The sequence below is a fragment of the Arthrobacter sp. TMT4-20 genome, assembly GCF_054510775.1.
The window spans coordinates 1-53700 of record NZ_JBTNDW010000017.1; the positions used below are offsets into that span (position 1 = coordinate 1).

Below are 53700 nucleotides of genomic sequence, written 5' to 3' on the forward strand. Positions count from 1 at the left end.
GTGCCGGCATCCGTGTGCAACACGGCTGCCGGCGCGTTCGGGGGTGGGGCTAGGGTTTGAGCAGTACCTTGATCGCGCGGCGCTCATCCATGGCCTGGTAGGCTGCCGCTGCTTCTTCGAGGGGCATCTCGACGTCGAACACTTTGCCCGGGTTGATCTTCCCGGCGAGGACGTCGGCCAGAAGCTCGGGAATGTAGGTGTGGGCCGGGGCCATGCCACCGCCCACGGTGATGTTCTTCGAGAACAGCAGGCCGATGGGCAGTTCGGCGCCGCCGGCGGGAACACCAACAAACCCGAGGTTGCCGCCGGGCCGGGTGCTGGCGAGCGCCTGCTCCATCGACTCCTTGGTACCCACACACTCAAGCACCGAGTCGGCCAGCACTCCCCCCAGCAATTCCCGGACTTTCTCCACGCCGGCATCGCCACGTTCGGCGACGATGTCGGTGGCGCCGAACTCGCGGGCCAGCGCCTGCCGATCCTCGTGCCGGGACATCGCGATAATGCGTTCCGCGCCGAGTCGCTTTGCGGCGAGCACACCGCACAGCCCGACGGCGCCGTCGCCGACCACCACCACGGTGCGGCCTGGTCCGACCTGGGCGCTGACCGCGGCATGGTGGCCCGTGGACATCACGTCGGAAAGCGTCAGGAGGCTGGCGGTCAGCGCCCGGTCGGGGTCGGCCACGCCATCTACCCGGCGCAGGGTGCCGTCCGCCTGGGGGACGCGGACCGCCTCACCCTGGGCGCCCTCGACGTAGTGGCCGAACTCGTCGTCGCCGCCCCAGGAGGTGAGGTGGTCGCACGCCACCGTCACACCATTGAGGCACTGGGGACATTTGCCGCAACTGTCGACGAAGGGGGCAATCACGAAGTCGCCCACCGCCAGGTCTGTAACTTCGGTGCCGATCTCCTCGACGACTCCGACAAATTCGTGCCCGATCGCGCGGGTGCCGCGGTTCTTGCCGATGCCGCGGTAGGGCCAGAGATCCGAACCGCAGACACAGGAAGCGGTGACCTTCACGATGGCGTCGGTCGGACGCTTGATCGTGGGGTAGTCGCGGTCCTCAACCTTGATGTCGCCGGGACCGTGAATGATGGTGGCACGCATGCATACTCCTCAAACTGGGATGTAGGGGTGTTCAGTTAGCCTAACGCGGCCGTCACGCCCCGAATTCCAGCGCAACTGCTCACCAGCCCCGAGGACAGAAAAGGCCCCGGCGGCTGGACTAATCCAGCTGCCGGGGCCCTCCGCTGCAGGAATTACAGTCCCGCGTACACTTCGCGGAGCAGTTTGGCGGTCTCGGACGGCGTCTTGCCGACCTTCACGCCTGCAGCCTCAAGGGCTTCCTTCTTGGCCTGAGCCGTACCCGCTGAGCCGGACACAATGGCGCCGGCGTGGCCCATGGTCTTGCCCTCGGGTGCGGTGAAGCCTGCCACATAGCCGACAACCGGCTTGGTGACGTTGGCTTTGATGTATTCGGCGGCACGCTCTTCGGCGTCGCCACCGATTTCGCCGATCATGACGATGGCCTTGGTCTCGGGGTCCGCCTCGAACGCAGCAAGTGCGTCGATGTGGGTGGTTCCGACGATGGGGTCACCGCCGATGCCGATGGCGGTGGAGAAACCGAGGTCGCGCAGCTCGAACATCATCTGGTAGGTCAGGGTGCCTGACTTGGACACGAGGCCCACGCCACCCTTACCGGTGATGTTCGCCGGGGTGATGCCGACCAGGGACTCCCCGGGCGTGATGATGCCTGGGCAGTTGGGGCCGATGATCCGGGTGACCTGGTTGCCGTCGGCGTCGACCTTGGACTGGGCGAGGGCCCAGAACTCGGCCGAGTCCTGCACGGGGACGCCCTCGGTGATGATGACGACGAGTCCGATGCCGGCCTCGATGGCCTCGATCACCGCGTCCTTGGTGAAGGCCGGGGGGACGAAGACGATCGACACGTCGGCGCCGGTTTCGGTCATCGCTTCGCTGACCTTACCGAAGACCGGCAGGGTGACGTCACCGTGGGTGACGGTGGTGCCAGCCTTGCGGGCGTTGACCCCACCGACCACCTGGGTGCCGGCAGCGAGCATCAGCGCGGTGTGCTTGGTGCCTTCGCCGCCGGTGATGCCCTGCACAATGACCTTGGAGTCTTTGTTGAGAAAAATTGACATACGTTATTCCTTAATCCTTTGGACCCGGCAGAACACTAGCCGGGGAGTGCAGGCTCGATCAGCGGGCGGCGTAAGCCAATTCGGCGGCCTTGTCGGCGCCTTCATCCATGGTGTCGGCGAGGGTGACCATTGGGTGGTTCGCCTCGGCGAGAATGCGGCGGCCTTCCTCAACGTTGTTGCCGTCGAGGCGGACTACCAGTGGCTTGTTTTCCTTGTCGCCCAGGATCTGGAGCGCTTCGACAATGCCGTTGGCGACCGCGTCACACGCGGTGATGCCACCGAACACGTTGACGAACACGCTCTTGACCTGAGGGTCGTTCAGGATGACGTCGAGTCCGGCAGCCATCACAGCAGCCGATGCTCCACCGCCAATGTCCAGGAAGTTCGCTGGACGCACATTGCCGTGGGCTTCGCCGGCGTACGCGACGACGTCGAGCGTTGACATGACCAGACCGGCACCGTTGCCGATGATCCCCACTTCACCGTCGAGCTTGACGTAGTTGAGGTCGTTGGCCTTCGCCTTGGCCTCCAGCGGGTCAGCCGAGTCCTGGTCCTCAAGCTCGGCGTGGCCGGCCTGACGGAACGCAGCGTTCTCGTCGATGGTGACTTTGCCGTCGAGGGCAATGATCTCGCCGCTTCCGGTCTGCACCAGCGGGTTGACCTCCACCAGGGTGGCGTCTTCTGAGACGAAGACGTCCCACAGCTTGATGATCGCGTGGGCAACACCCTCGCGCAGCTCGGGAGCGAACCCTGCGGTCTCCACGATCTCGTTGGCCTTCGCCTGGTCGATGCCCACAGCGGGGTCGACGGCGATGCGGGCGAGCGCTTCGGGACGCTCAACCGCGAGCTGCTCAATTTCCACGCCGCCTTCCACCGAGCACATGGCCAGGTAGTTGCGGTTGGACCGGTCCAGCAGTACCGAGAAGTAGTACTCCTCGGCGATGTCAGCGCCCTGCGCGATCATCACCTTGTGAACGGTGTGGCCCTTGATGTCCATGCCAAGGATGTCCGAGGCGTACTTGAACGCCTCATCGGGGGTCTTTGCGACTTTGACGCCGCCCGCTTTACCGCGGCCTCCAACTTTGACTTGAGCCTTGACGACGACGACACCGCCAATTTTCTCGGCTGCCGCCTTTGCTTCCTCGGGGGTATGCGCCACGATGCCGGCGAGCACGGGTACTCCGTGTGCCTCAAAAAGATCGCGCGCCTGATATTCGAACAGATCCACAGGCCAGTGTCCTTCTACGTCGAAGTAGGTTTACACAGGGAACTTTAGTCCCTTGGCGTTCAGCGCCTTTCACAGACTACCCGTTTAGTGACCAAGGCCACAGTTCTATGGTTTGTAGAAATGTAACCTGATGAGCTAATGAACTACCCCGTCTTGGTCAGCGGCGCATACCTCAGCAGGAGGCGCTTCTCGCCACCGTCGAACGACACTTTCGCCACCGTCTTGTCGCCCGCTCCCTCGACGGCCAGAATGGTCCCGTTGCCGAAGCTGGTGTGGTTGACCTTGTCCCCCACCGCAACTGAGAGCACCTCTTTCTGTGGTTGCACACGCCCGACGACGGTTGCCGACCGGGTGGGCAGCCCGCGCCCGGTGTCGTCGCCGCCCGCGGCACCGGCCCCCCAGTAGGATCCGCTGAACCGGTTGTTGCCTCCGATTGCTGCGCCCCCGGACCAGACCGGCCCGGATGCGCCTTCCCGCTTCCACTTGATGAGTTCGCTGGGCACTTCGCCGACAAATTGCGAGGCAGGGTTGTACTGGCTCTGACCCCACATGCTGCGCACCTCGGACCGGGTGATGTAGAGCCGTTTCCGCGCGCGGGTCAGCCCCACGTAGGCGAGCCGGCGTTCCTCGGCCAGCTCCTTTGGGTCGGTAGCTGAGCGCTGATGCGGGAAGATGCCCTGCTCCATGCCGGTCAGGAACACCACTGGAAATTCGAGCCCCTTGGCCGTGTGCAGGGTCATCAGGGTGACCACACCCAGCCGTTTGGCTTCGGCGACCGCCTGTTCCACCTCGGCAGCCGACCCTTCGGGCGCCGAGGGGATCTGGTCGGCGTCAGCCACCAGCGAGACCTGCTCCAGGAAGTCGCCGAGTGTTCCGTCAGGGTTTTCCTGTTCGTACTCGCGGACCACCGCCACCAGTTCCGCAAGGTTTTCCACCCGCGACTCGTCCTGCGGATCGTTGCTCAGCCGTAACTGTGCCAGGTAGCCGGTCTGCTCCAGCACCGCTTCCAGTGCCGCGGAGGCACCCGACCCGTCGGCCACCTCAGCGAGATCATCGATGAGCTTCACGAAGCCGTTCACTGCATTCAGTGAGCGGGTCGCCAGGCCCGGCGCCTCGCCGGCCCGGCGGAGTCCTGCCATGAAGGACATCCGCTCCCGCTCGGCGAGCGCCGCGACGGCGTATTCGGCCCGGTCCCCGATCCCGCGCTTCGGTTCGTTGAGGATTCGGCGGAGGTTGACGACGTCGTCCTGGTTGACCAGGACCCGCAGGTAGGCGAGCGCGTCCTTGATCTCCTTGCGCTCGTAGAAGCGGGTGCCGCCCACCACCTTGTACGGCAGACCTACGCGCATCAGGATTTCCTCAATGGAGCGGGACTGCGCGTTGGTCCGGTAAAAGATCGCCACGTCGCCAGGACGAAGGTCATCCTCATCCTGGAGGCGGTCGATCTCCTCGGCGATAAACCGGGCTTCCTCGTGCTCGTTTTCGCCCACGTACCCGACGATCGGTTCGCCATCACCCTCGGCGGTCCACAGTTTTTTGTCGGGCCGGTCCGGGTTACGGGAAATCACCGCGTTGGCTGCGCTCAGGATGGTCTGGGTGGATCGGTAGTTCTGTTCCAGCAGGATGGTGCGCGCATTGGGATAGTCGTTCTCGAACTCGACGATATTCCGGACGTCGGCACCCCGAAACGCGTAGATCGACTGGTCCGAGTCGCCGACCACCGTCAGTTCGGCGAGCGGAATGGCTTCCCCGTTTTCGCTGGGGTCCTCCGTGATGCCAACAATTTCCCGCACCAGGGCGTACTGCGCGTGGTTGGTGTCCTGGTACTCGTCCACCAGGACGTGCCGGAACCGGCGGCGGTAGTAGTCGGCCACCCCGGGGAAGGCCCTGAACATGTAGACGGTCTGGGCGATCAGGTCATCGAAATCCATCGCGTTGGCCTGACGCATCCGCTGCGCGTAACCCTTGTAGACCTCGGCGACTGCCTGCTCGAACGGGTCCGAGTAGTTGGCTGAGCTGGCGTAGCTCTCCTCATCGATCAGTTCATTCTTCAGGGCCGAAATTTTGTGCTGGATGGATTTGGGCGTGAACCGCTTGGGATCCAGATCCAGCCCCTTGGCCACCAGGGTGACGAGCCGCAGCGTGTCGGCTGAATCGTAGATGGAGAAGTTGGAGTTCAGCCCCACGGAGGCTGCCTCCCGCCGCAGGATCCGCACACAGGAGGAGTGGAAGGTGGAGATCCACATGCGCTTGGCGACGTCGCCGACCAGGCCTTCGATGCGTTCGCGCATTTCGGCGGCGGCCTTGTTGGTGAAGGTGATTGCCAGGATCCCACCGTGGTGGGCCCTGCCCATGGCCAACAGGTAGGCAATGCGGTGACTGAGCACCCGGGTTTTGCCCGAGCCGGCGCCCGCAACGATCAGTAGCGGCGACCCGCTGTGGCGGACGGCTTCTTCCTGCTGCGGATTCAGGCCCACCAATAGTTCCCGTGCGCGTGCATCGTCCCGGCGCCCGCCGCTGGAGTGCGGCACGTCAGCGGAACCGTCCGCCGGGTCGGCGGCTGCAGGGCGCGCCGACGACGTCGCGCGCCGCCCTGAACTGGCGGGAGTGGAGCCGAGGTGTGGGTCGAAAAGCATATCCATGGTGCCACCAAGTCTAGTTGCTGGCACCGACGAAACCGGTTGGGCAACCCCACCTCACACCCAAACGCCCGCCGGTTCAACGGAACCGGCGGGCGTTTGAACGCTAGATCGTGATGGCGATTACGGCTTGGCTTCTTCGATATCGTCATGGTCGATACCGAGTTGCAGCAACGTGCCGCTCTTGCGGTCGGCCAGGTAGGCCTTCATCTCGCGCTTGATGACCGGCAGCAGCATGTACACACCGAGCAGGTTCACAAAAGCACAGACGAACAGCGCGGCGTCGGCGAAGTTCAGGACCTGGGCGAAGGTCAGGACGGTGCCGACGACGGTGAAGAAGAGGAACACGCACTTGTAGATGATTTCGGACACCTTGCTGCGTCCGAAGAGGTACTCCCAGGCCTTCAGCCCGTAGTACGACCAGGTAATCAGGGTGGAGAAGGCGAACAGGGCAACAGCGATGGCCAGCACAATCGGGAACCACGAAATGACCGATTCGAAGGCATCCGAGGTGAGGATCACGCCGTCGGGAGCGCCGTCGCCGGCCTGCACCTGGTCGATTCCGGCCTGCAGGCTTGGTGCACTGGCAATCACAATCGTGAGTGCGGTCATGGTGCAGATGACCACCGTGTCGATGAACGGTTCGAACATCGCGACGAAGCCTTCACTGACCGGACGGCGGGTCTTGACTGCCGAGTGGGCAATTGCTGCGGAGCCCAGGCCGGCCTCGTTGGAGAATGCAGCACGCTGGAAGCCGACGATCATGACACCAATGAAGCCGCCTGCCATACCGGCGGGGGCGAAAGCACCCTCGATGATGGAGCCGAAGGCCGCTGGGACGTTGCCGATGTTGACGACGATCACGAAGAGGCAGGCCGCGATGTAGACGGCTGCCATGGCGGGGACGAGCCGGCTGGTGGTGGCACCGATTGATTTGATGCCGCCGAGGATCACTGCGCCGACAAGTGCGGCGAGGACAATGCCGAAGATCAGGGCAGCGCCCGCGCTGCCGAGGAATCCGTCGTCGCCGCCGGTGACGTTCTGCACCTGGGCGAAGGTCTGGTTGGCCTGGAACATATTGCCACCAGCCACACCGAAGATGAGGATGGCGACGGCAAAGATACCCGTCAGGATCTTTGCGGGCAGTCGGCCAAACTTCTCGAAAGCGATGGGGAGGTATTTGAACGGCCCGCCGCTGACGGTGCCGTCAGGGTGGACCTCGCGGTACTTCACCCCGAGGGTACATTCAGCGAACTTAGTGGCCATACCAAGCAAACCGGCCAGGATCATCCAGAATGTTGCGCCAGGCCCGCCGAGGGCCATAGCCGCGCCGACACCGGCAATGTTGCCAAGTCCGACCGTGCCGGACAGCGCTGAGGTCAGGGCCTGGAAGTGAGGGACCTCTCCCGGGTCGTCCTTGGAGGAATACCTGCCGCGGACCACTTCGTAGGACACCTTGAGGTGCCGGAACTGGGCAAAGCCGAAGTAGATGGTGAAGATGATGCCCGCGGCGATCAGCCACGCGACAACTATAGGAAAGCTGACCTCCCCAATGGTGATGGGGAAGAACACGATGTTGGAGAACACCTCGGTTACGGGAGCGAAAACCGAATCAATCGCATCCTCGACCGCAGCGAGCCAGCCAATTTCATCCGCAACGCTGGTCATAGGTAGTGCCTGGTTAATTGCCATTCATCTAAACAACCGCAAACCGTGGTGTGTTTGCAATCACAGATGCTTCGAATGGCATATTTGTCACCAAAACGTGATGTAGTTCACAGTTTATCGTCAGTTCGACATGGTGGGATCTGATTTCATCCGGACAGCTGGGATAATCACTCCATGTCCAAGACCCGAGCGCAGATCGCCAAGAAGCACGGACCGGCCGCGGCTGGCATTCCCGATGCCGCTCCAACCGCAGTTCCGCCACGCAGCAACGGGAACATGCTCCTGATCGCCGCGGCTGCCACGGCAGTTCTCCTGTTCGGGTACTACCATCTCCTCGCGCTGGGCCAGCTGGGCCAGCTCGCCGAGGGGCTGACGATGCCCGACATGATGTTTGGTGGTTATGGCCCGGCCCACGTGGCCGATCTGCAGGCGGCCATGGACGACGACGCGCTCGGCCAGCTCAGCTACCTCCATAAGACTGCGGGAACACTGTTCCCGCTCATCTTCGGCATCGCGTGGCTTCTCCTGATCCAGTTGAATGTCGATCGCCGTTGGCTGCGTTGGCTGCTTTGGGCCCCGCCGCTGCTGTTCGCGGTGGTGGACCTGTGGGAGAACGTGGCAATAGATTCGATGCTGGCGGCCACAGCGCCCGACGACGGCCAGGTTGCCTTGGCCTCGGCGCTCACCATCGCGCGCTGGGTCCTGCTGGGGCTCTCAGCCATCGCAGGACTTCTGGCGGTCCTGCTTCCGGGCAGCGTGCGCGGCAAGCTCCCGGTACTGCTAACCGACCCGAATGGGCCAGCGCCCGAAAGCAGGTAAGCTGGTACCGCTGTACCCGCCTCTGTAGCTCAGTAGGATAGAGCGTCCCTCTCCTAAAGGGAAGGTCGTCGGTTCGATTCCGGCCAGGGGCACCACCGTGGATGGGTAGCCCGATGAATGAACCGTTTCGCCTCGGCGCCGCTGACACGCTCCTCAACTATCTGCACGGCTCCTGGACGGTCGAGCGTTCACTGACCGATCATGCCTCCGGTCTGACGGGCCGGTTCACCGGCGTCGCGACCTTCACGTTCGACGACGGCGCCCTCCGCCACGGCGAGCACGGCTCCCTCACCTGGGCAGGGTCCTCACCCACACCAGCGACCCGCGAACTGTTCTGGCGGCCGACAGTAGAACCCCAGTCAGCAGAGGTGTTCTTCCCGGACGGCCGCTTTTTCCACTGCCTCGACCTCTCCACCGGCCAGGATTCGCCCGCACATCCGTGCTCACCCGACGTCTACCGGGGAGAGTTCGTCCTGGTGGGTCGGGATCATTGGCAGTACCGGTGGCGGGTCAGCGGCCCTCAGAAGGATCTGACGTTGCTGACGCGCCTCACCCGGACCGCCGAAACGGAATCGTTGAGAAGCAGCCGCGGGGCGTAATGTCGGCCCCTATGAGCCACCTCTTCCTCCGACGCGTCCCCCAGCTACTGGTTGGCTTGTTCTGCTACGGCTTTGCCATTGCCATGATGATCCAGGCCGGGATCGGCGTGTCACCGTGGGACGTCCTCGGGCAGGGTGTCGCACTTCAGTCGGGGCTCCCCTTTGGCGTCGCCACCAACATCATTGGGCTGCTGGTGCTCCTGCTCTGGATTCCTATCCGGCAGAAGCCGGGCATCGGGACGGTACTCAACGTGGCGCTGGTGGGCCCCAGCGCAGAGGTTGGCCTGGCCATACTTCCGATGCCGACGGAACTCTGGGCGCAGATCCTGTTGTTCACCGGTGGGCTCACCCTCCTGGCGCTGGCAACCGGACTGTACATCGGTGCCCGGATGGGCCCCGGACCCCGGGACGGGTTAATGACCGGCATCAACCGGAAGTGGGGCTGGAAGATCTGGAAGGTTCGTACCCTGATCGAACTCACTGTGCTGGCCATCGGGTGGGTGCTCGGCGGCACCGTCGGCGTCGGCACCGTCGCCTTTGCCCTCTTAATAGGACCCATGGTCAACGCAGCGCTCCCGCTACTTCACATTCCGGACCCGCGCCCCCGTGGCGGCGCGGCCGGCACCGCCGCCCCTGCCACCTGACACGGTCTGCACGGTCTGCACGGTCTGCACGGAACTAGACTCCGGGCGCCACGTTCTTCCTGACCGCGAACTGGGTGCGGTGCAGTTCCGCGTACCTGCCGCCACGCTCCAGCAGTTCGTCGTGGGTTCCGCGTTCGGCAATCTGGCCGTCCTCGATCACGAGGATCTGGTCGGCGGTGCGGATGGTCGAGAGCCGGTGGGCGATGACGATGGCGGTCCGCCCCTCCAGTGCTTCACTGAGCGCTGCCTGGACTGCTGCTTCGGAGGTGGAGTCCAGCGCGGCGGTCGCCTCGTCCAGGATGACCACCCGGGGTTGGGCCAGCAGGAGCCGGGCGATCGTCATGCGCTGGCGTTCGCCGCCGGAAAGCCGGTAGCCGCGCTCCCCCACCATGGTGTCCAGCTGATCGGGCAGTGACCTCAGCAGCGGTTCGAGCCGGGCACGCCGGACGGCGTCCCAGATCTCCTCGTCGGTCGCCCCGGGCCGTGCCAGTAGCAGATTGGATTTGATGGTCTCGTGGAAGAGGTGGCCGTCCTGGGTGACCATGCCCATGGTGTGCCGGAGCGATTCGAAGGTCACGTCCCGCACGTCGGTGCCAGCGAGGCGGACCGCGCCGCTGTCGACGTCGTACAACCGGGACAGCAACTGCGCGATCGTGGATTTACCGGCACCCGATGTTCCCACCAGGGCGATCGTCTGGCCCGGTTCCACCCGGAAGGACACCCCGTGCAGCACCTCCTCGCCGCCCCGGGTATCCAGGGTGGAGACCTCCTCCAGTGAGGCGAGGGACACCTTGTCCGCCGAGGGGTAGGCGAACCGGACGTCGTCGAACTCCACTGAGACCGGACCGTCGGGGATACGTCCCGCGTCGGGCTTCTCCTTGATCAGCGGGTCCAGGTCGAGGACCTCGAAGACGCGCTCGAAGCTGACCAGCGCGCTCATGATTTCCACCCGGGCGTTGGCCAGGTTGGTCAGGGGTGCGTACAGGCGGGTGAGCAGCAGCGCGAGCGTGACCACCTCACCCGTGTTCAGCGCACCGTTCAGGGCCAGGGCACCGCCGAGGCCGTAGACCAGGGCGAGGGCGAGCGCGGAGACCAGCATCAGTGCGGTGACGAAGACCCACTGGAGCATGGCCATCCGGACGCCAATGTCGCGGACCCGTGCGGCGCGGACCGCGAATTCCTGCGACTCCTCGTCCGGGCGGCCGAACAGTTTGACCAGGGTGGCACCGGGGGCGGAAAAGCGCTCGGTCATCTGCGTGCTCATCGCCGAGTTGTGGTCGGCGGCCTCGCGACGCAGGGCGGCGAGGCGGTTGCCCATCCGGCGCGCGGGCAACAGGAAGATCGGCAGCATGATGACGGCCAGCACGGTGACCAGGACCGACGTCGTCAGCATGACCACCAGGGTGAGGGCGAGCGCCACAATGTTGCTGACCACCCCGGAGAGGGTGCCGCTGAAGGCCTGCTGCGCGCCGATCACGTCGTTGTTGAGCCGGCTCACCAGTGCGCCCGTCCGGGTGCGGGTGAAGAAGGCGATCGGCATTTTCTGTACGTGGTCGAAAACGGTGGTGCGCAGGTCCAGGATGACTCCCTCACCGATCTTCGAGGAGAACCAGCGGGTCGCCATGGACACCACGGCGTCGGCAACCGCTACTAGTGCGATGACGACGGCCAGCCAGATGACTGTCTCAAGCCCGGTGCCGGCAATGATTTCGTTGACCACCTGGCCAGCGAGGACCGGCGTCGCGACCGCGAGGAACGCGGACACCACCGACAGCGCGATGAAGAAGATCAGTTTGGTCCGGTACGGCACAGCAAATCTCAGGATGCGTTTCAGCGTTTCCTTCGAGAATTTGTTGTTGCTGTCCTTGGCGGTGGAAATCCGGTACAGGGAATTCCAGGCAGCGCCTTCCATGCTCATGTATAAGCCTCCGTTGCTCTGGTGTTCAGCTTATGCCCGCAGCCCCCGGGGACGAGTCCGGAGCGGCCCAAGGTCGCACGGATCACACCGGCGGCCGGAACTAATTCCGCTGAGGGCTTTGTTGCACTATGTGGCTCCGCACGTTGTGCCCGCACAACCATGCCCTGTACAACGGCAGGAGACCCCTGAACCATCCCCAGTTATTAAGGACCCGCAAAAATGTTGACCCGTCGTCTTTCAATCCTTGGCGCAGCCACCGCTCTCACCCTGGGCCTGGCGGCCTGCGGCGGCGGAGAAACCACCGGGGAGCCAGCTGACGGCAGCGCCTCTGCGGGACCCACCACGCTGCAGGAAATCCAGGATGCCGGCGTCATCACCGTCGGCACCGAGGGAACCTACCGTCCCTTCAGTTTCCATGAGGGCGGCGCGGGCGATCTGACCGGGTTCGACGTCGAGGTCATCACCGCCGTCGCCGAGGAACTCGGTGTTGAGGCGGAGTTCGAGGAAACCCAGTGGGACGCCATCTTCGCCGGGCTGGATGCCGGCCGGTTCGATGTCATCGCGAACCAGGTCTCGATCACCGACGAGCGCCTCGAAAACTACGATTTCTCCGATCCCTACACGGTCAGCACCGGTGTTATTGTGACCACCGCAGACAACACAGATATCACCTCCTTCGAGGACCTCGAGGGTAAGACCACCGCTCAGTCGCTGACCAGCAACTGGCACGCGCTGGCGCAGGAAAGCGGCGCCGAAATTGAGGCAGTCGAAGGGTGGGCGCAGTCAGTCGCACTCCTGGAACAGGGGCGGGTGGACGCCACGATCAACGACACGCTGACCTACCTGGACTACCAGCAGACCAACCCCACCGACGCGATCAAGATCGCCGCTGAAACCGATGAGGAATCCCTGAGTGCCTTCGCCTTCACCAAGGGCAGCGACGACCTGATTGCCGCAGTCGACGAGGCCCTCGCCAGTCTGCGTGCAGACGGTACGCTTGCGGAAATCTCGGAGAAGTACTTCGGCTCCGACGTCACCGAATAGCACCGGCTAGCCACACGGAGGAACACCATCGACTGGACACTGTTCTGGGATTCGCTCTGGCCTCTGGTCCTGGGCGGGCTGACGGGCACCATCCCGCTGTCTCTGTCGTCGTTTATCCTCGGCCTGCTCCTGGCGCTCGTGATCGCTTTGATGCGGTTGAGCAGCAACCGGTTCGCGTCAGGAGCGGCCCGGGTGTACGTCTCGATCATCAGGGGCACTCCCCTGCTGGTGCAGCTGTTCGTCATCTTCTATGGGCTGCCCTCGATCGGGCTGGTGATTGATCCCTGGCCCAGCGCCATCATCGCGTTCTCCCTGAACGTGGCCGGCTACGCGGCGGAGATCATCCGTGCGGCGATCCTGTCCGTCCCCAAGGGCCAATGGGAGGCCGGGCACACCATCGGCATGTCCCGCACCCGAACCCTGCGCCGGATTATCCTGCCGCAGGCCGCCCGTGTGTCGGTACCACCCCTGTCCAACACGTTCATCAGCCTGGTGAAGGACACTTCCCTGGCATCACTGATCCTGGTGACCGAACTGTTCCGCCAGGCGCAGGAGATCGCAGCGTTCAGCCAGCAATTCATGATGTTGTATCTGGAGGCCGCGCTGGTCTACTGGGTGTTCTGCCTCGTTCTCTCCAGCGGGCAGTCCTATCTGGAGAAGAGGTTGGATCGTTATGTCGCACACTGAGCCCGCTGCCGGCCGCTCCGGTGAACCGGGAAACCTGCTGACCGTGACCGGACTCAGTAAATCGTTCGGCGACAACGTGGTGCTGAAGTCGATCGACCTGGCGGTCCGGCCCGGTCAGGTCACTGCCCTGATCGGGCCGTCCGGCTCCGGTAAAACCACAGTGCTCCGCTGCCTCAACGGGCTCGAGACGCCCGACGGCGGAACAGTCTCGGTCGCGGGTGGACCGTCGGTGGATTTCGGCGGGCAGGTCAAAGCCAGGGACCTGTCGGCGTTGCGCGACCAGAGTGCCATGGTCTTCCAGCACTACAACCTGTTTCCCCACATGACCGTCCTTCAGAACGTCATCGAAGGACCCATGCAGGTCAAGAAAACCCGCAGGGCCGACGCCGTCCGGGACGCTGAGGCGCTGCTCGCCCGGGTGGGATTGGCCGACAAGAAGGACCAGTACCCGTTTGAACTGTCGGGCGGGCAGCAGCAGCGGGTCGGCATTGTGCGCGCGCTGGCCCTGAAACCGGCGCTGCTGCTCTTTGATGAACCCACCTCGGCGCTCGACCCGGAGCTCGTGGGTGAAGTCCTGGGTGTCATCAAGGAACTAGCCGACGAGCAATGGACCATGGTGATCGTTACCCATGAGCTGGCCTTCGCCCGCGAAGTTGCCGATGAAGTGGTCTTCATGGACGGCGGCGTGGTGATCGAACGCGGCCACCCCGACACCGTGCTGCGGGCGCCCAAAGCGGAGCGGACCAAACGGTTCGTCCAGCGCCTCCTCCACCCGTTCTGACCCGTTCTGCGACTTTTTGGAGATTTCCCATGACCCAGCACACCCCTGACCGGACTCACCTCCAGCAGTGGCGCAGCTTCCGTGAGCAGCGCGACGGCTCCCTCGCCGTCGGCCATGGCTGGCTGACCCTGACGTCCCTGCAGTGGCTACCAGCTGAGCCATCGGCACTGGAACTGGTGCCCGGCCTCTGGAGTGCGGGGCGGCCCGGTTCTGCCGAGGGCGCCACCCTGACCGCGCAGGTCGCTGACGGCCTGACCCTCGCAAGCACCGGGGCGCCAATCAGTGGAACGATCACCCAGCTCCTCGACGACGGCGATTCCCTTAACTGGGTGCGCTATCAGGACACAGTGGTGGAACTCGCGGTCCGCGGCAACCGCTACGTGGTGCGGACCCGCGACAACACGGCCCCCACATTCACCGGGTTCGACGGCGTGCCCGTCTTCGAGTACGACTCCTTCTCGGTGGCCGAGGGCCGCTACACTGCCTTTCCGGCGGCGCGTGAGATACCGATCCGGACCGCCCACCCAGAGGTCGACGACGTCGCCCAGGCGACCGGAACGGTTTCCTTTGTCATCGGTGGCGATGAACACACCCTGATGGCCGACCAGCAGCGGGACGGCTCCCTGAAAGTGGCGTTCCATGATGCGACGAACAAGGACACCACTGCCGGGTGGCGTTTCCTTGTCACCGACCGGGTGTCACCTGACGGTCGGGTCCAGCTCGACTTCAACCGTGCGTTGAACTACCCGAGCGCGTTCACCCCGTATGGCACCTGCCCGCGGCCGATCGACGGTAACCGCATCGGCGTCCCGGTGGAAGCCGGGGAACGCATTCCCGGCTAGCGTCGTCGTCGTGCCCGCTTGGCCCGTTTCGGTGAGGAACCTGGACATCCGTGGGCAACTGTATGTCAGCCTTGGGTGAGACACTTTGGTGCTCACCGCTACGGCGCCACCACACCGAGCTCGCGGCGCACCATGGGCAGCACCTCGGTGCCGAGCAGTTCAATCGACTCGAGTACCTGCGCCTGCGGCACGGAGGACCAGTCGAGCTGCAGAATGTGGCGGTCGTGCTGCATCTGTGAGTGGGCCAGCACAATCTTCACCGCCACTTCCTCGGGGTTCCCCACGAAGATCGCCCCGGTGCGTGCCGCCTGCATGTTGTATGTGACCTCGCTCGGCATCGGGAAGCCCCGCTCCGATGAAATCCGCTTCATCGTGTCCAGCCAGTACGGCTTGAAGACGGCTGGGGCGTCCTTCCTCAACACCAGCCCGACGCCGCTCAGGCCCACCTTCAGGGTCGAGGGGTCATGGCCCGCCCGGGCAGCTGTCTCGCGATAGAGCTGCGCGTGCTGGGCGAAGTTCCCCACGGCTCCGCCAAGCAAGGCAAAGATCACGGGCGCGCCCAGGCGTGCAGCCCGCACTGACGACGCCGGTGTGCCGCCGGTAGCGATCCAGATGTCGAGGTGCCCTGAGGTGGGCCGCGGCAGGATCAACGCATCATCCAAGGCGGCACGGAACTTGCCGGTCCAGGTAATGCGTTCAGCGGCGTCGAGCTGCAGCAGCAGCCGGATTTTCTCCTCGTAGAGCTCTTCGTAGTCCCCGAGTTCCGCCCCGAACAGCGGATAGGACTCGATGAAGGACCCCCGCCCGGCCGTGAGCTCAGCCCGGCCTCCGGAGAGGAGGTCGAGGGTCGCGAACTGCTGGTACACCCGCACCGGGTCCTCGGTGCTCAGGACTGTGACCGCCGAGCCGAGGTGGATCCTGGTGGTCTGCGCGGCGGCTGCGGCGAGCACGGGCACCACCGACGAGACGGCGTAGTCCGGGCGGTGGTGTTCACCGATGCCGAAGTAGTCCAGTCCCACCTGGTCGGCGAGCCGGGCCCGCTCCAGCAGGTCCGCCATCCGCTGCTGCGGCGAAACCCGCTCTCCCGTCACCGGGTTGGGGTGGATGTCCCCGAAACTGTAGATACCGAGTTCCATGCGCGAGGCCCCTGACGTCGGTGGTGGCTAGGCTGCGATCCGCTGCGGGTGCGTGTAGCAGTTCAGTGAGGTGCCGCGGCTGAAGCCCACCAGGGTGATGCCGGTTTCCTCGGCGAGGTCGGCAGCCAACGACGACGGCGCGCTGACGGCCGACAGCACGGGGATCCCCGCAAGCTGCGCCTTCTGCACCAGCTCGAAGGAGGCCCGCCCGGACACCTGGAGGATGGTTCCCTTCAGGGGGAGCATCCCCTCCCGCAGCGCCCAGCCCACCACCTTGTCGACCGCGTTGTGCCGGCCTACGTCCTCACGAAGGCATAACAATTCGCCGTCGCGGGTGAACAGCCCCGCAGCGTGCACGCCACCGGTCGAGTCGAACAGCTTTTGTGATTCACGCAGCCGGTCGGGCAGCCCGGCGAGCGCCGGGAGCGTGACCTGGGCGTCGTCGTCGTGCACGTCAAAACGGGACGACTTGCGCACCGCATCGATCGAGGCTGTACCGCAGATTCCACAGGAACTGGACGTGTACACGTGGCGTTCCATCGTGGTGTCCGGAAGTACCACATCGGGTCTGAGCTGGGATTCGACCACGTTGAAGGTCTGCTGACCGGCGTCGTCCACTCCTGCACAGTAGCGGAGACTGACCAGCTGCCCGGGCTCCCAGACGATGCCCTCAGAGACCAGGAATCCTGCCACCAGGTCAAAGTCGTCGCCGGGTGTGCGCATGGTCACCGAAAAAGACTTGGCTCCCAAGCGGATCTCCAGCGGTTCCTCGCCGGCGAGAATATCCTCGCGCCGGCTGATGCCATTTTCGGTTGCGCCGAGGCGGAACCGGGTGATTTGGCGGCGCTGACTGACGCGCTTCTTCAATTTGCACTCCTACCGTTGTCCTAGGATGAGACTAGTGGACTTCTGACCCTAGGATGTGATGGCTATGGCGACTCGTGCGCCCAAAGATGGAATCAACGAAGCCGAAATTGAGGTCGGTAAGCCCAAGAGAAAAGCGGTGGGACTTCCCGCCGTCCTGAACTCCCTGAAGATTTCCCTGGACCAGATGGGTCCGGTGCGCAGCGCGCAGACGCTGTTGGCAGTGAACCAGGTAGAGGGTTTCGACTGCATGGGCTGCGCCTGGCCCGAGGGTGACAAACGGCACACCGCCGAGTTCTGCGAAAACGGCGCCAAGGCTGTCGCCGAAGAAGCGACGCGCCGCATCGTGACGCCGTCGTTCTTCGAGAAGCACTCGGTTGCCGAGCTCAACGAGCGCGATGAGTACTGGCTGGGCCAGCAGGGCCGCATCACCCATCCCATGCTTCTGGAAGAGGGCGGCACCCATTACCGTCCGGTGAGCTGGGATCAGGCCTACGACATCATCGTCGAAGAGCTGGCGGCACTGGACAGTCCCGACGAAGCGGTCTTCTACACCTCCGGCCGTACCTCCAACGAGGCGGCATTCCTGTACCAGTTGATGGTGCGTGGTATCGGCACCAACAACCTGCCGGACTGCTCGAACATGTGCCACGAGTCCTCGGGCTCCGCGCTGACCCAGACCATCGGCATCGGTAAGGGGACGGTGTCCCTCGAAGACGTCGACAAGGCCCCGCTGATCCTGGTCGCGGGCCAGAACCCGGGAACCAACCACCCCCGCATGCTGACGTCGCTGGAAAAGGCGAAGAAGAACGGCGGGCAGATCGTCGCGATCAACCCGCTGCCCGAGGCTGGGCTGCTGCGCTTCGAAAATCCGCAGAAGATCTCCGGCATCCTCGGCACCAGGTTCGGTGGCGGCACCCAGCTCTCCGACGATTTCCTCCAGATCCGCCTCGGCGGCGACCAGGCCCTGTTCCAGGGTCTCGGCAAGTACCTGCTGGAGCAGGAGGAGAAGACCGGGACGGTTTTCGACCACGAGTTCATCAAGGAACACACCACCGGCCTGGAAGAGTACCTGCAGGAACTGCGTGACGTGTCCTGGGACGAGATCGTCGAGGCCAGCGGAATCGCCAAGTCTCAGATCACCTCGGTCGGCGATCGGATGATCGCGTCCCCCGGCACCGTGGTGTGCTGGGCGATGGGTCTGACCCAGCACAAGCACTCGGTGAAGACACTGCGCGACGTCGTCAACGTCCTCCTGTTGCAGGGCAATATCGGGAAGCCTGGAGCGGGCGTCTGCCCGGTCCGGGGACACTCAAACGTGCAGGGCGACCGCACCATGGGCATCTTCGAGCGCATGCCCGACGGTTTCCACGACAGCCTGGACTCGCACTTCAACTTCGCGTCGCCGCGTAAGCACGGCGTCGATGTTGTTGCGGCGATCCGTTCCATGCGCGACGGCGGCGCGAAGGTCTTCATGGCGATGGGTGGCAACTTTGTGCGCGCCACTCCGGACTCCGATGTGACCGACAAGGCGCTCCGCAACACGCGCCTGACCGTCCAGGTGTCGACGAAGATGAACCGTTCGCACCTGATCACCGGCCGTCGTGCCTTGATTCTGCCGGCCCTGGGCCGGACGGATCGGGACACCCAGGCCAGCGGCGACCAGCGGGTGACGGTCGAAGACTCGATGAGTGCGGTGCATGCCTCGCGTGGACGGCTTCGTCCCCCGGGACCGGATGTGCGCTCGGAGATCTCGATCGTGTGTGAGCTCGGTGACCGGTTGTTCGCTCGCCCGGAGAGCCCGTTCCGCGACAACGCCCCGCAGATCGACTGGGTTGCGGCGCAGGCCGACTATTCGGTCATCCGTAACCACATTGAGGCGGTCATCCCTGGCTTCGAGGATTACAACACCCGGATTGAAACGGGTGGGTTCGTCCTGCCGAATGGTCCCCGTGACGGCCGGAAGTTCACCACTCCGTCCGGCAAGGCGGTCTTCACCGGCAACGCCCTTGAGTACCCGAAGATCCCCGAGGGGCGGCTGCTGCTGCAGACCCTACGGTCGCACGATCAGTACAACACGACGATCTACGGCAAGGATGACCGGTACCGCGGCATCCACGGCGGACGACGTGTGGTGCTGGTGCATGCGGACGATCTGGCAGCTGCCGGGATCGCCGAAGGAGAAATGGTGAACCTGGTCTCACAGTTCTCCGATGGCGTTGAGCGCCGGGCCGAGAACTTCCGGGCGGTCACCTACGCCACCCCGCGGGGCTGCGCGGCCGCCTACTACCCCGAGACCAACGTGCTGGTGCCGTTGGATTCCACGGCTGACGTCAGTGGAACACCGACGTCCAAGTCGGTCATCATCCGGCTTGAGAAGATCGCCTGAGCTGAACCGCTCTGAGCCTAAAACACCGGCGCCCCCATTCAGCTGAATGGGGGCGCCGGTGTTTTATCAGGTGGAGTTTTAGCTGATCCACGGCAGGCGCAGCGCTGGCAACCTGTCCCCCGCAACGCAGCCGTCAGCCGGCACCACCATGACCCCGGCCGCGGAGGCGAGGCCTCTCAGCATGCCGGAGCGCTGGTGAGTGGCCGCGACGGCCCGGCCGGATTCCAGCCGGTAGGGCACCACCCGGCTCCGGCCGGGAAGCTCATCGAATGCCTCCCCAACGGTAACCTCGTCGGTTTCCGGGAACGGCGCCCCACGCAGGCCTGCCAGCAGCGGGCCCACCACGGTAAACATGGCCATCATCGCGGCCAGGGGATTGCCGGGGAGACCTACCAGGAACCGGCCGTCCTGCAGTCGGGCCAGCAGCGTGGGGTGGCCGGGCCGCATCGCGATGCCGTCAATGATGAACTCTGCCTCGAGCGTCTCCAACGCGCGCCTGATGTGGTCAGCCGAGGAACTGCCCGTCCCGCCGGTGGTGATGAGGACGTCACCGGAGGCGCGAGCGAGGGAGAGTTCATCGAGCGCTTCGGCGCTGATGGCGGCGACGACGTCGTCGAGGTCATCCTTGGCACGGCCCGAGGTGTCGACGTGCCCACCCATCATCTGGACCAGACCGGGAAGCTGGGGACCAAACGTGTCACGGACCTGCCCCGGCTCGGGGAGCCCGGCTTCGATGACCTCGTCGCCGGTCAGCAGCAAGGACACCCGCGGTGCCCTCAGCACTGGAAGGTTGTCGTAGCCACAGACCGCGGCCAGGGCAATCTGGGCCGGGTTCAGGGTGACGTTCGCGGGAATGGTCTCGCTGCCCTGAGGGGCCTCCTCGCCGGCCGGTCGGATGTGTTCCTGGGGCCTCGGCTCGTCCGGCCGGGCCCGCTCGTTGCGGTCCAGGGAATCACCGCGGACGGCACCGTGCTCCATCCGGAGGATCCCGGTGGTCCCCTCCGGTACCACGCCGCCGGTCAGGATGAATGTCGCCTCACCGGGAGCCAGCGGTCCCGCACCCGAATCCTGGTGCGGGGCAGGACGCGACCAGGGGTGCTCTTCCTTTGGTGCATGACTGACCAGTTGCCACGGTGGATTGCCGTTGACTGCCCATCCGTCCATGGCCGATGACGCGTAGTGCGGGATGGCCTGTAAAGCCGTGACCGGCTCGGCCAGTGTTTGTCCAAGCGCTTCGGAGAGCGGGACTGTCTGGTTGGCCATTGGCGTTCCGGCGTCGTAGGCGACGCGTCGCGCCTGCTCCCAGTCGAGGTTCCGGCCGGTGGAGTTGTCGGTGGCAGTTTCGCTCACTGGGGATTCACTCATGGGGGATTCGCTCACTGGGCCTCCGCCGTTGGTGGGGTGGCCGCGTCTTCGGTGGGACACTGGCGACGGGCAGCCTCAATCGCTGACTCCATGGCTACCGCCTCGGTAGCCTGCTGGCTGGCCACGGCAAGGCCAGCGGCATAGCCAGCGATGAAGGTGGTCAGCGGCGCTGCCGGGCGGACTATCGAGTGGGCTGCGTCCCCCGCGAGGGAAAGGATGGCATCGATATCGATGGTGGTGCCCTGAAGCTCGAAGGCCTCAATGAGTTGGGCACTCCATTCCTGAAGGATCTGATCCTGTTTTTTCATCGCTGCTCCTGAATCTAGGTCGGTGCTGTGCCTGAGACACCGAGGGATTGAGCGTCAGCCCAGGTGTCGACGTCGGCGGTACTGCCCGGCCGAACGTCAATTGCTCTCCATTGCACCCTAGCAAGGAGTGCCTTCATCGATAGATTCTGGGCCCCTCCGGAGGCGTGGATCTCCTGCACCGCTAACCGCAGGTCAGCAAAACGGTAGAGGGCGGCCAGCGGCTGGTCCCGGCCGCCGTCGTGCGCCATCGCCGAGGAATCCGGACGATCGACCGCCGCTTTCAGGAGCGAAGGAATCGCCTCCGCGATGCGCGGCATGTCGCACGCCAGCACCAGCAGCCACGGTGTCGAGTCGTCCTGTAAATGGTCGACGGCGGCAGCCAGCGCCGCGGCCGGCCCGCCGAACGGTGGCGACTCGCGGACAAACTCGCGCGACACCGGTTGAGCCCGGAAGGTTGCACCGTCGACGTCGTCTGGCCCGACGACGACGATCCGTCGTGCAGCTGCCGCGGCCTGACAGGTCAGGTCAAGCAGGCTTTGCCCGTTGTGCTCGAGATGGGCCTTGGGTGTACCTCCCAGGCGTGAGGATCTGCCACCCGAGAGCACTACGGCATTGAAGGCAACGGGTACCTGAGCGCTCAAGCGGCGCTCTCCGACCGGAGGAAGGCGCTCCACTGCGGGGCTGGCTTCTCGATCTCACGGAAGTGGTGGGATGGACCTCGGGGTGGTTGTGGGGTGACCCCCAGCTGCCACCCCAGAGAGGCGAGCGTCTTGTCACCTTTGTCGTTGTTGCACCTGAGGCAGCAGGCTACGAGGTTTTCCCAGCTGGAGTCCCCGCCGCGGGAGCGTGGATACACGTGATCGATGGTGGAGGCGCTTTTGCCGCAGTAGGCGCACAGATGGTTGTCGCGGCGCAGCACACCCCTGCGGGTGACCACGAGACTTTGCCGGTAGGGGATTTTCACGTACCGGTTCAGCAGGATGACCGAGGGGCGCCCGAGAATCTCATTGGGTCCGATGACCGGTTCCTCCCCTTCCGCGACGACGCTGGCTTTGCCGGCCAGCACAAGGACCAGCGCCCGGCGGAAGGTCACTACCGCCAGCGGCTCATATCCAGCATTCAGAACGAGAGTGCGCATGCACATTCCTCTTTGCCGATCAGGCCTCTACCCCTATCGCCGGGGTCGCAGGCCGAAATCCTGACTCCTTTTGAGTAAGGGTAGTTCGGCTGACGCTCGGTTAGCTAATTTTGATGGAGCTGGTCCACGCGTGTCGTCGCGGACCGATCGCCTTGACAGTCCGGGCGGCTGCCAGACGCACAAAAAGACCCGGAGGAAATTCCTCCGGGTCTTTTGTCGTAATGCGGGGTGTTCTTAGCCGCCGACGCGGATGAAGACTGGGCCCGAACCAAGATCGGCTGGAGCGACGACGGTCTGGTTGCCGTTGAACCCGCCGTGGACTGCCTGGCCGCCACCGATGTACACAGCGATGTGGGCCACTCCGGCTCCGCCATCTGTGTAGTAGATGAGGTCACCTGGGATGGCTTCGCCGGCGCTGACCGTGCGTCCGAGGGACAGGTACCCGGCTGGCCAGCCGTGGAAGTTGATCCCTGCTGCTGCCAGGGCGTTGCTCACCAGACGGGTGCAGTCCTGGGTGACTCCCAGCTGAGCCTGTGCTGCGGCCGCGATTGTTGCTGCCTTCCCTGAGGATGCGGCTGGGGCTTTCTGCGCGACGGGGGCCTCGGCTGCCGGAGCGGCCTGTGCTGGAGTGGTCCGGACGGGCGCTTCCGGCTCGACGTTCACTGCAGGTGTTACGGTAACCGGCTCTACGGTTTCGGGCTCAGCGGCCGGGGCCACGGCCGGAGCCTCTTCGATCTCCACAACGGTCTCAGCCTGAACAGTGACTGCTGGGGCTTCGACGACTGCTGGGGCTGCTACGGCTTTGACCGGGGTGCGGTTGAACGCAATGTCGGCGTCTGCGGGAGCTTCGACGGCGGCTGGAGCGGCCTGGATCTCCAGCGCGGAGGTCAGGGTGGTCCGTTCGGCTGATTCGAGGGAGAGCTCAGCAGCGTTGGCCGATACCCCACCGGTCAGGACAAGGCCTGATGCTGCGGCGATTACAGCTGCCTGACGGCCCATGCCGCCAGCGTTCTCGGTTACTGCTTTGGCCAGAGCCGAGAAGTTGGTGTTGTGGCGCTTATCGGCACGGTGACGTGCAATAGCTGTGCGAGTTGTCATTTTTGCGTTCTCCAGGGTTCGGTGTGGTCTTAGCTAACGCGGACGAAGCTAGCGCCGGGGAGGTCGGAAAGGGAATGGAGGTCGGTGTTCATGCCGTTCAGGCCACCGCTGATGACTTGGCCGTTTCCGACGTAGATGGCTACGTGGCCGGCGGTGATTACCAGGTCGCCCGCCGCTGGAGAGCCAACAACTGATCCGAAGGCGAAGAAATCGCCAGGCGCAATGTCGCCAACGGACTTGCCGACGGAGCGAAGTGCCTTCTCAACCATGGCGGTGCAGTCCTGCCCGACACCGATCTGGGAGTAGGCGGATCCGACCAGACCAGCGGCGATGTTACCGGAAGGGGCAGCCTTGGGGGCTGGCTTTTCGGCTGCGGGCGTCTGGGCTGGCGCAGCTGGTGCGACTACTGCTTCTGCTGCGGGCGCCTCAACTGGCGCTGCCTCGACTGGCGCTGCTTCCTGCACGGCGGGCTCTGCCACCATTTCGGCTACCGGCTCAGCGGCGGGTGTTATTGGCTCGATGACGTCGGCCTGCACCTCGACGACTGGAGCAGCTACGGCGGCGGGCGTCGCCGACACGGCTGCACGCTCGAAGGTGATCTCGGCGGTGGCGGGAGCGCTTACGGCGTCAGCCGTAGCAGCAATCGAGATCAGGGGGGTGGAGAGCTGAACGACACGCTCGGACTCACCGAACCCGTGGGCTGGCAGTCCGGCGGTCAGGACGAGCCCTGACGCTGCGACGATGACTGCTGCCTGGCGGCCGACGGAACCAGCGTTCGAGGAGACGGCGCTTGAGATGGCTGTCAGGGGGCTGGTGTGCGTACGGGCGGCCCTGTGGCGGCCCAGAGAAGAGCTAGTTGACACGTTCGATTGCCTCTCCCAATTGCCTGCGAGGTGAGCTGTCGGATTCGGATGGGAGTCACCCGGCCCTCTGATTCCCAGTGGAATCAGACGACTTAACCCCAAGGATTTCTTGCGAAATCCACTAATTGGTTCCCCCGCCTCTGCCATGCGAATTGTGCGAACGGAACCTCAGGCAGTGGCAGAGCTAGGCGATCTGCTCGAGGGTGCCAAACCTATTAGAATTTGGCACGAGATCGACGGTACATGAGATTGACCGCAATGTCACATTCCGGTCACGAAACGGTGTGTCCTTGGTTACAGCCAGCCCATGGGGTCCACGGCCTGACCGTCAACCATCACTTCAAAATGCAGGTGGCAGCCGGTGGATGCACCGGTACTACCGCTCTGGGCGACGACCTCACCGCGGTCCACTGACTGCCCCTCCTGGACATTGCTGGACGAGAGATGGTTGTACGTGGATTCGAGCCCGTTGCCGTGATCGATGACCACGCGGTTTCCACCGCCATAGGGGTGCCAGCTGGCAAAGGTGACAGTGCCGGACGCTGCCGCGAACACTTCAGTGCCGCACGAGCTGCTGAAGTCCTGACCTGAGTGGAGTTCCCCACCCAGGCCGGTAATCGGGCTGACCCGGTAACCGAACGGGGACGTGACAATCAGCTTGTCCATGGGAGCTGACAGGGAGCCGCGGGCCGCTGCAGGTACAGCCGCTGAGTCTGCAGCGGTCATGATCTCGCTGAGCTTGGCGTCTGCGTCGAAGGTGCTCTGCAATGCGGTGCGGCTGAAGTCGACCAGCGCCGCGTCGGGAACGCTGATTTCCCGGGGCGCAACAGTCGCCTGCACGGTGGGCGCAACGGTTACGGCGGCCGCATTGTCGTCCTGCGGGGCCGTCCCCGCGGTGGTGGGTAGCGTAACGGTCAGCACCAGCCCGGACGCGGCGGCGGCGATGGCGAATTTTTGGCTCATCCCGGTGAGCGAAAAGTCGCCCCTGACCCGGGTTGCTCGTCGTCGTCGTTCGAGTCGTTGCGCGTCCCGAGGACGCACGGCAGGTACTGGGGCGCCGGCACGGCGGCGTCCCGAAGCATGGTGCTTCGACAAAGGGTCCCTTTCGTATATGCCTGCGAAGTTAGCTGTCGGATTCGAGTTCGGGAAGAAACTCGGCCCTGACCGGTCCGCCGAAGCAGCACCGCGTCCGGACTTCACCCCAAGGCGGCTTATCAGCCGCCGTCTGATGGGTCCTCCGCCCCTGTCACGGGTCTCAGCATCCAAATCCGCTGACAGGGTTAGGCGTGCGGTTTAGATAACGCTGATGTATCAACGTCAGCTTTCCATCATCCACGACCATAAGCAAAAGAGATACGTTCGTTATCTTTTCCTGTGGATAATTTGCGGCAATATTGTGCCGTGGAGGTTTAGAGAGCCGGCCCGGCGACCGACACGAACACGTGTGCGGCGACCTCCGGCGGGAGCTCCAGCGCGCCCTCGATACCCTCGACCCTGACCGACACATAGTCGCCGGCCGCCTGCACGCCGATGACCGTTCCGGGCCGCAACCCACCCTCATCGAGTTGGGAGAGCAGTTCCGGGTCCACCTGAATGGGCTCGGCCAACCGGATAAGGGTAATCACTGACCCCTGAGGATTGGCGCCGATCACCGACAGGAGGCTGCGGACACCGTCGGTGAAGCCTTGGGTTGGCGGGCCGCCCAGGGCCTCAAGCCCCGGAATAGGGTTGCCGTATGGAGACTCGGTGGGCTTTCCCAGCAGCTCGTACAACCGCTGTTCAACCCGCTCGCTCATCACGTGCTCCCAGCGGCAGGCCTCTTCGTGGACATAAGCCCAATCCAGGCCAATCACGTCGGAGAGGAGACGTTCGGCGAGGCGGTGCTTGCGCATCACCCCGATGGCGCGACGGCGGCCAAGGTCAGTGAATTCGAGGTGGCGATCGCCCGAGACGATCACCAGCCCGTCGCGCTCCATCCGGCCGATGGTCTGGGAGACGGTGGGACCGGAATGACGGAGCCGTTCAGCGATCCGGGCGCGGAGGGCAACAATGTTTTCCTCCTCCAGTTCCAGGATGGTCCGCAGATACATCTCAGTGGTATCGATGAGGTCCGTCATGCGGTTCAGCTCCTAGGCACTGGTGCGGGATGGAACAGCGGGCAGCTTTCGCGGTGGGAGCGCGGCACATATCGCCAGCGCCGAACACAAGTTCTACGCTCACCAAGGTTAACCCATTTACCGGAGGCCGCGGCAATCAGCGGCAACCGGGTGCCCGGTCGGGGCATGTTCACAAATGCCGCCGGGGCCGGGTAGTGCGGCAGAATGTATCCCGTCTTGTGTCGCACGCTTACCCCCTTGGAGAGACCATGAGCATTTCCCCGGACCAATTGATCCCCGCTGGCCTCCTTCCCGCCGACGGGCGTTTCGGAGCAGGCCCGTCGAAGGTGCGCGACGAGCAGATGGAGGCCCTCGCGCAGGCCGGACGGACCCTGCTTGGCACGTCCCACCGTCAGGCGCCGGTGCGCAACCTTGTCGGTTCGGTCCGGGAAGGCCTGAGCCAGCTGTTCAACGCGCCGGCCGGCTACGAGGTGGTGCTGGGCGTTGGTGGGTCAACAGCGTTCTGGGATGTGGCATCCTTCGGGCTGGTGCAGGACAAGGCCCAGCACCTGTCGTTCGGGGAATTCGGGGCGAAGTTCGCTTCCGCCACCAACAAGGCGCCCTTCCTCCAGGCATCCTCGGTGATCACCTCGGCCCCGGGGACGCGCCCCACCCCTGAAGCGGAAACAGGCGTGGACGTCTACGCCTGGCCGCAGAACGAGACCTCCACCGGTGTGGCAGCACCGGTGCACCGGGTCGACGGCGCCGCACCGGATGCCTTGGTCCTCATCGACGCGACGTCGGCCGCCGGCGGTCTGGACGTGGATGTCAGTGGGTCCGATGTCTACTATTTCGCTCCCCAGAAAAACTTCGCGTCCGACGGCGGCCTGTGGCTTGGCCTGTTCTCGCCGGCCGCGCTGGAGCGCGCAGCCCGGATCGCGGCGACCGACCGCTGGATCCCTGATTTCCTGAACCTCCAGACGGCCATCGACAACTCTTTACTCAACCAGACCTACAACACCCCGTCCCTGGCCACCCTGGTGACTCTCAACGCCCAGGTCGAATGGTTGAACCAGAGCGGCGGTCTCGAGTTCGCTGCGGCCCGCACCGCGGAGTCCGCGGGGCGGGTCTACCAGTGGGCGGAAGCGTCCGACGTCGCCACCCCCTTCGTCACCCGCGCCGAGGACCGCTCCAATGTCATTACGACCATCGACTTCGACGACTCCGTTGACGCTGCGTCACTCGCGAAGGTGTTGCGCGCCAACGGCATTGTCGACGTCGAGCCGTACCGGAAGCTGGGCCGGAACCAGCTGCGCATCGCGACGTTCGTCTCGATTGAACCGGACGATATTTCAGCCCTGCTGGCCTGCATCGACTTCGTGATCGGCGGACGCTAGCCCTCCGCCGCCCCTAAGATCCCAAAAGCCTGTGGCTGGACCGGATCTTAGGGATCGGTGAGAGGTTTGCCGAAGTCAGTTTCAATCCGCAGCCGACGCCGCGGGGCCGGATCGTAGCGAAGCCGTAGATGGTGGGCCCGCCAGGCCCAGATCATTCCCGCCAGCGCCGCAATGATGCCGGCCGCTGCGGCGACGGCGAGGCTCCACCGTGGACCAAAAGTGTTGGAGACCAGGCCGACGATTGGTGCGCCGAGCGGTGTGCCGCCGAGGAAAATGGCGAAATACAGCGCCATGACCCTGCCGCGCATCACCTGCTCGGTGGTGGTCTGGACGTACGCATTGGCACTGGTCATGAGTGTCAGCGCGAACAGGCCCACCGGGATCAGGGTGAGACCGAACAGCCAGACCGTGGGCGCCAGCGCTGCTGCGGCACAGGCGACCCCGAAAGCTGCTGCCGCCCCGTAAATGAACCGTAGCCTCGGTTTGCTGCGGCGGGCCGAGAGCAGAGCGCCCGCTACCGAGCCGACGGCCATCACCGATGACAGCACGCCGAACACTCCGGCGCCACTGTTGAACTCGGTGCGTGCCATCGCCGCGATGTAGACGGCAAAGTTGAGTCCGAAGGTGCCGACGATGAAGATCGCGAGCATCACCATCATCAGGTCGGGCCGGTTACGCACATATCTGAAGCCCTCCCGAATCCGGCCCTTGCCCGGCGGAGACTTCTCCAGGACTCGCAACTCGGACCGTCTGATGGTCATCAGCACAAAGATCATGGCGCCGAACGTGAGCGCGTTGATCATGAATACCCAGCCGGGGCCCACCGCCACGGTGAGCAGACCCGCCACCGCTGGGCCAACCATCCGCGCACCGTTGAAAGAGGCGCTATTCAAAGCGACTGCGTTGGGGAGATAGTCGTCCCTGACCAATTCGGAGACGAAGGTCTGCCGTGCTGGCGCGTCGACCGCGGAGACGAATCCGAGGGCGAGGGCAAAGGCGTACACATGCCAGAGTTCGGCCACCCCGAGCACCACCATCAGCCCGAGTCCGACGCCGAGTGCCGCCATCGAGAGCTGGGTGATAATCAGTAGTTTCCGCCGGTCCACCGAGTCTGCGATCAGACCTGCCCAGGGGGCGACGAGCAGTTGGGGGCCGAGCTGGAGCGCCATGACAATGCCCATGGCTGCTGCATCCTGATCGGTGAGGATGTCATACACCAGCCAGTCCTGGGCGGTGCGTTGCATCCAGGTGCCGATGTTGGAGACCAGTGCTCCGAAAAACCAGACCCGGTAGTTATGGATATGCAGCGAGCGGAACATCCCCATCAGGTGAGTTCCGCTCGGCCTCGTCCGCAACTACCGTGAGTCAACTGGTTATTCTCCTCCAGCAGCGTCAGGGGAAACTGATTCGTCCTTGGCGGAGTCCTCGGGGCGTACCCGCTCGGCCCAGGGAATCCAGGGTGGGGACAGCAATGACGTCTCGGACGGCAGCAGGCCAACCTCGGAGATCGTCGGCTCCTTACCGCGGGGTACCCGGGCCAGGGTGGCAAACCAGTGCCAGCCGCCGTAGCCGGGCAGGTGGGCTTCGAACCGGTGGGTCACCACCCGTTCGGCGTCGGGATAGGCGCCAACATGGTTGCCGACCTGCCCCTGCTCGGCAATCTCGTTCACACCGTTTCGCGCGAATTCCACAGCATCCGCCAATAGAGCGTCGGGCTTGGACGGCTTCCGGGGTGCACGACGTTTCGGCGGAACCACTGCGTCGTCGGCCGCCTCCGCGATCGCTGGGTCAGCGACGTCCGCTGAATGAGCGACGATTTCCAGGTCTGAATCCACGATCTGGCCTACGCGTCCAGATCGTCCGCGACCGCGCGGAGGACCGCTGCGACCTTGCCGGCGTGCGACTTGTCGGGGTACCGGCCGCGGCGCAGCCCATTGGAGACGTCGTCGAGCAACTTGATGAGGTCCTCGGTGATCACGGCCATATCATCGGCGCTTTTACGTGTTGCCTTCGCAACCGAGGCCGGCGCCTCGAGGATGCGGGCGGAGAGCGCCTGAAGTCCCTTGCGGCCGTCGGCGACGCCGAACTCCAGTTTGGTGCCCACCTTCACCTCGGTCACTCCTGCGGGCAGCGCCGAGGCATGAAGGAAGACCTCCTGACCGTCGTCGGTAGCCAGGAAACCAAAACCCTTTTCAGCGTCAAACCACTTGACCTTGCCAATAGGCACGTCGTTACCTCGTTCTGTAGGTGCTGCGTCGGACACTGCTGTGACCGTGCCGATCCTTGGAAAAGGATCTGGCGCCCATGTCCTTGCGGCGGGGCCAGCGTCTCGTCGGGAAAGTCTCTGCCTTCCAGAATATCCTCTCTACCAGTGTGCTTCATGAAAGGGGCACACCTTGTACGCTGTTAGCGTTATGGCAAATACCTCACCCCGCCCCCTTCCAGACCACGGATCCAGCACTCCGGAGCGGAACCTGCCGCGCCTGATCCTGATGGTGACAGCAGTGGCCCTGGCGATCATCGGCTTGCTTTCGCTTACTGCCGTGCTGATCACTGCCTTTTTCCAGGGCACCGTGTGGCCAGGCTTTGTTGCCGCAGCCTACATCTGCCTTCCGGTGGCCTTTATCCTCATGATCCTCATGGTGATCTCGGGAATTCGGACCCGCAGGCGGGCCTGACTCCAGCTCCTGCCGCGGGCTCCCCACCGGGTGATCGGGCGGGGCGAGCACAGGCAAACGGGGTAACGTTGTCATAATGTCCGCTATCCGCGATCTGGCCACCGATTTGGCTGCACGCAGCGACGCACGGCTCCGTGACCTTCTCACAGCGCGCCCGGACCTCGTTCTCCCACCGGTCCCCGATTTCGCCGCCCTCGCCGCCCGCGCTTCCACCCGGGTCAGCGTCCAGCGGGCGCTGGAAAACCTGAGCGAACCCCAGCTGGACGTGCTCACTGCCGTGCAGCTTTCAACTCATGGTGACACCGGGCAAAGCACCACTGCGGCCTGGCTCCGGTCGGACATCAAGGGGTCGACCGTGAAGATCCTGGACGGATTCCTGGCCCATTTACATGCGCTCGCTCTGCTCCGCCGCGCCCCGGCTCCGCCGGAGGCTCCGGCCGCTGACCAGAACCGCCGGTTCTACCTTCCCGTTGCCTCCCTGACCGAGGCCCTGGGCCCCTACCCTGCCGGACTGGGCCGGGAGATCACCCAGCTGGTCCGGCTTCTCCCCGGGTACGCCAAACAGCTGCCCGTCGGCGTCGACCGGCTCCGCAAGCTCGGGCTGGAGATCGGCGAGGCCACCACAGCCGCCGCCGCAGCCGAGGTCCTCCACGACGTCGTTTCGACTCCCGCCGGCTGGGAGTCCCTGCTGTCCCTGGCACCCGAACGTACCAGGGACCTGCTCGGCAAATTCAGTGTCTCGGCGGTCGGTGCGTCCCCGGTGAGCGCTGAGGACCCGGGTTCACCGATTCAGTGGTTACTCACCCACGGGCTCCTCGCCCGCCTGGATGCGAGCCATGTTGAGCTCCCCCGCGCCGTCGGACGGGCCGCGCGTGGTCATTCCATCATTGAGCAGCTGCGCTGTGACCCCCCGGTTCCCGAGCTTCGAACCATCCGGAACAGTCTGCGGGATAACGCCGCGCACAGCGCGGTCGCCGAAACCCTCCGTCTGGTCACCGACCTCGTCGCAGCCGTCGAGGTTTCCCCGATCACCACGTTGCGGTCCGGCGGGGTGGGCGTCCGGGAAATCCGGCGGCTCGCCGATGCCCTGCGGGTCGACACCGAGCAGGCTGCCTGGCTGGTGGAGCTCGCGGCCCTCGCCGGCCTGCTGGTACTCGACGTCGACACCTCCCGTTGGCGCATTGAACCAGGCACTCTCTGGCTGGCGCAGGACCGGGTGGAGCAGTGGCACCGTCTGGCGACCACGTGGCTGGATGCGCAACGCGCGCCGTCGTTGGTAGGAACCCAGCTCACCGCCGGTGCCACGGTGAACGCTTTGGCGGCCGAGGCCGGCCGACCCGACGCCCCCCACATCCGGTCCCGGATGCTGGCGGCGCTGGCTGCCCTCAGCGACGACGCCAGCGGGCACCCAATTGACGGCGCCATGTCGGCCGTATTGCAGACCCGCGACGTCGTCGAGTGGCTTACGTGGAGCCAGCCGCGCCTGCAGCGGCGCTTTGCCCGGCTGGTTCCGGGCATGCTCACGGAGGCGTCCCGCCTTGGCCTGATGGGGTCCGGCGCATTGACTGAGCTAGGCTCCCTGACCGCAGCCGGCAGGCACGACGACGCCGCCGCCGTCCTGCGCGGCGCCCTGCCCGCCCCGCTGCGGCACTTCATGTTGCAGGCAGACCTGACCGCTGTTGCCCCCGGATATCTCGAGCCCGAGGTCGCCACCGAGCTGGCCCTCCTCTCCACCCCCGAGGGCCAGGGGCCGGCCAGCATCTACCGGTTCTCGGCGGAGTCGCTGCGCCGCGCGTTCGACGACGGCCAGGATGCCTCGACGATTCTGTCGTTCCTGGCACGCCATTCGGCCACCGACGTTCCACAGCCGTTGAAGTACCTGGTCGACGACACCGCATCGAGGTACGGCCGCCTCCGGGTGGGCAGGGCCAGCAGCTATGTTCGCAGCGACGATGATGCGGCGCTTTCAGCCCTCCTGACCGATCCCCGGGCCGCAGCACTTGGCCTGGTGCAGCTCGCGCCGACAGTCGTGATTTCCCAGGCGTCCGGGCCGGAGCTCGCGGCGGTCCTGCGTGACCTCGGGTACGCCCCCGCCCTCGAGGGCTTGGCTGTGCCATCCAGTCCCGGACGGTCCGGCCCCGCAGGCGGGCCGGGAAGCGTGACGGCGGCGTCGTCGCGGGTGACGCTGAACCCCTGGACCCTCTCATCGGAGGACATCGCCAACCAGGTGGCAGTGCTTCGCGGTGCCGGGGTGGCACCTGCGGACGGAATGTCGACCACTGAGAGTGACACCCTGCTGGGGCTCGAGACCCTCCGCAAGGCAATCCGGCTGCGACGCCCGGTCCGGCTCGGGTTCGCCGACAGCCAGGGGAATTCCACCCGGCAGGTCCTTGTTCCACTATCTGTATCCGGCGGCAGGGTCCGGGTCATTGACCCGGCCAACGAGGTCGAAAAAGTCGTCTCGATCCACCGGATCATGGACGTTGAACTACTTTCCATCGATGAAGGGGCAGTAACTGATGCCTGACGGCCCGCTGATCGTCCAAAGCGACAAAACCATCCTGCTTGAGGTGGACCACGAACAATCCACCGAAGCACGGCACGCGATCGCGGCGTTCGCTGAGCTGGAACGCGCCCCTGAACACGTCCACAGCTATCGACTGACTCCGCTCGGGCTGTGGAATGCCCGTGCGGCTGGGCTCGACGCCGAGCATGTCCTCGACACCCTGCTGAAATACTCACGGTTCCCGGTACCCCACGCGCTGCTGGTGGACATTGAAGAAACCATGTCACGGTACGGGCGGCTCCGCCTTGAGAAGGACGACCAGCATGGGCTGGTCCTGCGCACCAACGACTACCCGGTCCTTGAAGAGGTGCTGCACGCCAAGAAGATCCAGCCCCTGCTGGGCCCGCGTATCGACGGAGAAACGGTGGTGGTGCACTCCTCCCAGCGCGGTCAGCTCAAACAGTTGCTCCTGAAGCTGGGCTGGCCGGCGGAGGACTTTGCCGGCTATGTGGATGGCAAACCCCACCCCATCGCCCTGCTCGAGGACGGGTGGACGCTGCGCCCCTATCAGAAGCTGGCCATGGAAAACTTCTGGTCGGGCGGCTCGGGCGTCGTCGTACTCCCCTGCGGTGCGGGCAAAACCCTGGTGGGCGCTGCAGCGATGGCGACCTCCCAGACCACCACGTTGATCCTGGTCACCAACACCGTCTCCGCCCGCCAGTGGAAGGATGAGCTGCTGAAGCGCACATCCCTGACCGAGGACGAGATCGGTGAGTACTCGGGCGCGGTCAAGGAGATTCGGCCGGTCACCATAGCCACCTATCAGGTGCTGACGTTGCGGCGGGGTGGCCTCTACCCGCACCTCGAACTCCTCGACGCGAATGACTGGGGGCTGATCGTCTATGACGAGGTGCACCTGTTGCCTGCCCCAATCTTCCGCATGACAGCCGATCTGCAGGCACGACGCCGACTCGGCCTGACCGCGACCCTGGTCAGGGAGGATGGCCGGGAGGGCGAAGTGTTCTCCCTCATCGGCCCCAAACGCTATGACGCCCCCTGGAAGGACATCGAGGCGCAGGGCTACATCGCGCCGGCCGACTGTGTGGAGGTGCGAGTGGATCTGCCGCGCGACGAGCGGGTTGCCTACGCGATGGCCGAGGACGGCGACAAGTACCGCCTGTGCGCCACGTCGGAGACCAAGAGCGGCGTGGTCGAAAAGCTGGTCGCCTCGCACCAGGGCGAGCAGCTGCTGGTGATCGGCCAGTACATCGACCAGCTGGACGAGCTCGGCGAGCGCCTGAATGCCCCCGTGATCAAGGGGGACACTTCCGTGAAGGAACGGCAGCGGCTGTTTGGCGAGTTCCGCAACGGGGAAATCCACACTCTTGTGGTGTCGAAGGTAGCCAACTTTTCCATCGACCTCCCCGAGGCCTCGGTCGCCATCCAGGTGTCCGGGTCCTTTGGATCCCGGCAGGAGGAAGCTCAACGACTGGGTCGCCTGCTGCGCCCCAAGGCCGATGGTCGGGCCGCAAGGTTCTACACCGTGGTCGCGCGGGACACGATTGACCAGGACTTCGCCGCAAAACGGCAACGGTTCCTGGCCGAGCAGGGCTATGCCTACCGGATCATGGACGCCGCGGACATTCCTCAGGGCTGACATACGGGAAGCTTTCACGCACTATCCAGACAACTCCCAGTGTCTGGGAGGATACTGGGAACTGTGAAAAAGACTGGACCTGAAGCAAAACTCCTCGTAGTGGATGACGAGCCAAACATTCGTGAGCTCCTCTCCACCTCCCTGCGTTTCGCGGGTTTCGACGTCGTCGCTGCCGCCAACGGCCGCGAAGCGCTGGCCGCTGCCGAGACCCATAACCCCGACCTGGCAGTACTCGATGTCATGTTGCCGGACATGGATGGTTTCACAGTGACCCGCCGGCTTCGTGCCGCCGGACGGCACTTCCCCGTTGTGTTCCTCACCGCTCGAGACGACACCGACGATAAGGTCACCGGGCTGACCGTGGGCGGCGACGATTACGTCACCAAACCGTTCAGCCTCGATGAGGTGGTGGCCCGGATCCGTGCCGTCCTCCGCCGCACCCAGCCCATGGACGATGACGACGCCGTGATCCGCGTGGACGATCTGGAGCTCGACGACGACGCCCACGAGGTACGCCGGGCGGGTGAGGTCATCGATCTCTCCCCCACCGAGTTCAAGCTGCTGCGCTACCTGATGATGAACCCTAACCGGGTGCTCTCGAAGGCCCAGATCCTCGATCATGTGTGGGAGTACGACTTCAACGGGGATGCCTCGATTGTCGAGTCCTACATCTCCTATCTGCGGCGCAAGATCGACAAGAACCCTGACGCGGTGGCCCTGATCCAGACCAAGAGGGGCGTCGGCTATCTGCTGCGTACCTCTGACAAGCGGTAGGTACCGACCCACGTGATTGATCGGTGGAAAGCCGCATCGCTGCGCACCCAACTGGTGGCCACCATGACTCTGCTCATGGTGGTCACTGTTGCGATTACCGGCATTGTCACGGTCTCGATGCTGCGCGGCAGCCTGATTGAGCAGATGGACAAAGATATACGCGCCAACGCCTACGATGTAGCGCAAACCATTCTGCCGGACGGGCCCGCCAGCGGGAACCTGCTCAGGTTTTACGGAGAATTACGAGACGTGGACGGTCAGAAGCTCAGGGGGACCCTCTCCGAGGACTCTAGCGACGTTCCCGACATCCCAGAGATAGATTTCCAGGAGGTCCTCGATCGGGAGCAGACAGGTTTCACCGTGCCTGGCAGCACTCCCGACAGCGCCGGCTGGCGCGTCGTGCTCATCGAATTGAGCAACGGCCAGGGCAGCGTGGCCATTGCTTCGAGCCTGGCTACGGTCAACAAATCATTGGAGGAGGCCGGGCAGATCATCTTCTTCGTCGGCCTCGGGGCGACGATGGTGGCCAGCGGTATCGCCTTCGTTGCCGTGACCCGTCAGTTCAGGCCACTGGGTCGGGTGGAACGGACTGCTGCGGCGATCGCCGCCGGCGACCTTTCCCGACGCGTCGAGGTGGAACGGCCGGCCACTGAGGTGGGGAGGTTGTCGCGTTCACTCAACGCCATGCTCGCCCATATCGAGACAGCGTTCTCGGCCCGAACGGAATCCGAACGCAAGATGCGTCGTTTCGTCGCTGACGCGTCCCACGAACTGCGCACCCCGCTCGTAACTATCAGAGGGTTCTCGGAACTGTACCGGCACGGAGCGCTGCAGAACGACGACGACGTGCGGGCGGCGATGGGCCGGATCGAAAGTGAAGCCAAGCGGATGGGTGAGCTGGTTGAGGACCTGCTGACGCTCGCCAGGATCGACGAACAGCGCCCGCTGGAATCCGAACCACTGGACCTGGTCATTCTCGGCAACGATGCAGCGCTCGATGCCCGTGCGATTGCCCCTGATCGTGAAATCACCGTCATTGGTCTGGACGGCGGTCCTGCGCATTCGGCACCAACCGTTGGGGACGAGGCCAGGCTCCGTCAGGTCGTGGCCAACCTCATGACCAATGCTTTGCGGTACACCCCCGATGGCACCCCGATCGAAGTCGCGATTGGTGTGGCGCCGGTGATCCACGGTCGGATGGACTCGGTGATCGAGGTCAGGGACCACGGCCCGGGTATCTCCGAGGAAGACGCGGCTCGGGTTTTCGAGCGGTTCTACCGCGCCGACTCATCCCGCTACCGCGAGACCGGCGGCACCGGCCTGGGGCTGGCGATTGTTGCTGCCCTGGTGGCCCAGCATGACGGCTCTGTGCGGTTGGAGGAGACCTCCGGCGGCGGAGCTACCCTGTCCATCCGGCTGCCGTATAGCGCCCTCGAATCGGATGACTCCTCCTCCACAGCCTTTTAGGCATGGGCGCTGCCCACTTTTCCGGCTTTCCCTCCCCAAACCCCTGAGCGCTCGGCCTAGGGTCGAAGCTAACCAGCAATGGTCCGGGAGTGGCCGTCAATGAGGAGGAAGCACATGGCAAACTTTCAGGTCGACACAGATGCACTCGCCGCAAAGGGCAGCGAAGTGCAGGGAACCATCGGCCGGCTGCAGTCCGAGGTGAATACGATGCAGGCGGGCCTGCTGGAACTGGAGATGCTGTGGAAGGGGCAGGCCGCCGCGAATTTCCAGCAGGCTGTGGCTCAATGGCGTGCCACCCAGGCCCGGGTAGAGGAGTCGTTGGCGGAGATCAATCATGCCCTGACGGTGGCCACCCAGCAATACGCCGACGCCGAACTGAGCAATGCGCGGATGTTCCTGTACTGAGCCTGGACTACCCTCCTGCCCACGGTGACCGGCAGGCCGAGCTTCCCGGTTAACGCCGGAAGGACGGCACCCCGTGAGGGTACCGTCCTTCCAGATTCAGCAAGGCGAGGTGGTGACACCTCGCCAGTGGGGACTAGAAGCCGCCCATACCGCCCATGCCGCCCATTTCGTCGCCGCCGCCGCCGCCGGCTGGAGCCTTTTCAGGCTTGTCAGCTACTACGGCTTCGGTGGTGAGGAACAGACCAGCAATGGATGCCGCGTTCTGCAGTGCAGAGCGGGTGACCTTTACGGGGTCGTTGACTCCGGCTGCCAGCAGGTCTTCGTACACGCCGGTTGCTGCGTTCAGGCCGTGGCCTGCAGGCAGTCCGCGGACCTTGTCGACAACGACGCCTGGCTCAAGGCCGGCGTTGAAGGCGATCTGCTTCAGAGGAGCGTCGATGGCAACGCGAACAATGTTCGCGCCGGTTGCCTCGTCGCCTTCGAGCTGCAGTGATGCGAAAGCCTTGGCGCCGGCCTGGATGAGAGCAACGCCGCCACCGGCGACGATTCCCTCTTCGACTGCTGCCTTGGCGTTGCGGACTGCGTCCTCAATGCGGTGCTTGCGCTCCTTGAGCTCAACCTCGGTTGCAGCTCCGGCCTTGATGACTGCAACGCCGCCGGCCAGCTTGGCCAGACGTTCCTGCAGCTTCTCGCGGTCGTAGTCGGAGTCGGAGTTCTCGATCTCGGCGCGGATCTGGCTGACGCGTCCGGCGATCTCTTCGGCGTTGCCTGCACCTTCGACGATGGTGGTCTCGTCCTTGGTGACAACAACTTTGCGTGCGCTACCCAGGAGGTCGAGCGTGGCGTTCTCAAGCTTGAGGCCAACTTCTTCGGCGATAACCTGGCCACCGGTGAGGATAGCGATGTCAGCCAGCTGGGCCTTGCGGCGGTCACCGAAGCCTGGAGCCTTGACGGCTACCGACTTGAACGTGCCACGGATCTTGTTGACCACCAGGGTAGCCAGCGCTTCGCCTTCGATGTCTTCAGCGATGATCAGCAGGGGCTTGCCTGACTGCATGACCTTCTCAAGAACCGCTACGAGGTCCTTGACGTTGGAGATCTTGGAGTTGACGATCAGGATGTACGGATCTTCAAGTACCGTTTCCTGGCGCTCTGCGTCGGTAACGAAGTAGCCGGAGATGTAGCCCTTGTCGAACCGCATGCCCTCGGTGAGCTCGAGCTCAAGGCCGAAGGTGTTGGATTCTTCAACGGTGATAACGCCTTCTTTGCCGACCTTGTCCAGCGCTTCAGCGATCAGATCGCCGATCTGCTGGTCACCGGCAGAGATGGAAGCCGTTGCAGCGATCTCTTCCTTGGTTTCGATTTCCTTGGCGGAAGCCAGCAGCTCGCGAGTGACGGCTTCAACAGCCTTCTCGATGCCGCGCTTCAGGCTCAGTGGATCGGCGCCAGCAGCAACGTTCCGCAGGCCTTCCTTGACCAGTGCCTGTGCAAGGACGGTGGCGGTGGTGGTACCGTCGCCGGCGACGTCGTCAGTCTTTTTGGCGACTTCCTTAACCAGCTCTGCGCCGATCTTTTCGAACGGGTCGTCCAGTTCGATCTCCTTGGCGATGGATACACCATCGTTGGTGATCGTGGGGGCGCCCCACTTCTTTTCCAGGACGACGTTGCGGCCACGTGGGCCCAGCGTTACCTTGACGGCGTCGGCGAGGATGTTGAGTCCGCGCTCAAGGCCGCGGCGTGCCTCTTCATCAAAAGAAATGATCTTGGCCATAGTGGCTTAGGTCCTTTCGGGGACAGTACTGCTTATCAGCAAACTTATGCTCACCGGCTGCGGTGCCCGCGACGGACGGGTATCAGCAGGACGATCTCTTTACGTCCCGCCACGACCCTCACCACAGTGGTGTGCTTGTCACATCCAACCCCGCCAACAATTAGCAGTCAGCGGCTTAGAGTGCTAACTCAATAATTAGCACTCTGGCTGCCTGAGTGCAAGTGAAGACCCTCCCGCTGGGCACGGGTGACGCCGTACACCACCGAGTCATTCCCAGTGCCAGGACACCGTCCCGAGCAGTTGGTTGGTTGGCCCATCGGCGATCACCAGCCGCCGACGCACCTCGGGCCACTCGCTGGAGTCCAGTTGCTCCTTGATGCGCTCGACGGCGGCGTCTGCCTCCTGCAATGTGTGCGGCGGGAAGTAGGGCCCGTCCCACAGATTCCACTCGTGGTGAGGTTTCAGCCATTCGCGATAAGCGGAAAGATCTTCGGGCCGCCAGTCACGGAGCCGGATCTGCCGGCCCTCGATCAGCACCCTCGACATCTGCTCAATGCCTATTGGAATCCGGGGCCGACAACCACTGTGATGCTCGAAGACACTTCGGTGGTTTCGACCAGGGTTGGGATGCCGAGGATGCCAGCTACTTCCTGTGCCGCCGCAAGCTGGGAGGCGTTGTTGTAGAAGATCACTGAGGTCTGGGGCGGCGCTCCGCCCCAGTCTGCGATCTGGCCCACAGTCCAGCCACCAGCCGTGACCCGGCCGGCTGCCGAACTGGCCAATCCGCCGATGCCCGTTGAGTTGTAGACGTTTACTGCCTGGGCCCGGTCGATCGCTGCCGGTTCCTTGCTGGGAGTGGGTTCATCCTCGGTGGGCTCAGCGGTGGGAGCCCCTGTTGGGGCTTGGATCGCCGGATTGGACGGGGTCGGCTCGGGCTCGGAAGCGTCGTCGTCGGCCGGGGCAGGCGACGCGTTCGAGGTGGTCTCGGAGACCGGCGCGGTGGTGGTCTGGCTGGCGGATGACTCCGTCTGGCCAATGCCAAGACGGGGAAGAATAAAGTAGGCGGCCAGCCCGACGGCGAGCGCGAGTACCCCAACCAGGATTTTCAACGCCAGCCCACTGGACCGCGGAGGAACCAGTCTTTCCCGGTGAACGCCCTGCCGCGATGCGGATTCAGGGATCTTGTCGAACTCGTCCCGGGGGTACTGGCTCATAGTTATGCGTCATCCTTGGGTTTTGGCGCTGTAAAGGGTTCGCCGGGAGCGTTCAGATGTCAGCGCCGAGGCGGCGGGCTGAGCGCGCGCGCTGACGCGATGTACGTAGTCTACGCAGTCGCTTCACCAGCATCGGATCGTGAGCCAATGCTGCCTCGGTGTCGATCATGGCGTTGAGGATTTGGTAGTAGTGGGTAGCCGACAGGTCGAACAGTTCGCGGATGGCTTGTTCCTTGGCCCCTGAGTACTTCCACCACTGGCGTTCAAGGGCAAGCATTTGCTGCTCGCGGTCTCCCAGCACAGACGCCTGACGGTGACCCTCCGGATCAGGGTGTACCGCACTGTCAGCGCGCACCGCATCAGTCACTGCCTATCGCCCCTTAGTTGAAGGCAGCTTAGTGGAACGCTGCCGTTGACCTTCATGGTAATTGGGAATAACACGGTTGTCATTTGGCGGGCTCGGGCACAAGGATGGGAGGGTGTCCGAATACCAGAGCGCCCTCTTCCCCGAGCCAGCCCCCTCCCCCACGGCGTCCCCGATCCGGGACGGCTCGAAATTCCCGTTCGCCGCCCCCGTTCCGGTGGCCGACGTCGTTCATCCGTCCTGGGCTGCCGCGCTGGCGCCGATCGAGCCGCAACTGCACCTGCTCGCCGATCGGCTCCGCACGGAGGTCGACGGCGGACACGAGATCCTGCCGCCAGCCGAGCACATCCTCCGGGCGTTCAGTTACCCGATGGATCAGGTCAAGGTGCTGATCCTGGGTCAGGACCCGTACCCGACGCCGGGGCACGCCGTCGGGCTGTCCTTCTCGGTAGCGGGAAGCACCCGACCCCTTCCACGGAGCCTCGCCAATATCTATCGGGAACTCGCTACCGACACCGGCACGTCGGTTCCTGCGCACGGCGACCTGTCGGGGTGGGCCGAGCAGGGAGTGCTGCTGCTGAACCGGGTCCTGACGGTGCGGGCCGGCGGCGCGGCGTCACACCGCAGACTGGGCTGGGACGTAGTGACCGATGCAGCGGTGGAAGCCCTGGTGGCCAGAAACCTACCTCTGGTTGCGGTGCTGTGGGGCAGGGACGCCCAGCAGATCAAGCCCCTGCTCGGCAGCACTCCGGTGATCGAGTCAGTGCACCCAAGCCCGCTGTCGGCGTCGCGAGGGTTCTTCGGCAGCCAGCCCTTCACCCGGGTCAACACGTTCCTGGCGGAGCAGGGCGCCGAACCGGTGGACTGGCAGTTGCGCTGACTTACCGGCGCCGGTTCCGGCGTTCGTTACTGCTGACTCCCTTGGTCAGCGGACGGGCCAGGTTGTCACCCAGCACCACGCCGCCGGCAATGGCAAGAATGATCGTCAACGCATTGAACAGGCTGTTGGTGCCAGCCCCAATCAGCTCGGTTTCGATCGTCAAGCCGTACATCGACCTGAACACCATCAGGCCCGGGTAGAGGAACATGACGGCCGGAACTGCCACGACCAGCTGGGGTGCGCCCATCCGCAACGCCACCATTCTCGCGAGCATCCCGATCAGCACTGCGGCGATTGCCGGGGCTAGGCGGTAGCCCACGCCCAGGCTGACCACCAGCGAGTACAGCAGGAAACCGGTGACACCGATCAGGGCCGTGGGGAGCAGGAGTTTCATGTCGGTCTGTTCTGCGACTCCGATCATGGCGACGGCGATCAGCACCAGCGCTGCCGCCACCGGCAGCGGATACATTGACCCTTCGGTCGTCAGCGCCAGCTCTGGCACCCCCACCAGTGCGCCAACGACCAACGCGACGGCGATCCCGGAGATGATCGCGGCAAACACGAGGAACGCTGATAGATACCTGCCCGCCGCGGTGACCGGGAATCCGTTGATCGCGTCCTGGGTTGCGGAGACGAGTCGGCCAGTCGGCAGCAGTAGCAGGATTCCGCCCACCACGACGAACGACGGCGCAATGCCGATATCAAGCCACCAGAAAAACATCGCGATGATCGTGACCATACCCGAGGCGGTAGCTACCGCGAAGAACTCAGGAACCCGCCACTTCCCCAACTGACGCAAGAGGAGGTCGACGCCGATGCAGCTGGCAAAGCTGATCAGCGACTCCAACGGTCCGCCACCAATGAAACTCACGATGGCAGCCCCGAACACACCGAAGGCAGCCGTCACCATCCACCGGGGAAAGGGTTTCGGCTTGTGGGTGATCTCGTCGAGCCGAGCCGCAGCTTCGATCCGCGAGGTTCCGCCGTTGACGACGTCGGTCACCAACTGATGCACCTTCAGCAGTCCGGCGTAGTTATTGGTCCAGGAACGAACCACCCGCAGCACGGTGACTGGGGTCTGGTCCTTGGCCGAATAGTTCAGGATGACCGACTGGTTGGTGATGTCCACTTCGATGTTGTCCAGCCCAAAGGCTGCGGTGACCGCGATGATGCTGGTTTCGACCTCAAGGGCGCCGGCGCCGTACCGGAACATCGTTTCGGCCAGGCTCAGCGCGAAATCGAGGGTTCTTCGCGCGTTGATGTCCGGCCCGGAAACCTGGATGGTGGGATTCGCATAGGGGCTGCCAGCCAGCCGTTCAACGATGCTCATCGCCTGGGTGGGCGGAGTCTCCCCCTGCACCAGTCGGCGGAGTACCTTCCTGGCTGCGGCATTCGAGCGGTCGGGGCGCACTGAACGGGGCGTGGTCGGCAGCGCATCGGTGGGCGTCGAGTAGGTCCTGCGATCCGGCTTGTTATTTGCCGGACGTGGGCGGGACTTGGGCTTGGCTCCGGAAGACCTGCCAGGCTTGCCGGCCGATCCGGAGCGGCCTGCGTATCCCGGGCCCCCAGGGGTGCCGGGCAGCGAATGAACGGGACGTGCTGCGGGCTGGGCAACGCTGGCCGGGGTCCCCGCGGTGGGAACGATCGGCAGCTGTTCGGCTACCGGCGCAGGGTTGGTGTTGGGGTTGCGGCCGTCGTCGGCCTCGGTCTTCTCTCCCATGGAATTCACCCCTTCATCCGGTGCGCCCGCAGGGAGCGGGAGTGTTTGTTTAGTAGAACGGTTGCTGGTGTCGGCGCCAGTAGATTTGTCGAGCGACCTTCTCGCCGATCACGTTCCAGAGTCGATACTTCCACGCGCTGAGCGGTAGGTCATAACAGCCGACGAAGTCCGTCACAGTCTTGGTGAAGCTGGTCTTGAACAGACCCAACCCATGGTGCTGATGGGTGGGGTCCTTGAGCCGGTCGCTGGGGGGAGTGCCGCAGAAATCGTATTCAACTATCCCGAACTCTTCCTTGAGGTCAGTGATCGCCTGCCACTGCACCAAGTGGGAGTCACCATACTGGGATCGTTTGGGCTTGGATCCGCCGTCCTTGTAAGTACCTTTGAGCCCGTAGTTGATGACGAACGCGCCAACGGCGGGTTCGTCATCTTCGTAGACGAAGTACAGGCGACCCTGGCCGGCGTCGGCGAAGTTCCGCCAAAACCGGCTGTAGTACTCATACGAGCGGAGCTTGGCGGCCGATCGATCCTCGATGTGGGCCATCAGCTGGTACATCTGGCGAAAGTTTTCGTCAGTGGGTTCCATCCGGCGCACTTCGACGCCTTCACGGCTGGCACGACGTACAGCGTTGCGGCCGCGCGAATGCAGGTTGCGCAGCAGTTGGTTCGGTTCTGGGGTGGTGTCCAGGATCGCAGTGTGGTCGTTGGGCTGCAGATCGAAGGTTTTGATCAGGCCCGCGTTGAGAAACAGCCGGACGACGTCGTCGTCGGCAGGGATGTCGGGCTCCACCTTCACTGCGAACACGTTGTGACGCCCGGTACGGACCAGGTCCCGGCAAGCGTCAAGCACCGCCGGCACATGGGCAGGATCGGCAACGTCAGGGCCCTTGATGAGATACCAGAGGGCGCCCAGCAGAGGCAGCCGCTTTTCGATCACCAGGTTGTAGGTGGTGTACTCGGCGCTTTCAAAGACCAGGAACCGGGGAGTCCAGCCGTGCTGAGACTTCACATCGGCGAAGGATGCCGACTGGAGCATGTTTCCCCCGTTAGGGTTCGACGTCACCAACGCGTCCCAGTTGTCCCGCTCCTCGGCCGTGGCTAGACGCGCGGTGAACTTAACCAAAATCCCTCAATCAGTGGTGGTGAAACAAAGACAATTCAGTGTACCGGTTGGCCCTGTTTGCCTCGGTCAGCTTCGCTACTGTCTGGCCACCGCGCCGCAAATCGTCACCTTAGGCAACGACACTGCAGTGTGATCCACCTCATTCCTCGAGTGGTGCCCTAGCATCGAATGTATGGACTATCGATACCTCGGAAACAGTGGATTCAAGATCTCGGAAATCACCTACGGCAACTGGTTGACCCACGGATCGCAGGTGGAGAACGACGTCGCCACCCAGTGTGTGTGCGCGGCCCTGGATGTGGGCATCACCAGTTTCGACACGGCAGATGTATACGCCAACACCGCCGCCGAAACGGTGCTCGGCGAAGCCCTGAAGGGCGAGCGGCGCCAGTCCCTGGAGATCTTCACCAAGGTGTGGGGGCCCACCGGGCCGAAGGGGCCAAACGACGTCGGGCTCTCCCGTAAGCACATTATGGAGTCAATCAACGGTTCGCTGGAGCGCCTGCAGACCGACTATGTGGACTTGTACCAGGCGCACCGTTACGACTACCAGACGCCGCTGGAAGAGACGATGCAGGCGTTCGCGGACATCGTTCGCCAGGGCAAGGCCCTGTACATCGGTGTCAGCGAATGGGATGCACGCCAGATCCGCGCCGGGCATGCGCTGGCCAAGGAACTCGGCTTCCAGCTGATCTCCAACCAGCCTCAGTATTCGATGCTGTGGCGGGTCATTGAGGAGGAAGTGGTTCCCGTGTCCGAGGAGCTGGGGTTGTCCCAGATTGTCTGGTCACCGGTGGCGCAGGGCGTGTTGACCGGCAAGTACCAGCCAGGTGGCACCCCCGAGGAAGGATCGCGGGCCGCCGATGACAAGGGCGGCTCAAACATGATCAAGCGGTGGATGTCCGACGAGACACTCACCAGAGTGCAGAAGCTCCAGCCGATCGCCGATGAGGTTGGGCTCACCATGGCACAACTGGCTATCGCCTGGGTGCTGCAAAACAAGAACGTTGCTGCAGCGATCATCGGCGCGTCGAAGCCTGAGCAGGTCAAGTCAAATGCTGTGGCATCGGGAGTGACCCTCGACGCTGCTGTCATGGCCAAGATTGACGATGCGGTTGGTTCGATGGCGGAGACCGATCCGGCGAAAACTGTTTCACCTGAGCAGCGGCCCGTATGAGGCTCGCGGTAACCGGTGCCACCGGCAAATTGGGCCGCACAGTCACCTCGGTTCTGAGAGCCGCGGGGCATGAGGTTATTGGTATGGACGTGCAGGGGGAACGTGGTCCTGGCTTCGTGAAGATCGACCTGACCAACTACGGACACGTCATTGATGCCTTCATGGGTGTCGACGATCAACATACCGGCTTCGACGCCGTCGTTCATCTGGCGGCCATTCCCGCTCCCGGCATCTACGCAGATGCTGCGACCTTCCACAACAACATGCCGGCCACCTACAACGTGTTCCAGGCCTGCCGCCGGGCTGGAATCAAGAAGGTTGTGTACGCGTCCAGCGAGACCGTACTGGGGCTACCCTTCGACGAGGACCCGCCCTACATCCCCGTCGACGAGAAGTACACCGCACGGCCGGAAAGCACCTACTCGCTGGTCAAACACCTAGAAGAGCAGATGGCGATCCAGCTGACGCGGTGGGATCCCGAGTTGAGCATTACCGCGCTGCGGTTCTCGAACGTCATGGACCCCGAGGATTATGCGAAGTTCCCTTCTTTCGATGCCGACGCTATGGCTCGGAAGTGGAATCTCTGGGGGTACATTGACGGTCGCGACGGCGCGCAGGCCGTGCAACGGGCGTTGGAAAACGCAGGGCCGGGCTTCGACACGTTCATCATCGCCGCAGCTGACACGGTGATGAGCCGCTCCAGCGCATCACTCGCTGCCGAGGTGTTCCCGGACGTCGAGGTGGTCAAGGACGTGGGCGAGCACGAGACGTTGCTGTCCATTGATCATGCCCGCAGCGTGCTCGGCTTCGATCCTCAGCACAGTTGGCGGGATCACGTCGGCTAGCTGAACCCGTGAAAAGCCGCCCAGCGACGCCGGGCGGCTTTTTCATGAGTTCAGGGTTTCGGAACCTACGAGGGGCCCGCCTCACCTGCATAGCCTTGGCCCCTATGACCTCGACACATCACGCTGGCCGCGAAGAATCAGCCTGCAAAAAAACTTCGAAAAAGTTTTTTCCGGGACCCCTATTTTCCCCTCATACTGTCGGTGCTCGATGATGGAATTGGGGTATGAAAAGCAGTGCAGCTTCTGCTGCCGGATCGGAAATCCCTGCCGAATCCGGCGCGGATTCCGCCTCGACCAGCGGGCCCGCGAACACGGCCACGGGTACTCCCGCCAGCGCTTCTGCCGGGTCTTCTGCTGGGTCTTCCGCTGGAACTCACGCCGGGGCTTCTGCTGGGTATGGTCCGGAGGGACCGCTGGGCGTGGACGCGGTGTGGACAGCACCCACTGTTGAACCGCCGGAGTCGGAGGCTGCGGGTTCGACCGATTCGGATGATGAGGCATCGGATTTTTGGGGATTGGCCTTCGTGCCCGGCGAACGGGTGCGCTCCAGTGACGAACCTCCCGCCCTGACCGGCCAACTCGGGCTCGCCGCCCCGGCCGGCCTTGACTCTGCCCAGGTCTTGGATGCGTTGAACGACATCGCCGAGGCGCGGTCATGGCTCGATGCCCAGGAAGCGAAACTGGTCACCCGAATCCTGGACCTGCAAACCGAGCAAACCCGTTGCGGCCGCGGGGCGTTCGGGTTCGAGAAAACCCTGACCGCAGCCGAGATCGGCGCCACGTTGCACCTGCCGGAGCGGACCGCCGGGTTCCTGGTCGAACACAGCACCCTGCTGACCCGCCACTACCCGGCCACGTTGAACGCGTTAGAGGACGGCAGACTCTCACGCCGCCATGCCTGGGCCGTTGTCGAAGAAGCCACAGACATGCCCGACACCGACCCTGCCCTGGCGGCCGCCTATGAAACCAGGCTGATCGCGTTGGCCGGTCAGACCACCGTGACGAAGTTCTGCCGCCAGGCCCACCGGTTACGCGAAAAACTTCACCCCGAACCCATCAGTAGCCGGCACCGGAAAGCTCTCCGGGAACGCGAGGTGGTCCTGAACCCCGCCCACGACGGGATGGCCTGGCTCGCCGCGTACCTGCCGACCGATCACGCGGCCGGGATCTTCCACCGGGTCGACACCGCAGCCCGGGCCCTGCAGGGCCCCGACGAGGCCAGGACTCTCACCCAGCTCAGGGCCGACGTTCTGGTGGACGTCCTCACCAGCGCCGGACCCACCGGATACCTGAGTGGCCCGGCCAGAGGGACCAGCGGGACCGAATCCTCTGGGCCCGAAGATTCCGTGCCCAGGAGCGATTATGACAGCGGCGACGGGTCCAACGCGTCGACCGGGTCCAGCGCATCCAGTCGGCCGTGGGAGGCCGGCACGTATTGGGGTGTGCAGGCGAAGGTGTTCGTCACCGTCCCGGTGATGACTCTCCTCGGCGGGGACACACCGGGTGAGTTGGAAGGCTACGGTCCGATTGATCCCGAAACAGCACGTCAGCTCGCCGGGCACGCACCATCGTTCACCAGGATCCTCACCCACCCCTTCACCGGAGCCAGGCTTGGCGCTGATGCGACCACGTACCGGGTCCCGCAGGACCTGAAGGATGCGGTCCGGGTTAGGGATGGGACGTGTCGGCATCCGGGGTGTAACCGGTTGGCGGTGTTCTGCGAACTCGACCACACCACCCCCTGGTCCCAAGGCGGCAAAACGTCCTACGGAAACTTGGCGGCCCTGTGTAAACGCCACCACATGTTCAAAACCGAAGGCTACTGGCACTACCAACAACCAGACCCCGGGACCATCATCGCGATCTCACCTGCCGGTGAAACCTACCTCACCCGACCAGACCCACCACCAGCACCACCACCCGACATACCCCCGCCCTTCTAGAAGCACCCATTGAGTCAGCACCGCCTCCTAGGCAGCCCCAGCGTGCCTAGCAGCTCCGCCCCAGACGTGAGATTTGGTGATTCAAAAAACCGTCGGCCCACCACATGTCACCTCTGGCGGGCGGATGCGGCCAGAGGGTACGGGGCTGGGCTGGACGGGTGCGGCCAGAGGATGCGGGGCAGCCAGAGGCGGGGCGCGAAGCTCTACCGCAGCGCGGAAGTGGACGCTCCTGCATGGCTGCGGGAGCGCACCCTGATGATGACTGTTGCAAGCAGGACGATTGCCGCCACGACCGCGGCAGCGATCGACGTCGTCGCCGATTCCATGTCGCCACTGGTGCGCCCAACCGCGATCCAGGTGAGTCCCCAACCAATAGCCGCCGCGACGGCGAGACGACCCTTGCCTTTGAGCGCCAGCCCTAGGCCAACCAATGCAACGACGGCAAGGACAGCGACAGCCCAAACTTCTTCGTTCAGGCCAAACCCATCGAAGCCTGCAGCGGTCAGCGCAGCAGCGATGTTCGCGCACACCGCCACGCAGACCCAGCCAAGATAGAGGCCCAGCGTGCCATCGACAATCACTGCCTCAGGCCACGATGATGCTGGCCGGCCGCTGTAGCGCAGAAATACGACGGTCAGGACTGCAAGCAGCACCAGAATCACCGGCACACTCGCATTGAGCCACCCGGCCTGGATGCTCAGAATCCAGACCGCGTTCAACACCATTGACACTGCGACCATCCAGCCGAGCGATCGTTGCCGCTGCGCGGATCGCTGTGACGGCAACCATTGCCAGACGGTGTAAGCCACCAAGCCCGCGTACACCACTGACCAAATGGAGAACGCAGCACTCGCCGGGGCCAGAAGGGTGGCGTCCGTGCCCAATGCCCCGCCAGCCGCCTCTGCGATGGGCGTCCCGCCGAAGACTCCGACACCGATCATCGATCCCACCAGGCAGAAGATCATGCTGGCAGTGACAGCTATCTGGCGATACAGGTCAGCGCTGGTCTTTTCCTTGCTTGATGTGTGGGTTCTCATACCTCTATTGAACCGGTCAGACCGCGATAAAACTATCTCCTCCGCCAAGAGGTCAGTAGGCTGGGTAGTTCACGTGTTGACTCGAAAGGTGCATGTCATGACTGAATCAAACCTCCCCGAAGAGGAACTGAGTATCACCGACGCAATCGATACAGCGGAAGCCGAGGAGCTGGATCCGGTGGCTGCGGGACAGCCCGACAGCTACCCGGGCGCTGCGGAAGACAACCCTGACCAGTGGCGAAACGACCCGCTACTTCAGGACGAGCCGGCTGCGACGGTGACCGCGGAAGGCACCGTTGCAGAGCAGGTACTGCGCGATGGATCTGAGGGCGACGACGCCGCACCGACGCTGGGCGAAGCCGCCGCGGACGTCGATTTCGGCGATCCCGCTGACGAATCAGAGATCGATGGCAGCGACGACAGCGCCAACCTTGGCGGTTCGCCCCTCAGCCATGCCGATGAGGATCTGCTGGGTCACTAGCCGTCACACCCGATCCTCAGGCTGCGTCGTCGACAGACCGAGGGGTGGTCCGTCGACGGCGCAGTGGAGAAGTCTTCTGGTGGTTAGCCTTCGCATTCCCGGCAGAACAGGAGGTCGCCCTTCTGGCGGGCAACCTGGCTGCGGTGGCGGACCAGGAAACAGGAGGAGCAGGTGAACTCATCATCCTGCGGCGGAATTACCTGGATCAGGAGCTCCTCACCCGAGAGATCCGCGCCGGGAAGGTCAATCCCTTCGGCAGTGTCGGCATCCTCGACGTCAACTGAAGCCGACTGGGATTTGCTGCCACGGTTAGCCTGAAGGGCTTCGAGGGACTCGGCTTCCTTGTCCTCATCGTTGTTGCGTGGTGCGTCGTAATCCGTTGCCATTCCGGTGCCGTTCTCTTGAAAATCGCTGAAGCTGTGTGGTTGATGCAGCCACCGAGTATAACCATGAAATTCCTGACCAATGTGCAGGAGATATTGTTGCACGATTACGCATAATTGGGCCCCCTCTGAGCATCACGAAAGGGCCTACGGGGTGACAGCTAGGTAAGCGATATCCGTGGCTAGCTATTCCCGCCTACACCGGCCCTGGAATAGGTCGGACCTGGACGGGGTTGCCCCTTGCAGAACCTATTTTCAACGGAAAGTGCTGCTTGTGACTCTCTTCACCCCGCTCACCATTGGTGCCATGGAACTGCCCAACCGTCTCGTCATGGCCCCCCTCACCCGGGTCCGTTCGAGCAGGGAGGGCGTTCCTGGCCCTCTCGTGGTTGAGCACTACCGGCAGCGCGCATCATTGGGGCTGATCGTCACCGAGGGTACCTACCCGAGTGACGCCGGCCGAGGCTTCCCCGGCCAGCCAGGCCTAGTGACAGCGGAACAGTTGGCCGGCTGGCGCAATGTCACTACTGCTGTGCACGACGCCGGTGGGCGGGTCTTTGCCCAGGTCATGCATGCCGGACGGGTCACCCACGAGGCAACCACTGGCGGGCACACGGTCGTTGCTCCGACCGCTGTGGCGATCAATGGCGAAACCCGAACCTATGATGGCAAGTTGCCGTACCCGGTTCCCCACGCCCTGACCACTGACGAACTTCCCGGCGTCATCGATGAGTTTGTCCAGGCATCACGGAACGCGATCGACGCTGGTATGGATGGTGTTGAGCTTCATGGGGCCAACGGCTACCTCCTCCACCAGTTCATGTTCCCGGAAACCAACCAGCGCGACGACGGTTACGGCGGCTCCCCCGCCAACCGCGCCCGTTTCATGGCCGAGGTAGTCCAGGCCGTAGTTGCAGCGGTCGGCGCCGAGCGGGTGGGACTCCGGATTTCCCCGGGCACCAGCGGCAGGGACGTGCTACCCGCAGATCCCGACGACATCCTCGCTACCTATGGCGCAATGGTCGACGCTATCGCACCCCTCAACCTCGCTTATCTGAGCGTCCTACACGAAGACCCAGCCGGTTCACTGATCCAGGGACTCCGTTCGCGCTTCGGCGGACCCTTCCTGGTGAACAGCGGCTTCGGCGTGATTACCGACCGTGACGAAGCCGAGAGCATCCTCGCATCCCGGCTCGGAGACGCCGTCGTCGTCGGCCGTCAGGCGATCGCGAACCCGGATCTGGCCCGCCGGTGGCAGGAAGGCCTACCGCTGAACGAGCCCGACCCTGCGACCTACTATTCACACGGCGCCGAGGGATACATCGATTACCCGTTCTACGAGGATGTGCTGGCCGAAGCTACAGCCTAGGAGTCCCGGCCGCCCAGGATATGCACACCCACTCAAGAGAGCTAGCTTGGTAAAACCCTAGGAAGTCACACGATTCCTCGAATGTACGTCCTCAAGCCGTTGCGCATCCTGGTGCGGTAAGCCAATCTGAGGGGGTACTTAAGAAACTTTCCTCGCAGGGGTGAGTGGGTTAGGGTCGATTCGTATTCGCCGCAATGGGAATTCACCTCGCTGGCCAGCTCGCGCAGCAGGGATAGCTCTGGAGCTAATCGTGAAAACTGTCCAACCAATCTTCGCCCCGAAGACCCCGGGTTTGCGCAAGTCTGCCACGCGGACAACCCTTGCGGTTTGCGTAGCTATGGCGGCAATCTGCAGCTCCGGATATCAAAGCACCATCCAAGGAACGACCGGCCAACTGGCGGCGGCGGCAACTCGAAGTGCCGTGTCGACTGCCGTACCCACTGGTTGGGTTGGGCGTGAGCTACTGGCCATACCAGCTCCTGAAACCCCAGACTTCCTCTTTCCTGGTTCACCCGTCGACGAGACTGAGCCCAATATCCCCAAGCCCTCCGACGACGGTCGTCCTCTGACTAGCGGTCCCATGGACGACGGTCCAGCCCGGCCTGGTCTCGGCACACTCATGTCACCGCTGGGGACGCTCAGCCCCAGCTCGCCGTTCGGCGAGCGCATCAATCCACTTACTGGCGAGGCGGGCGAATTCCACTATGGGCTGGATTTCGCCGCACCCTGCGGTACGTCAGTTCATGCGGCGGATGCCGGAACGGTACGGGCCGTCGGGTGGCACCCCTGGGGTGGCGGGAATCGAGTGGAGATCGATCACGGCAACGGGCTGATCACCACCTACAACCACCTTGAGGGGATTTCGGTTGAAGCCGGAGCTACCGTTGAAGTCAGCGAGATTCTGGCGACCGTCGGGTCAACCGGGTCCTCAACGGGTTGTCATCTGCATTTTGAAACCATTCGCGATGGGTCCCACGTTGATCCTCGAGGATGGACGCTCACACCGCTGAATCCCGCATCCCAGGTGGGAACACCGGACATGACCTCCTACGCACCGGGTGGGGGCGCATCAAGCAATGCAGTGCCATGGGTAATTGCTATGCCTCACGAGGTGTCACACGGTACGGGTGACAGTCGCATCGAAGGGGTGCATGGACCGGCGATTGTTGCCGCGCCAGCAGTTCCGAAGCCTGCCGGTTCGACCCCGCCACGGCACTCTTACCCGGTTGCTCATGATTCCAAGCCGACTCCCCGACCCGCTGCCAGACCATCCGAACCCAAGTTGTCAGAACAGGATAAGCCTCAGCCGGGGCCGTCAAGCCAGAGTCCTTCGAGCCCGAACTCTTCGAGCCCAAGTCCGTCAACGGTCCCAACGAAACAGGATGAACCTGCACCGTCGCCCAGCTCCCCGGGGCCTGAGCCAGAAAATGAAACTACTTCCCCGCCCGCTCCCGGCCCCGAGCCCACACCCCAACCTGAGCCTTCACCCGCTCCTGAACCGGACCCTGACCCAGCTCTGGTCTGCACCGAACCTGAGACAGTCCAGGCTATTGGAAGTGGATCCGGTGAGGACTCGACGCCGGGACACGGCCCCCGACAGGATGCGTCGCCGTTCCCGGTACCGATTCCCGTACCAGTGACCGACGACGAACAGGTTGCCTCCGATGCCCCGGCCCCTCCTGCGGATGGCACTACTGAGGCGGATGGCACTACTGAGGAAGAGGCCGGGGACGGCGATCCGGCCGTTCCAGCTCCCCCCTGCGATGGTCAAGAGGAGTCAGACGCTGATTCAGATGGCGAGATGGACAACCACCAGGACCCCGTCGTCGCACCGGCAGACGAGGCGACCGCGGCAAAACCCTAGCCCGTCTGCAAGGTTGGTGATGCCTCATTTGTGGATTTGGCACTCTCTACCTGCATCACGGATGGGGAAAACGAGTATTCCCTACTCGTGACCCGGCGGGTGGCGTTTCGTAATGTCTATCCATGACAAACATTAATCACAGGTGTCAGTGTTGCGGCGAACTAGTTGACGAAGTCTTCTGCGAGGACTGCACCGAGGAATTTAGTCAAAACGCTGCCTGAGCGCTGAGCCGCCCGATCGCCGGGCTGTGAGCGGCCTAGGGATTTCGGACAGTGGGACCTCTTAAACTGAGGTTTCTACTGAAAGTGAGATCTGCAGTATGTCTGCATCGCGTCGCCGGTTTAGCCAGGAGTTCAAGG

General features: G+C 63.9%; 49 protein-coding genes, 1 tRNA gene, 1 pseudogene and 2 riboswitches. Of the genes and pseudogenes, 24 read left to right on the forward strand and 27 right to left on the reverse strand.

Annotated features, from left to right (window positions below; all coding sequences use genetic code 11):
• Positions 1 to 49 precede the first annotated feature (49 nt).
• The 5 genes from ACX80Z_RS14075 to ACX80Z_RS14095 form a co-directional block, all read right to left on the reverse strand.
• Positions 50 to 1105, reverse strand: a complete 1056-nt coding sequence (locus ACX80Z_RS14075) for a zinc-dependent alcohol dehydrogenase family protein (RefSeq protein ID WP_024475443.1) — start codon at positions 1103 to 1105, stop codon at positions 50 to 52.
• A gap of 152 nt (positions 1106 to 1257) precedes the next feature.
• Positions 1258 to 2160, reverse strand: a complete 903-nt coding sequence (sucD, locus tag ACX80Z_RS14080) for a succinate--CoA ligase subunit alpha (RefSeq protein WP_019483852.1) — start codon at positions 2158 to 2160, stop codon at positions 1258 to 1260.
• Between the two features lie 58 nt (positions 2161 to 2218).
• On the reverse strand, positions 2219 to 3388 hold the full coding sequence (sucC, locus tag ACX80Z_RS14085; RefSeq protein ID WP_019483851.1) for an ADP-forming succinate--CoA ligase subunit beta: 1170 nt from the start codon (positions 3386 to 3388) through the stop codon (positions 2219 to 2221).
• 143 nt (positions 3389 to 3531) lie between these two features.
• Complete coding sequence (gene pcrA / locus ACX80Z_RS14090) at positions 3532 to 6024, reverse strand: DNA helicase PcrA (RefSeq protein WP_459316318.1); 2493 nt, start codon at positions 6022 to 6024, stop codon at positions 3532 to 3534.
• Between the two features lie 126 nt (positions 6025 to 6150).
• A complete protein-coding gene (locus tag ACX80Z_RS14095; RefSeq protein WP_459316292.1) occupies positions 6151 to 7695 on the reverse strand; it encodes an alanine/glycine:cation symporter family protein in 1545 nt (514 codons plus the stop codon).
• Positions 7696 to 7869: 174 nt separating this feature from the next.
• Between ACX80Z_RS14095 and ACX80Z_RS14100 the strand changes: the two genes are divergently transcribed.
• The 4 genes from ACX80Z_RS14100 (at position 7870) to yczE (ending at position 9757) form a co-directional block, all read left to right on the forward strand.
• Positions 7870 to 8514 carry a hypothetical protein gene (locus ACX80Z_RS14100; RefSeq protein WP_459316293.1) on the forward strand — a complete coding sequence of 215 codons (645 nt, stop codon included), beginning with the start codon at positions 7870 to 7872 and terminating at the stop codon, positions 8512 to 8514.
• Positions 8515 to 8532: 18 nt separating this feature from the next.
• Positions 8533 to 8609: transfer RNA gene (locus tag ACX80Z_RS14105), tRNA-Arg, on the forward strand.
• 18 nt (positions 8610 to 8627) lie between these two features.
• Entirely contained in the window at positions 8628 to 9113 is a 486-nt protein-coding gene (locus ACX80Z_RS14110) for a DUF6314 family protein (RefSeq protein WP_459316294.1), read from the forward strand.
• An 11-nt stretch (positions 9114 to 9124) separates the two neighbouring features.
• Positions 9125 to 9757 (forward strand): membrane protein YczE, encoded by a 633-nt coding sequence (gene yczE / locus ACX80Z_RS14115; RefSeq protein ID WP_459316295.1) that lies wholly within the window; start codon positions 9125 to 9127, stop codon positions 9755 to 9757.
• Between the two features lie 34 nt (positions 9758 to 9791).
• On the opposite strand, the gene ACX80Z_RS14120 is transcribed toward yczE, so the two are convergent.
• On the reverse strand, positions 9792 to 11675 hold the full coding sequence (locus ACX80Z_RS14120) for an ABC transporter ATP-binding protein (RefSeq protein WP_459316296.1): 1884 nt from the start codon (positions 11673 to 11675) through the stop codon (positions 9792 to 9794).
• A gap of 219 nt (positions 11676 to 11894) precedes the next feature.
• On the opposite strand from ACX80Z_RS14120, the gene ACX80Z_RS14125 reads away from it, so the two are divergent.
• Genes ACX80Z_RS14125 through ACX80Z_RS14140 form a run of 4 tightly spaced genes read left to right on the forward strand, consistent with a single transcriptional unit; the run spans position 11895 to position 15029 of the window.
• Entirely contained in the window at positions 11895 to 12719 is an 825-nt protein-coding gene (locus tag ACX80Z_RS14125; protein ID WP_459316297.1) for an amino acid ABC transporter substrate-binding protein, read from the forward strand.
• A 27-nt stretch (positions 12720 to 12746) separates the two neighbouring features.
• Complete coding sequence (locus ACX80Z_RS14130) at positions 12747 to 13406, forward strand: amino acid ABC transporter permease (protein WP_459316319.1); 660 nt, start codon at positions 12747 to 12749, stop codon at positions 13404 to 13406.
• Entirely contained in the window at positions 13393 to 14187 is a 795-nt protein-coding gene (locus tag ACX80Z_RS14135; protein ID WP_019483843.1) for an amino acid ABC transporter ATP-binding protein, read from the forward strand. Before ACX80Z_RS14130 ends, ACX80Z_RS14135 begins: the two co-directional genes overlap by 14 nt.
• 29 nt (positions 14188 to 14216) lie before the next feature.
• Positions 14217 to 15029 (forward strand): DUF1684 domain-containing protein, encoded by an 813-nt coding sequence (locus ACX80Z_RS14140; protein WP_459316298.1) that lies wholly within the window; start codon positions 14217 to 14219, stop codon positions 15027 to 15029.
• A 98-nt stretch (positions 15030 to 15127) separates the two neighbouring features.
• Here the strand turns inward: ACX80Z_RS14140 and ACX80Z_RS14145 are convergent, their stop codons facing one another.
• Together ACX80Z_RS14145 and fdhD are read right to left on the reverse strand one after the other, a co-directional pair.
• Entirely contained in the window at positions 15128 to 16165 is a 1038-nt protein-coding gene (locus tag ACX80Z_RS14145; protein WP_459316299.1) for an LLM class flavin-dependent oxidoreductase, read from the reverse strand.
• Between the two features lie 27 nt (positions 16166 to 16192).
• Positions 16193 to 17032, reverse strand: coding sequence for a formate dehydrogenase accessory sulfurtransferase FdhD (gene fdhD, locus ACX80Z_RS14150; protein WP_019483840.1), 840 nt, complete (start codon positions 17030 to 17032; stop codon positions 16193 to 16195).
• 64 nt (positions 17033 to 17096) lie between these two features.
• On the opposite strand from fdhD, the gene ACX80Z_RS14155 reads away from it, so the two are divergent.
• Positions 17097 to 19418 (forward strand): FdhF/YdeP family oxidoreductase, encoded by a 2322-nt coding sequence (locus ACX80Z_RS14155; protein ID WP_459316320.1) that lies wholly within the window; start codon positions 17097 to 17099, stop codon positions 19416 to 19418.
• A 78-nt stretch (positions 19419 to 19496) separates the two neighbouring features.
• On the opposite strand, the gene ACX80Z_RS14160 is transcribed toward ACX80Z_RS14155, so the two are convergent.
• From ACX80Z_RS14160 to ACX80Z_RS14195, 8 genes are all read right to left on the reverse strand, one after another.
• Positions 19497 to 20783 (reverse strand): molybdopterin molybdotransferase MoeA, encoded by a 1287-nt coding sequence (locus tag ACX80Z_RS14160; protein ID WP_459316300.1) that lies wholly within the window; start codon positions 20781 to 20783, stop codon positions 19497 to 19499.
• Between the two features lie 11 nt (positions 20784 to 20794).
• The gene (locus ACX80Z_RS14165) at positions 20795 to 21091 is read right to left on the reverse strand and encodes a DUF6457 domain-containing protein (protein WP_019483837.1); all 297 of its coding nucleotides are present in this window, start codon (positions 21089 to 21091) and stop codon (positions 20795 to 20797) included.
• Positions 21092 to 21105: 14 nt separating this feature from the next.
• The gene (mobA, locus tag ACX80Z_RS14170; protein WP_459316301.1) at positions 21106 to 21732 is read right to left on the reverse strand and encodes a molybdenum cofactor guanylyltransferase; all 627 of its coding nucleotides are present in this window, start codon (positions 21730 to 21732) and stop codon (positions 21106 to 21108) included.
• Positions 21729 to 22229 (reverse strand): HNH endonuclease, encoded by a 501-nt coding sequence (locus ACX80Z_RS14175; RefSeq protein ID WP_019483835.1) that lies wholly within the window; start codon positions 22227 to 22229, stop codon positions 21729 to 21731. Before ACX80Z_RS14175 ends, mobA begins: the two co-directional genes overlap by 4 nt.
• Before the next feature lie 234 nt (positions 22230 to 22463).
• Positions 22464 to 23327 carry an NlpC/P60 family protein gene (locus ACX80Z_RS14180; RefSeq protein WP_019483834.1) on the reverse strand — a complete coding sequence of 288 codons (864 nt, stop codon included), beginning with the start codon at positions 23325 to 23327 and terminating at the stop codon, positions 22464 to 22466.
• A 29-nt stretch (positions 23328 to 23356) separates the two neighbouring features.
• Positions 23357 to 24190, reverse strand: coding sequence for an NlpC/P60 family protein (locus tag ACX80Z_RS14185; protein WP_459316302.1), 834 nt, complete (start codon positions 24188 to 24190; stop codon positions 23357 to 23359).
• 5 nt (positions 24191 to 24195) lie between these two features.
• A riboswitch (cyclic di-AMP (ydaO/yuaA leader) is annotated at positions 24196 to 24359 on the reverse strand.
• A gap of 125 nt (positions 24360 to 24484) precedes the next feature.
• A complete protein-coding gene (locus ACX80Z_RS14190; RefSeq protein WP_459316303.1) occupies positions 24485 to 25285 on the reverse strand; it encodes a M23 family metallopeptidase in 801 nt (266 codons plus the stop codon).
• 2 nt (positions 25286 to 25287) lie between these two features.
• Positions 25288 to 25461, reverse strand: a riboswitch (cyclic di-AMP (ydaO/yuaA leader).
• A gap of 138 nt (positions 25462 to 25599) precedes the next feature.
• On the reverse strand, positions 25600 to 26307 hold the full coding sequence (locus tag ACX80Z_RS14195; RefSeq protein ID WP_459304671.1) for a metal-dependent transcriptional regulator: 708 nt from the start codon (positions 26305 to 26307) through the stop codon (positions 25600 to 25602).
• A 248-nt stretch (positions 26308 to 26555) separates the two neighbouring features.
• Between ACX80Z_RS14195 and serC the strand changes: the two genes are divergently transcribed.
• Positions 26556 to 27683 carry a phosphoserine transaminase gene (gene serC / locus ACX80Z_RS14200; RefSeq protein WP_459304672.1) on the forward strand — a complete coding sequence of 376 codons (1128 nt, stop codon included), beginning with the start codon at positions 26556 to 26558 and terminating at the stop codon, positions 27681 to 27683.
• Between the two features lie 47 nt (positions 27684 to 27730).
• Here the strand turns inward: serC and ACX80Z_RS14205 are convergent, their stop codons facing one another.
• Genes ACX80Z_RS14205 through ACX80Z_RS14215 form a run of 3 tightly spaced genes read right to left on the reverse strand, consistent with a single transcriptional unit; the run spans position 27731 to position 29910 of the window.
• On the reverse strand, positions 27731 to 29008 hold the full coding sequence (locus tag ACX80Z_RS14205) for an MFS transporter (RefSeq protein ID WP_116778151.1): 1278 nt from the start codon (positions 29006 to 29008) through the stop codon (positions 27731 to 27733).
• A gap of 48 nt (positions 29009 to 29056) precedes the next feature.
• Positions 29057 to 29518: a DUF3027 domain-containing protein gene (locus tag ACX80Z_RS14210; protein WP_459316304.1), complete on the reverse strand. Its 462-nt coding sequence runs from the start codon at positions 29516 to 29518 to the stop codon at positions 29057 to 29059.
• An 8-nt stretch (positions 29519 to 29526) separates the two neighbouring features.
• Positions 29527 to 29910 carry a cold-shock protein gene (locus ACX80Z_RS14215; RefSeq protein ID WP_019483828.1) on the reverse strand — a complete coding sequence of 128 codons (384 nt, stop codon included), beginning with the start codon at positions 29908 to 29910 and terminating at the stop codon, positions 29527 to 29529.
• A gap of 187 nt (positions 29911 to 30097) precedes the next feature.
• On the opposite strand from ACX80Z_RS14215, the gene ACX80Z_RS14220 reads away from it, so the two are divergent.
• From ACX80Z_RS14220 to ACX80Z_RS14245, 6 genes are all read left to right on the forward strand, one after another.
• Complete coding sequence (locus ACX80Z_RS14220) at positions 30098 to 30361, forward strand: hypothetical protein (RefSeq protein ID WP_459316305.1); 264 nt, start codon at positions 30098 to 30100, stop codon at positions 30359 to 30361.
• A gap of 76 nt (positions 30362 to 30437) precedes the next feature.
• Positions 30438 to 32888: a helicase-associated domain-containing protein gene (locus ACX80Z_RS14225; protein WP_459316306.1), complete on the forward strand. Its 2451-nt coding sequence runs from the start codon at positions 30438 to 30440 to the stop codon at positions 32886 to 32888.
• Complete coding sequence (locus ACX80Z_RS14230; RefSeq protein WP_024477369.1) at positions 32881 to 34524, forward strand: DNA repair helicase XPB; 1644 nt, start codon at positions 32881 to 32883, stop codon at positions 34522 to 34524. The genes ACX80Z_RS14225 and ACX80Z_RS14230 overlap by 8 nt, the downstream gene beginning before the upstream one ends.
• 63 nt (positions 34525 to 34587) lie before the next feature.
• Entirely contained in the window at positions 34588 to 35298 is a 711-nt protein-coding gene (locus ACX80Z_RS14235; protein WP_019483824.1) for a response regulator transcription factor, read from the forward strand.
• A 12-nt stretch (positions 35299 to 35310) separates the two neighbouring features.
• Complete coding sequence (locus ACX80Z_RS14240; protein ID WP_459316307.1) at positions 35311 to 36765, forward strand: sensor histidine kinase; 1455 nt, start codon at positions 35311 to 35313, stop codon at positions 36763 to 36765.
• 114 nt (positions 36766 to 36879) lie between these two features.
• Positions 36880 to 37170, forward strand: coding sequence for a WXG100 family type VII secretion target (locus ACX80Z_RS14245; protein ID WP_019483822.1), 291 nt, complete (start codon positions 36880 to 36882; stop codon positions 37168 to 37170).
• 133 nt (positions 37171 to 37303) lie between these two features.
• Here ACX80Z_RS14245 and groL read toward each other — a convergent pair whose 3' ends face one another.
• The 4 genes from groL to ACX80Z_RS14265 all read right to left on the reverse strand — a co-directional run bounded on the left by groL (position 37304) and on the right by ACX80Z_RS14265 (position 40510).
• On the reverse strand, positions 37304 to 38941 hold the full coding sequence (gene groL, locus ACX80Z_RS14250; protein ID WP_019483821.1) for a chaperonin GroEL: 1638 nt from the start codon (positions 38939 to 38941) through the stop codon (positions 37304 to 37306).
• A 267-nt stretch (positions 38942 to 39208) separates the two neighbouring features.
• Positions 39209 to 39487, reverse strand: coding sequence for a GNAT family N-acetyltransferase (locus tag ACX80Z_RS14255; RefSeq protein WP_459316308.1), 279 nt, complete (start codon positions 39485 to 39487; stop codon positions 39209 to 39211).
• An 11-nt stretch (positions 39488 to 39498) separates the two neighbouring features.
• Positions 39499 to 40155 (reverse strand): LytR C-terminal domain-containing protein, encoded by a 657-nt coding sequence (locus ACX80Z_RS14260; RefSeq protein ID WP_459316309.1) that lies wholly within the window; start codon positions 40153 to 40155, stop codon positions 39499 to 39501.
• A gap of 52 nt (positions 40156 to 40207) precedes the next feature.
• Entirely contained in the window at positions 40208 to 40510 is a 303-nt protein-coding gene (locus ACX80Z_RS14265; protein ID WP_050995015.1) for a DUF3263 domain-containing protein, read from the reverse strand.
• 124 nt (positions 40511 to 40634) lie between these two features.
• Between ACX80Z_RS14265 and ACX80Z_RS14270 the strand changes: the two genes are divergently transcribed.
• A complete protein-coding gene (locus ACX80Z_RS14270) occupies positions 40635 to 41399 on the forward strand; it encodes a uracil-DNA glycosylase (protein WP_459316310.1) in 765 nt (254 codons plus the stop codon).
• Position 41400: 1 nt separating this feature from the next.
• Here the strand turns inward: ACX80Z_RS14270 and ACX80Z_RS14275 are convergent, their stop codons facing one another.
• Together ACX80Z_RS14275 and ACX80Z_RS14280 are read right to left on the reverse strand one after the other, a co-directional pair.
• Positions 41401 to 43119 carry a threonine/serine exporter family protein gene (locus ACX80Z_RS14275; protein WP_459316311.1) on the reverse strand — a complete coding sequence of 573 codons (1719 nt, stop codon included), beginning with the start codon at positions 43117 to 43119 and terminating at the stop codon, positions 41401 to 41403.
• 49 nt (positions 43120 to 43168) lie between these two features.
• The gene (locus ACX80Z_RS14280) at positions 43169 to 44242 is read right to left on the reverse strand and encodes a lipid II:glycine glycyltransferase FemX (protein WP_459316312.1); all 1074 of its coding nucleotides are present in this window, start codon (positions 44240 to 44242) and stop codon (positions 43169 to 43171) included.
• A 172-nt stretch (positions 44243 to 44414) separates the two neighbouring features.
• On the opposite strand from ACX80Z_RS14280, the gene ACX80Z_RS14285 reads away from it, so the two are divergent.
• The 3 genes from ACX80Z_RS14285 (at position 44415) to ACX80Z_RS14295 (ending at position 48207) form a co-directional block, all read left to right on the forward strand.
• Positions 44415 to 45419 (forward strand): aldo/keto reductase family protein, encoded by a 1005-nt coding sequence (locus tag ACX80Z_RS14285; protein WP_459316313.1) that lies wholly within the window; start codon positions 44415 to 44417, stop codon positions 45417 to 45419.
• Positions 45416 to 46264 carry an NAD-dependent epimerase/dehydratase family protein gene (locus ACX80Z_RS14290; protein ID WP_019483814.1) on the forward strand — a complete coding sequence of 283 codons (849 nt, stop codon included), beginning with the start codon at positions 45416 to 45418 and terminating at the stop codon, positions 46262 to 46264. Before ACX80Z_RS14285 ends, ACX80Z_RS14290 begins: the two co-directional genes overlap by 4 nt.
• Positions 46265 to 46488: 224 nt before the next feature.
• Positions 46489 to 48207, forward strand: coding sequence for an HNH endonuclease signature motif containing protein (locus ACX80Z_RS14295; RefSeq protein WP_459316314.1), 1719 nt, complete (start codon positions 46489 to 46491; stop codon positions 48205 to 48207).
• A 203-nt stretch (positions 48208 to 48410) separates the two neighbouring features.
• Here ACX80Z_RS14295 and ACX80Z_RS14300 read toward each other — a convergent pair whose 3' ends face one another.
• Positions 48411 to 49244 (reverse strand): tryptophan-rich sensory protein, encoded by an 834-nt coding sequence (locus ACX80Z_RS14300; RefSeq protein WP_459316315.1) that lies wholly within the window; start codon positions 49242 to 49244, stop codon positions 48411 to 48413.
• A 97-nt stretch (positions 49245 to 49341) separates the two neighbouring features.
• Here ACX80Z_RS14300 and ACX80Z_RS14305 point away from each other — a divergent pair, with 97 nt between their 5' ends.
• Positions 49342 to 49725 (forward strand): hypothetical protein, encoded by a 384-nt coding sequence (locus ACX80Z_RS14305; protein WP_459316316.1) that lies wholly within the window; start codon positions 49342 to 49344, stop codon positions 49723 to 49725.
• Positions 49726 to 49808: 83 nt separating this feature from the next.
• Here ACX80Z_RS14305 and ACX80Z_RS14310 read toward each other — a convergent pair whose 3' ends face one another.
• Positions 49809 to 50111 carry a DUF4193 domain-containing protein gene (locus ACX80Z_RS14310; protein WP_019483350.1) on the reverse strand — a complete coding sequence of 101 codons (303 nt, stop codon included), beginning with the start codon at positions 50109 to 50111 and terminating at the stop codon, positions 49809 to 49811.
• Between the two features lie 271 nt (positions 50112 to 50382).
• Between ACX80Z_RS14310 and ACX80Z_RS14315 the strand changes: the two genes are divergently transcribed.
• The 3 genes and pseudogenes from ACX80Z_RS14315 to ACX80Z_RS14325 all read left to right on the forward strand — a co-directional run bounded on the left by ACX80Z_RS14315 (position 50383) and on the right by ACX80Z_RS14325 (position 53341).
• On the forward strand, positions 50383 to 51477 hold the full coding sequence (locus tag ACX80Z_RS14315; protein ID WP_459316317.1) for an alkene reductase: 1095 nt from the start codon (positions 50383 to 50385) through the stop codon (positions 51475 to 51477).
• Positions 51478 to 52096: 619 nt separating this feature from the next.
• Positions 52097 to 52450 (forward strand): annotated as a pseudogene (locus ACX80Z_RS14320) (M23 family metallopeptidase); the annotation flags it as partial.
• 663 nt (positions 52451 to 53113) lie between these two features.
• Entirely contained in the window at positions 53114 to 53341 is a 228-nt protein-coding gene (locus ACX80Z_RS14325; RefSeq protein ID WP_459316321.1) for a hypothetical protein, read from the forward strand.
• The last annotated feature ends 359 nt before the right edge of the window (positions 53342 to 53700 follow it).

Excerpts from the sequence above, each read along its gene's own strand:
- ACX80Z_RS14145 (WP_459316299.1), bottom strand. The coding sequence starts at position 16,165 with ATGGAACTCGGTATCTACAGTTTCGGGGACATCCACCCCAACCCGGTG.
- ACX80Z_RS14245 (WP_019483822.1), top strand. The coding sequence starts at position 36,880 with ATGGCAAACTTTCAGGTCGACACAGATGCACTCGCCGCAAAGGGCAGC.
- ACX80Z_RS14260 (WP_459316309.1), bottom strand. The coding sequence starts at position 40,155 with ATGAGCCAGTACCCCCGGGACGAGTTCGACAAGATCCCTGAATCCGCA.
- ACX80Z_RS14310 (WP_019483350.1), bottom strand. The coding sequence starts at position 50,111 with ATGGCAACGGATTACGACGCACCACGCAACAACGATGAGGACAAGGAA.
- pcrA (WP_459316318.1), bottom strand. The coding sequence starts at position 6,024 with ATGCTTTTCGACCCACACCTCGGCTCCACTCCCGCCAGTTCAGGGCGG.
- ACX80Z_RS14155 (WP_459316320.1), top strand. The coding sequence starts at position 17,097 with ATGGCGACTCGTGCGCCCAAAGATGGAATCAACGAAGCCGAAATTGAG.
- ACX80Z_RS14125 (WP_459316297.1), top strand. The coding sequence starts at position 11,895 with ATGTTGACCCGTCGTCTTTCAATCCTTGGCGCAGCCACCGCTCTCACC.
- ACX80Z_RS14305 (WP_459316316.1), top strand. The coding sequence starts at position 49,342 with ATGACTGAATCAAACCTCCCCGAAGAGGAACTGAGTATCACCGACGCA.
- ACX80Z_RS14165 (WP_019483837.1), bottom strand. The coding sequence starts at position 21,091 with ATGAAAAAACAGGATCAGATCCTTCAGGAATGGAGTGCCCAACTCATT.
- ACX80Z_RS14075 (WP_024475443.1), bottom strand. The coding sequence starts at position 1,105 with ATGCGTGCCACCATCATTCACGGTCCCGGCGACATCAAGGTTGAGGAC.
- ACX80Z_RS14285 (WP_459316313.1), top strand. The coding sequence starts at position 44,415 with ATGGACTATCGATACCTCGGAAACAGTGGATTCAAGATCTCGGAAATC.
- groL (WP_019483821.1), bottom strand. The coding sequence starts at position 38,941 with ATGGCCAAGATCATTTCTTTTGATGAAGAGGCACGCCGCGGCCTTGAG.
- ACX80Z_RS14095 (WP_459316292.1), bottom strand. The coding sequence starts at position 7,695 with ATGACCAGCGTTGCGGATGAAATTGGCTGGCTCGCTGCGGTCGAGGAT.
- ACX80Z_RS14195 (WP_459304671.1), bottom strand. The coding sequence starts at position 26,307 with ATGACGGACCTCATCGATACCACTGAGATGTATCTGCGGACCATCCTG.
- ACX80Z_RS14225 (WP_459316306.1), top strand. The coding sequence starts at position 30,438 with ATGTCCGCTATCCGCGATCTGGCCACCGATTTGGCTGCACGCAGCGAC.
- ACX80Z_RS14135 (WP_019483843.1), top strand. The coding sequence starts at position 13,393 with ATGTCGCACACTGAGCCCGCTGCCGGCCGCTCCGGTGAACCGGGAAAC.
- yczE (WP_459316295.1), top strand. The coding sequence starts at position 9,125 with ATGAGCCACCTCTTCCTCCGACGCGTCCCCCAGCTACTGGTTGGCTTG.
- ACX80Z_RS14180 (WP_019483834.1), bottom strand. The coding sequence starts at position 23,327 with ATGACAACTCGCACAGCTATTGCACGTCACCGTGCCGATAAGCGCCAC.
- serC (WP_459304672.1), top strand. The coding sequence starts at position 26,556 with ATGAGCATTTCCCCGGACCAATTGATCCCCGCTGGCCTCCTTCCCGCC.
- ACX80Z_RS14175 (WP_019483835.1), bottom strand. The coding sequence starts at position 22,229 with ATGCGCACTCTCGTTCTGAATGCTGGATATGAGCCGCTGGCGGTAGTG.
- ACX80Z_RS14140 (WP_459316298.1), top strand. The coding sequence starts at position 14,217 with ATGACCCAGCACACCCCTGACCGGACTCACCTCCAGCAGTGGCGCAGC.
- ACX80Z_RS14255 (WP_459316308.1), bottom strand. The coding sequence starts at position 39,487 with ATGTCGAGGGTGCTGATCGAGGGCCGGCAGATCCGGCTCCGTGACTGG.
- ACX80Z_RS14220 (WP_459316305.1), top strand. The coding sequence starts at position 30,098 with ATGGCAAATACCTCACCCCGCCCCCTTCCAGACCACGGATCCAGCACT.
- ACX80Z_RS14120 (WP_459316296.1), bottom strand. The coding sequence starts at position 11,675 with ATGAGCATGGAAGGCGCTGCCTGGAATTCCCTGTACCGGATTTCCACC.
- ACX80Z_RS14275 (WP_459316311.1), bottom strand. The coding sequence starts at position 43,119 with ATGGGAGAGAAGACCGAGGCCGACGACGGCCGCAACCCCAACACCAAC.
- ACX80Z_RS14295 (WP_459316314.1), top strand. The coding sequence starts at position 46,489 with ATGAAAAGCAGTGCAGCTTCTGCTGCCGGATCGGAAATCCCTGCCGAA.
- ACX80Z_RS14290 (WP_019483814.1), top strand. The coding sequence starts at position 45,416 with ATGAGGCTCGCGGTAACCGGTGCCACCGGCAAATTGGGCCGCACAGTC.
- ACX80Z_RS14205 (WP_116778151.1), bottom strand. The coding sequence starts at position 29,008 with ATGGGGATGTTCCGCTCGCTGCATATCCATAACTACCGGGTCTGGTTT.
- ACX80Z_RS14160 (WP_459316300.1), bottom strand. The coding sequence starts at position 20,783 with ATGAGTGAATCCCCAGTGAGCGAAACTGCCACCGACAACTCCACCGGC.
- ACX80Z_RS14300 (WP_459316315.1), bottom strand. The coding sequence starts at position 49,244 with ATGAGAACCCACACATCAAGCAAGGAAAAGACCAGCGCTGACCTGTAT.
- ACX80Z_RS14110 (WP_459316294.1), top strand. The coding sequence starts at position 8,628 with ATGAATGAACCGTTTCGCCTCGGCGCCGCTGACACGCTCCTCAACTAT.
- ACX80Z_RS14100 (WP_459316293.1), top strand. The coding sequence starts at position 7,870 with ATGTCCAAGACCCGAGCGCAGATCGCCAAGAAGCACGGACCGGCCGCG.
- sucD (WP_019483852.1), bottom strand. The coding sequence starts at position 2,160 with ATGTCAATTTTTCTCAACAAAGACTCCAAGGTCATTGTGCAGGGCATC.
- ACX80Z_RS14230 (WP_024477369.1), top strand. The coding sequence starts at position 32,881 with ATGCCTGACGGCCCGCTGATCGTCCAAAGCGACAAAACCATCCTGCTT.